We start from the raw sequence: 43,402 nt of genomic DNA, 5'->3' as shown, positions 1-43,402 counted from the left end.
CGGTCCGCACGGACCGCTCGACCCGTGCGTGAGCGGTGCCCGGCCCCCGGGCCGAGGCGCAGGAGGAGAACCATGTCGATCGGAGCCGACCGCACCCCCCAGGGGTCGGAGCCCTCCCGGGCGCAGCCCCCGCGCGTCTCGCTGCAGCCCTGGACCCGCCAGATGGACGCCTACACCGGCCCGGACACGCTGCTGGACTTCAACCAGGTCGACAACGTGTGCATCGACCTCACCGAGGCGAACTCCTCCGGCCAGGCGCAGCTGCTCATGGGCCGCCCCACCCGCCTGTCCACGATCGTGCACGACCCCGAGGCCTACGCGCACGCCGTGCGCGCCGCCCGGTCCCTGCGCACCAAGACCCACGAGCTGTCGGTCAACCACGGGCTGGACGCCGCGTACCTCGCCGCGGGCACCGCGTCCTGGCTCGCCCGGCCCCGGGGCTCCGACCCCACCGGCGCCGGCCAGCGCCGCTGGATCGCCCCCGTGCTGCTCGCGCCCCTCGCCCTGAAGCCGCGCCCGGACCTCGACGACTTCGAGCTCCAGCTCGTCGGTCCCGCCCGGCTCAACCCCGCCATGGTGCGCCGGCTGGCCGCGGAGCACGGCGTGGACCTGACCTCCGGGGAGCTCGCCCGGCTCGCCTACGGCACCCGGCGGCTCGACCCGGCCCCCGCGCTCGAGACGCTGCGCTCCCTCGCCGGGGCGGTGCCCGGGATGCACGTCGAGCACAAGCTGCTCGTCTCCACGTTCGCGGACCTGCACGACCGCCCCGCCGACCTGTCCGTCGTGGCCCGCACCGCGGTCGTGCGGGACCTCGCCCGGCTCAAGGACTCCGCCGTCGGCCGGATCCCGCAGGTCGAGGAGATCTGGAACGACTCGCCCCCGATGGACCAGCGCGACCCCGCCGACGAGCTGCTGCTGCTCGACGCCGACGGCCCCCAGCAGGAGGTCCTCGACCTCGCCGCGCAGGGGCACTCCTTCGTGGTGACCGCGGCGCCGGGCACCGGCCAGCTCGACACCGCCGTCAACACGGTGGGCACCCTCGTGGCCGCCGGCCGGACCGTCCTGGTGCTGGGGGAGCGGCGCACCACGCTCGCCGCGTTCGGGCGGCGGATGGACGGGCTGGGCCTCGGCACCGCCGTCCTGCCCCTGTCCTCCCAGCTCAGCGACGCCGACGTGGCCCAGCAGCTCATCCGGGCGGTCGCCCGCAACGAGCGCGCCGAGCGCCCGGACCTCACCGAGCTGCACGAGACGCTGCGCACCAGCCGCGACCAGCTCGCCGAGCACGTCCGGTCCCTGCACACCGTCCGGCCGCGGTGGTCCGTCTCCCCGTACCGGGCCGTGCAGGCGCTCGCCGAGCTGACCTCCCGCCGGCCGGCGCCCGCCACGTCCGTGCGCTTCCCGCGCTCGGTGCTCGACGCCGTCGTCGAGCGCGGCGACGTGGTCACCCGGCTCGAGCGCGCCGCCGAGCTCGGGGCCTTCGACGCCGGGACCCTGGCCGCACCCTGGACCGGGGCGCGGCTGGTAAACGAGGACGAGGCCCGCCAGGCGCACCGGCTCGCCCAGTCCCTGCTGCTGGAGCTGACCACCCTCGAGACCGGGATGCGGCACGTGCTGGCCACCAGCGGGCTGCGCGGCGGCGCGACCGTCCCCGAGTGGGGCCGACAGCTGCGGCTGCTGCAGGAGGTCCAGGACTCCCTGACCCGCTTCACCCCCGACATCTACGACCGGCCCGTGACGGACCTGGTCGCCGCGACCGCAGGGTCCGGCTGGCGGCGCGAGCACGAGATCGAGATGACCGGGCTGCAGCGCTCACGGCTGCGCAAGGCCGCGAAGGAGTACATCCGCCACGGGGTGCACCTCACGGACCTGCACAGTGCCCTGCTGCGCGTGCAGTCGGAGCGGGAGCGGTGGCGGGAGTGGGCCACCTCGACGAAGCACCCGGTCGTCTCCGAGCGGGTCGAGGAGCTCGCGGCGGTGCAGGCCCGCTTCGTGGAGGACCTCGAGGGCCTGGCCATCGCCCTCGAGGGCTCGCCCACCGGCGACGACCTCCTCGGGCAGCCGGTCGACCGGCTGCGGGAGACCCTGGACCGGCTCATCAACGACGAGGAGAACCTCGCCGTGCTGCCCGAGCGCACCGTCCTGCTCGACGAGCTGCGCGGCCAGGGCCTCGGCGAGCTCGTGGACGACCTCGTCCGGCGCACCGTGCCCCGCGAGGAGGTCCCCGGGGAGTTCGACCTCGCGTGGTGGCAGTCCACGCTCGAGGCCATGATCAGCGGCGACGACTTCCTGGCGATGCCCGAGGGCCACGCGCTGCGCAAGGTGGAGTCCGTGTTCCGCCGCGCCGACGCCGCCCACGTGGCCTCCGGCGCCGGCCGGCTCCTGTGGGAGCTCGCCGACCGCTGGCAGCGCACCGTGCGGCGCTCCCCGCGCCCGGCGGCCGCCCTGCGACGGATGCTCCGGGAGGGCGCCGCACCGCTCGAGGAGCTCGGCGCCTCGGCGGGCGAGCTGATCGGCTCGCTGGTGCCCGTCTGGACGGCCAGCCCGCTGGTGCTCTCCGCGGCGCTGCCCGAGGACCACGACTTCGACGCCGTGGTGGTGCTCGACGCCGAGAGCTCCCCGCTCGCGGCGGTGCTGCCGGCCCTGACCCGGTGCCGTCAGGTCATCGCGTTCGGGGACCCGCACCTCGGCCGTCCGCAGCCGTTCACGGTGGCCCCCACCGCGGTCCCCGCCCCGGGCGCCCAGCCGGTGGTCGAGGTGGACAGCGCCTTCGACGCCCTCTCCCGGGTGGTGCCGGAACGGGCGCTGCGGACCGTGTACCGGTCGATGGACGAGCAGGTCTTCCGCCACCTCAACGAGCAGTTCTACGGCGGACGCCTGAGCAGGATCCCGCACGGCGAGTCCGTCACCGGAGCCACCCCCGTCCTCGACGTCGAGTACGTCCCGGACGGCGTGGGCGCCCTGACCGCCGGGATCGAGGGCATCCAGGCGCCCGCCGCCGAGGTGCGGCGCGTCGTCGAGCTCGTCTTCGAGCACGCGGCCCGCCACCCGCGCCGATCGCTGGCCGTGGTGACGGCCAGCGCGGTGCACGCCGCGCGGATCGCCCAGGCCGTCCGGCAGCGGATGCGCGAGGAGCCCGGCGCCGCGGACTTCTTCGCCCCGGGCCCCGAGTCCTTCCGGGTGGTCGACCTGCACCGCGCGGCGGGCATCGTGCGGGACACCGTCATCTTCTCGCTGGGCTTCGGCAAGACGGCCAACGGGCGCACCGTGCCGTACCTCGGGGCGCTGTCCGAGCGGCACGGCCGCCAGCACTTCGTGCTCGGCATGACCCGGGCCCGCCACACCACCCGCATCGTGACCTCGCTGCACCCGGGCGAGATGGAGGGCAAGGGCCTCCAGCACGGGGCCCGGGACTTCGCCCGCGTGCTCGCCGCGCACCTCGGCGGGTCGCCCCCGGGCGAGGAGGACGCGCAGGACACCCACGACGACGCCCTGGTGGTCGACCTCGCCCGGCGCCTCGGAGAGCGCGGGGCCTCGGTGCGGCTGCACTACGCGGGCGTCCTCGACCTGGTCGCCTGGGCCGGCACGGAGTCGCTGTCCGCGGGGACCGTGCCGCCGGGGCGCGCCCGCGCCGAGGACCGGCCGCTGCGGATCCCGGTGGCGGGGCAGTCCGACGGATCGGCGGAGAACGCCGCCCTGTCCGTGCGGGAGCGCTCCCGGCTGCGGCCCCAGCAGCTCGAGCGCACGGGCTGGAACTACCTCACACTGTGGACCATCGAGGTCTTCACCGATCCGGACACCGTGGCCGAGCTGATCCGGCGCTACCTCGGCCTGCCCGCCGGAGACCGTCGGGGCACCCGTGCCGGCTGAGCCCGACCAGGCGGACGGCGGGGCCCCCGGTCCTGCTCAGCCGGACCGGGGGCCGGGACAGGACGCGCCCGCGGCCCCGCGCCCCCGCAGGCGCGGGCCGCGGCGGGCCACCGGCGGCACGTTCAGCGGGGCGGAGCCGCACCTGCCCGGTCTGGACGGGCGGGCGCCCGGCACGGACGAGGAGACCGCCGCGGGGGCCGGGGAACGGGCGCACGAGGAGTGGCTCAGGGCGCAGCGGCCTCCGCACTGGGGCTGAGCGGCGCCGGGACGAGGACCACGGTGGTGCGCCCGGTTCCGCCGGCGCCGGCGAGCTGCGCGGCGCCCGCGTGCGGGGTCCCCACCACCAGCAGGCCCTCCTCCTCGGGAGCCGGAGGCCCCTCGAGGAGGCCGCCGCCTCCGCCGGGACCCCCGGAGGAGACCCACAGCACCGGCAGGTCCCGGCCCAGGACGTGGCGGTCGCCCGGTGCGGCCCCGTCGGGCAGGTGGACGACGTCCACGTGGTCGCCCGCGCGCACGTGGCGGAGCACCCCTGGGTCGTCGATGCGCAGGGTCACCGCCGTGACGTCCTCGGCCTGCCCCGTCAGCAGACCCGGTCCCACGAGCGCGGTCTCCGTCAGCGGCTGCCCCGGGCCCACGGCACCCGCGAGGACACGCCCGGAGAGCTCCGCGGGATCGGCGACGGCGCCCTCCGGTGCGAGCCCGTGCGGATAGGCGGCCACCGCGAGCTGCTCCGGGACGACCACCGCGCCCGCGGGCAGCGCCTCGGCGGCCGTGACCACCGGCACCGTCCGGGTCTGGGGCGGTCCGAGCCGCAGGACCACCAGGCCCACGGCGAGGCCGAGGAGCAGCCCGGCCACGAGCCGGCGGCGCCGGGACAGGACCGAGCGCAGGTGCAGGGACAGCGGATAGCGGCGTCGGACGGTCCGGGGGCGTCGGCTCATGCGCCGCACCCTACGGCGCGGGCGCGCCGGAGCCGGGTGCGCCGGGGCCGCCTGGGGAGCGGCGGGGCCCGTCGCCGGGGAGGAGCACCGCGTGCAGTCCGGACGCCGGGACGGCGTCCGGGGACCGTCTCAGTCGGAGGACCCGCCCGTCGTCGCGGAGGCGGACGAGGACGCGCCCGCGGTCGCCGGGGTCGCGCTCGTCGTGGAGGCGGCCGCCGGCGCGGCCTCGGAGGAGGAAGCGGCGGAGGAGGAGGTCGAGGCGCCGGAGTCCGTGCCGCCGGAGCGCGAGTCGTTGCGGTAGAAGCCGGAGCCCTTGAACACCACGCCCACCGTGTTGAACTTCTTGCGCAGGCCCCCCTCGCACTCCGGGCAGACGGTCAGGGCGTTCTCGCTGAACGACTGGCGGATGTCGAACGCGTGGCCGCAGTCCTTGCAGGCGTAGGCGTAGACGGGCATGGGTCCTCCTGGGAAGGGTCGACGAGGGCGCTCTCTGGCACTCGAAGGGGTCGACTGCCGATTCTACCGCGTTCCCGGACCCGTGCCGGCGGGTCCGTCCAGGGGCACGGGCCCGTTCTCCGTGAGGGCCAGCGGCACGGGCGCGTCGAGCTCCTCCATGGGCACGGTCCCGGCGGGGAGGACCTCGTCGGCGAAGACGCACACCGCGGTGCGCAGCTCCGGGTGCGCCGTGCGCGGCAGCGCGGCGAGGAAGCGGTCGTAGTAGCCGCCGCCGAAGCCCAGCCGCGCGCCGTCGGGCGCCACGGCGAGCGCGGGCACGAGCAGCAGGCCCACGGCGTGCATGACCTCGGCGCCGTGGCGGGCGCCGACGGGCTCGCGCAGCCCACCGGCGCCGCCGGACCGCTCGGGGGCGCCCGGCGACCAGCGCGCCCACGAGAGCCGGCGCCCGGGCTCGCACACGGGCACCCAGATCCGGTGGCCGCGGTGGTGGGCGGTGACGAGGGCGCGCTCGAGGGGCGGCTCGGTGGGCAGCGGGAGGTACGCGGCGATGTCGAGGTGCGGGCGGTCGGCGAGGAGCTCCGCGAGGTGCCGGTCGAACCCGACGGCGGCGTGCTCCCGGGCGGCCCGGGGGCGTCGCGCACGGGCCGCCCGCAGCTCGCGGCGCATCCGCGCCTTCGCCTCGGCGGGCCCACCGTGATCGGTCATCGTGGTCGTCCGCTCCTGTCCGGCGCTCGGGCCGGGGAGGCGCCCCGGACGCGCCGGCCCACGCGGGCCGGTGGTGCGAGGGTAGCCGTGGCCGCCGCGGCGATCAACCGTGCCCGGCCGGGAATCCGCCGGGCCCCGTGCCCGATCCGTTAGCCTGAGCCCATGAGTGGAAACAGCAATCCCCGGACGGTCCGGAAGGCCGTCATCCCCGCCGCCGGGCTCGGCACCCGGTTCCTCCCCGCGACGAAGGCCATGCCCAAGGAGATGCTGCCGGTCGTGGACCGCCCGGCCATCCAGTACGTGGTCCAGGAGGCGGTCGACGCCGGCCTCCAGGACGTCCTCATGATCACCGGGCGTTCGAAGCGGGCGCTGGAGGACCACTTCGACCGCGTCCCGGCACTGGAGCACCAGCTCGAGGAGTCCGGCAAGACCGAGCTGCTCCGGGAGGTCGAGCACGCCTCCGAGCTCGGCGAGATCCACTACCTGCGCCAGGCGGACCCCAAGGGACTGGGCCACGCGGTGCTGCGCGCCAAGATCCACATCGGCGACGAGCCCTTCGCGGTGCTGCTCGGCGACGACCTCATCGACGCCCGGGACTCCCTGCTCACCGAGATGATCGCCGTCCAGGAGCGCACCGGCGGCTCGGTCGTCGCGCTCATGGAGGTCCCCCAGGAGCAGATCGGCGCCTACGGCTGCGCCGACGTCACGCCCGTCGAGGGCGAGAACTACGTGCGGATCAACGGGCTCGTCGAAAAGCCGTCCCCGGCCGAGGCCCCCTCCAACCTGGCCATCATCGGCCGCTACGTCCTGCACCCGGACGTCTTCGAGGTGCTCGAGAGCACGGCCCCCGGGCGCGGCAACGAGATCCAGCTCACCGACGCGCTGCAGACCCTCGCCCAGCGCGAGGGCGAGGGCGGCGGGGTCTACGGCGTGGTCTTCAAGGGCCGTCGCTACGACACCGGTGACAAGCTCAGCTACCTCAAGGCCAACATCATCCTGGCCTCGGAGCGCGAGGACCTCGGGCCCGAGCTGTGCGAGTGGCTCAGGGAGTACACCCGGTCCCTGCCGGTCGGCTGAGAGGCCGCGCTCCCGTGGCCGGACAGCTCCGGTGGCCCGTCACCGTCTCCTGGGGTGAGCTCCGGCTGCGCCCGTTGGCCCGGGGGGACCGCAGGGAGTGGGACGCCGTGCGCGCCCGCAACCGGGACTGGCTCGACCCCTGGGAGGCCACGAACCCGGCACCCGGCGGGAGGCCGCCCACGTTCGGGCAGTTCGTGCGGAGCCTCGACCTGCAGGCACGGCAGGGCACGGCGCTGCCCTTCCTGATCACGGAGCGGATCCCGGGGACGGAGCGGTTCGGGCTGGTCGGCCAGCTGACCGTCTCCGGGATCTCATGGGGGTCGTTCCTGTCGGCGACCCTGGGCTACTGGGTGGACCGGGACCAGGCGGGCCGCGGCGTGGCCCCCATGGCGGTGGCCATGGCCACCGACTACTGCTTCCAGGGACTCGGCCTGCACCGGATGGAGATCAACATCCGGCCGGAGAACACCAAGTCCCTGCGGGTGGTGGAGAAGCTCGGGTTCCGGGACGAAGGCCTGCGCAAGGACTTCCTGCACATCGACGGGCGCTGGACGGACCACCGCAGCTTCGCGCTCACCGCGCCCGAGGCACCCGAGGGCCTCGTCCGCCGGTTCACGGGATCGGACCGGCCCGCCGTGTGGCAGTGACGGGTCGGGCCGTGTCCACAGGGATACCCACAGGCGCGTCCCTGCGGTAGTAGGCTGTTCCTCACGGCCCGAGCCCGGGCCCCGGACACGCCGGCGCAGCGCGCCGGCGGCTCACGTCCGCTCGATCCAGCGACCACAGAGGCAGGACCGCGACCATGATCTGGGTGAGCAGCTCGGCCGTGCTGGCCCTCGTGTGCGCGCTCTCGCTGTTCTGGGTCGTGCCACGGCTGCAGCGCCGCCGGGAGGCCTCCCTCGAGGCGCAGGTCGAGATGACCGATCCCGTACCGGAGCACTTGCCCGCGCCGACCGAGCAGCCCGCACCCGCGTCCCGCCGACGAAGGAACATCATGGCGACCACCGACACCGTCTCCCGGCCCGCCGACGGCGAGCCCGGCCGTTCCGGCGCCGGGACCCTGCACATCAAGCGGGACCGCGCCGGGATCCTCCTCACCGGGGGCGCCGCCCTCCTGGCCGCGCTGGTCACCGCCGTCGTCGCGCCGTTCTCCGCCGCGGTCAGCTGGCCGTGGCCCGTCTTCCTGCTCCTGCTGGGCATCGGCTCCGTCCTGGCCCTGCGCTACCTGGCCGTCCAGGACCGGGCGGCCCGCCGATCGTCGCGTCCTGCGTCCCGGGCGCCGGAGGAGGAGCTGCACGCGCCCCGGGAGGACGTCGCCCTGTTCGACAACGAGCACGCCGTGGCGCAGGAGGTCCGCGAGCAGTCGCGCCGGACCGACGAGGACCTCGACCTGCCCGCGGCCGAGGAGCAGCCGAGCTCTCCCGCCCCGGCGGCCTTCACGGTCGAGGAGCTGCGGGCCGAGGCGCTGCGCGTGGCCCGCGAGTCCGCCGCTGCCGCTCCGGGCCGGACCTGGGAGCCGGTCGCCGTGCCGCGGCCGACGTACGCCGAGGCGCCCGTGGTCCAGCGACCGGAGCCGGAGCCCCTGGCGGTCCCGGAGCAGCCCACCGCCCGCTCCACGAGCCTGAAGGACGCCGTGCGCACGGGCGAGGAGCAGGGTCGCGCCGCCCTCGACCTCGACGACGTCCTCAAGCGCCGCCGGGCCTGACCGGACACACCCCGCGGCCCGGCGCACCGGGCCCCGCGCACCGCCGCACGCTCCCGCTGGGGCCGTGCGGCGGATGGCGTTGCCGGGGGTTGCGCGCCGTCCCGGTATCATCGCCACAACGGCCGGCCGCCGGGTCCGGCGGCCGGTGGCCCGGACCAGGAGGACACCCATGACCGCCGGCGCCCAGCGCGAGGTCGAGCGCAAGTACGAGTTCCCGGAGGGCGCCGAGGCCCGTGTGGACTGGAACCGGCTGGAGGGATGCACGGTCTCGGCGGACCCCGTGGAGCACCGCATGGAGGCCGTCTACCACGACACCCAGGACATGGCCCTGGGCCGGCGGCTCGTCGCGCTGCGCCGGCGCCGGGGCGGGGCCGACGACGGGTGGCACGTGAAGTTCGACGGCCCGGGCGGACGCCACGAGCTGCAGGTGCCGCTGCTGCGCACGCCGGACCGGATGCCCGCGTCCGTGCGGAACCTCCTCGCCGGCCTGACCGGCGGCCAGGAGCTGCGCCCGGTCGCGACCCTCCGCACCGTCCGGCAGGTGCGCATGATCAGCGACAGCACCGGGACGGACGTCGCCGAGCTCGCCGCGGACGTCGTCGAGGCCGTCGACGAGCGCACCGGCACGGCGCGGTCCTGGTCGGAATGGGAGGTCGAGATCCTCGACGGCACGGTCCCCGAGGAGCGCCAGGAGCAGCTCTTCGCCGCGGTCGAGGCCGTGGTCCGCGCGGCCGGCGGGAAGCCGTCCACCTCCCGGGCGAAGATCGCCCGTGCCCTCGGCGAGGAGGACGACGACACCCCGGCGGAGCCCGACGAGCAGCAGCAGAAACAGGGCAAGCAGGGCAAACCGGGCCAGAAGACGAAGAACACGGAAGAGCAGGGCAAGGGGAAGAAGGACAAGGAGAAGAAGGACAAGGGGAAGAAGGGGAAGAAAGCGGGCAAGGAGCCCGGGCCGGACGTGCTGCGGGCGGTGCTCGGGGAGCTCGCGGAGCAGCTGGTGCTCTGGGACTTCAAGGTCCGCCTCGACGTGCCGGACGCGGTGCACCAGATGCGCGTGACCTCCCGCTCCCTGCGCAGCGTCCTCAGGGCGGCCGCGCCGTTGCTCGACGGGGACGCGGCGGAGGAGCTGGACGCCAGGCTGCGTGAGCTCGCCCGTGCCCTCTCCGCGGCGCGGGACGCGGAGGTCACCGCAGAGCTCCTGGCCGGGCGCGTGGCCCAGCTCGACGGCCGGGTGGAACCGGCGGTGGCCGAGAGCCTGCAGCGGCGGGCGGAGGAGCAGGCGCGGACGGCGGCCGGGAAGGTACGCCGGCACGTGACGGGCCAGGAGCACCTGAGGCTCCTGGCGGACGTCCAGGACTTCGCGGCGGCTCCGCCGGTGACCGAGGAGTGCGCCCGGCTCTCGGGGCGCGACGTCTCCGACGCGCTGGTGCACCGGGCCCTGCGGAAGGTGGTGCGCGTGGCCGAGGGTGTCGCCGAGGCGGAGCGGGCCGGGGAGACCGGCGGGCAGCAGCGGCTGGAGCACCTGCACGACGTCCGCAAGGCGGTCAAGCGCGTGCGCTACGTCGACGGCGTCCTGGACCGGACCGGGATGCGGCCGGGCAAGCAGCTGCGGCGCGCGGCCCGGGACGCGGAGGACTACCAGGACGAGCTGGGCCGGATCATGGACGCCGCGGTGGTGGAGCGGTGGCTCGCGGGCACGGCGAGGGCCCTCGAACGCTCGGGCGAGGACCGCTACGCCGTGGGGACGCTGCACGGCGCCGAGATCGTCCGGCTGCGCGCCGGGACCGACGGCGGGGCGGACGTGGTCGGGGTGCTCCTGTCCCAGCTCCGCGAGGACCTGGCCTGACGGGCGCTCCCCGGGAGACGGGAAGAGGCCCGGCAACGACGAAGCGGGACATCCCGGTGGGATGTCCCGCTTCATCGATCCGTGGAGCTAAGGGGAATCGAACCCCTGACCTTTTCATTGCGAACGAAACGCTCTACCAACTGAGCTATAGCCCCGGAGCAACCGTTCCATCGTATACATCCCGCGCCGGTTTCGCATCCCGGGCGACCGGCGCGTCCGGGGCGGCTCCCACCGGTGGTCGGGGAACGGGTCCGGCAGTGGGTAGATTGGCCGCCATGGACGACACGCCCGGACCCCAGGAACCCGCCGCCGCTCCGGCCGACGAGAACGCCGACCTGGTGGTCGCCTTCGTTCCCGGCGTCATGCCCGGCAAGTGGTTCTTCCGGTGGCGGGACCGCAATCCGGGCCGTGTCCTCGTCGAGCACCCGCTGGAGACGGACGCGTGGCACGAGGAGCTGGAGGCCGGGCGCGCCCACGCGTGCTTCGTGCGGCTGCCCGCCCACCCGCGAGCCGGGGTCGACGACCTCACGGCGCTGCGCGAGCGGTACCGGGCCGTGGAGCTCTACGCGGAGCAGCAGGTCGTGGTGCTGCCCCGGGACCACGAGCTGACCCTGTTGGACGAGGTGCCGGTCGCGGAGCTCGTGGACGAGGTGCTGCTGCAGGAGCCCAGGACCCTGCCCGAGCGGCACCGGCTGCGTTCCCCGGAGGCGGTCGCCGCCGACGCCCCGCTGCCTCCGATCCGCCACGCCCGGGACGCCGTCGAACTCGTTGCCGCGGGTCTCGGGCTGGTGGTCGTGCCGATGTCCCTCGCACGGCTGCACCACCGCAAGGACCTCGTCCACCGGGTGGTGCCCGACGCCGCCGCGGTCCCCGTGGCGCTGGTGTGGCCGCAGGACCTGCCGGACGAGCAGGAGGAGCTCGTGCAGGACTTCGTGGGCGTCGTCCGCGGGCGGGGCCTCAACAGCTCCCGCGGCGGGGCCGCACCGGCGTCCCCGGCGGCGGAGGACCGGCCGGCGTCCGGGACGAAGCCGGCACGGGCGCCGTCGTCGCCCCGTGGGGGGAAGCCTCCGCAGGGGGCACGGCGGGCGGGCGGATCCCGGGGAGGGACCCGGGGCGGCCGTGGCGGGCCCAAGGGCGGTCGCCGGTCCGGCGGCCGCGGCCGCCGCTGAGCGCGCCGGCGGGCTACTGCTGCTCGGCGTCCCGGTGCTGCTCGACGGCCACCGTGTAGGACCACAGTTCCGAGGTGGTGCTCACGGGGCGGGGGCGCTCGCCCTCCCCGGCGGTGCCGCCGCCGTGGGACCGGGCGAAGTCCTGCGAGGACCGCCAGGCGTCGTAGGACTCCTCGTCGGCCCACCGGGTGAGCACGAGCCACTGCGTGCGCCCGTCCGTGGGCTGCAGCAGCTCGAAGCCCTCGAAGCCCGCGACCCCGGTCATGGAGCCGCTGTGCGCGGCGAAGCGCCGGCCCAGCTCGTCGCCGGAGTCGGCGGGGACGGTGATGGCGTTGATCTTGATGATGCTCATGCGTCCGATCCTGGCACATCGCGCCGGACGGCCCGGACCTGGCCCGTCTCCGGCGGGCCGGGCGCGGCGACCCCGGCCTCGGCCTGCCGGATCACGGTCTGGTTCAGCAGGGGCACGTGCAGGCCCTCGCGGTCCAGCATCTTCTTGATCCGCAGCCGCAGCGCCCGGGCCACGTCCCACTGCTTGAGGGGGACGGTGCGGACGGCCACGCGCACGGTGACGGACTCGCCGGTCACGGCCTCGACGCCCCACACCTCCGGGTCCTCGGTGATGTACTCGCCGACCTTCGGGTCGTCCCGCAGCAGGCCCGCCTCGTGCAGGATCAGCTCCGTGACCAGCTCGATGTTCGTGTCGTAGGGCACCGGCAGGTCCAGCACGCAGCGGGCCCAGCCCTGGGACTGGTTGCCCACCCGCAGGATCTCCCCGTTGCGCACGTGCCACAGGGTGCCGTTGACGTCCCGGACCTGGGTGACGCGCAGCCCCACGGACTCGACGGTTCCGCTCGCCTCGCCGAGGTCGACGACGTCCCCGATGCCGAGCTGGTCCTCCGCGACCATGAAGAGCCCCGACAGGTAGTCCTTCACGAGGGACTGCGCCCCGAAGCTCAGGGCCACGCCGGCGATGCCGGCGGACGCCAGGACGGGACCGATGTCGTAGTCCAGCTCCGAGATGATCATCACCAGGGCGACCGCCCAGATCACCACCGTCGCCACGGACGAGAGCACCGACCCGATGGTGTGGGCGCGCTGGGCCTGCCGGGCACCGGCCAGGCCCGCGTCCTCGACCCAGCGGGGCCTGCCCCGCTCCATCCGGCGCACGATCCGCGAGCGGCTGCCCTTCGCGATCCCCCCGGTGACCCTCCGGATCAGCAGGCGCACCACGGCGGCCAGGATCGAGGCGCCCAGCAGCACCAGCAGGATCCGCAGCGGCTTGTCGAGCCAGAAGTCCCACATCGGGTCCAGGGACGGCACGGGGGAGGACAGGGGGACGAGGACGGGGAGGAGCATGGGGGAAGCGTAACGAACGATGTCCGCGGCCCGGCAGCCGTCCAGCCGCCCCGGAGGTGGGTCGGGCACAATGGTGGTCGCACCCGCCGGGCCGCCACCGCCCCCGACCGCCACCGAGGACCCATGCCTGCACCCAGCCCCGCCCTGACCGACGCCCCCGACGCCGCCACCCCGGGTGCTGGGGCCCTGGCCGTTCCGGGCACCGGGGCCCAGGACTCCGGCGCCGAGGCGCTGGGCGGGATCGCCGACTGGGCCGTCGACGTCATGGAGGCCATCGGGGCGCCGGGCGCCGGTCTGCTCGTCGCCCTCGAGAACCTCTTCCCCCCGCTGCCGTCCGAGGTGATCCTCCCGCTGGCGGGGTTCACCGCGAGCCAGGGCAGCTTCACGGTGGGCGGGGCGATCTTCTGGACCACGCTCGGCTCGGTGGTCGGCGCCGTGGTCCTCTACTGGATCGGCGCCGCGCTCGGCCGCCGCCGGCTGCGGGTCGTCGTGGACCGGATGCCGCTCGTGGACCTGCACGACCTCGACCGCACCGAGGCGTGGTTCGAGCGGCACGGGAAGGGCGCGGTCTTCTTCGGGCGCATGATCCCGGTCTTCCGGTCGCTGATCTCGGTCCCGGCGGGCATCGAGCGGATGTCCTTCGCCGTGTTCGTCCTCCTCACCACGGCGGGCTCCCTCATCTGGAACACCGTCTTCGTGCTCGCCGGGTACCACCTCGGCGAGAACTGGCACCTCGCCGAGCAGTACGCCGGCATCTTCTCCCGGATCGTGGTCGTCACCGTGGCGGCCCTCCTCGGGTGGTGGGTGCTCAAGCGGATGCTGCGCAACCGCAGGGGCCTGTCCGACGCCGCCCGCCGCGAGCAGGGACGGCCGTGACCGAGCCGGTCACAACCACCGTTTGAGCCGGAACACGGTGTACAGCACCACCCCCGTCAGGAGCATCAGCACCAGGGCCATGGGATATCCCCACACCCACGACAGCTCCGGCATGACGCGGAAGTTCATCCCGTACACGGAGCCGATGATCGAGGGCGCGAAGAGAATGGCCGCCCAGGACGAGATCCGCTTCATCTGATCGTTCTGCTCGATCGCGGCCTCGTTCTGCCGGGCGGCGAGCTGGGTGGAGTCCAGCATGAGGGCGTTGGTGAGGGACGCCTGGAAGGCCTCGACCTTGTTGTTGACGAAGATCAGGTGGTCCAGGACGTCCCGCAGGCTGTGCTGCAGCTCCCGGGCCGCGCCGGCCTCGCCGAGCTCCTCGAGGAACTGCCGCAGCTCCATCTCCAGCGGGGCGACCGCCCGGTGGAACGCGCTGACCTCCCGGGTGAGCTGGTAGATCCGCCGCGAGACGACGCCCTCCCCGGAGCCGGAGAACAGGGCGTCCGAGATCTCGTCGATGTCGTTCTCGAGCCCTTCGACCACGGGGTAGTAGTCGTCCACGGTCTGGTCGAGCACGGCGTAGAGCACGGCCTCCGCACCGGTCCCCAGCAGCGCGGGCTGCGACTCCACCCGGGCCCGGACCCGACCGACCCGCCCGTGCTCGGACTGCCGGACGGTGATCACGAAGCCTGGCCCCGTGACGATGTGGATCTCCCCGAAGTCGACGGTCTCGGTGGCGTCCTGGTAGACGGCCGGGCGCAGCACCGTGAACAGCGTGGCCCCGTAGCGGTCGAGCTTGGGCCGCTGCTCGGCCTGCCGGATGTCCTCCACGGCGAGCTCGTGCAGGCCGAACTGCTCGGCCAGGGAGTCGAGCTCGTCCTCGGAGGGCCGGTGCAGGCCGATCCAGGCGAGGACGCCGTGCTCCCCGGCATCGGTGCCGCGGGGATCCTCGGCCCGCAGCCGGGCGAGCAGCCGGTAGGTCTCCTCGAGCGTGGCGGGGGACGCGATGCGCTGCCCGCCCCGGTAGACGGCGTTGTCGACGATGCTCACGGGCCCATTATCCCTGTGCCCCACCACGTCGCCGGCTGCGAGCGCGTCCGCCGGGCGGGGCGCCGAGCCGACCGCCGGCCCCCGCGCGCGCTGTCGTCGGCCCGCCCCGGGCGTTCCTAGAATGGGGACATGAGTTTCCCCATGGACACCCGGGTGGGTGCCTACGCCGTCATCGTCCAGGACGGGGCGGTGCTGCTCAGCCACTGGAATCCCCGCCACCCCACGCTGCGGGGGGCGTGGAGCCTGCCCGGCGGCGGCATGGAGATCGGGGAGCAGCCCGCGCAGACCGCGATCCGCGAGGTCCACGAGGAGACCGGTTTCACCGTGGAGCTCGACGAGCTCCTCGGCGTGCACAGCCGGCACATGGGGCCCGACGAGCGGCTGGACGGACGCGGCCGGCCCTTCCACGCGCTGCGCGTGATCTACCGCGCCCACATCACCGGCGGGACGCTCACCTCGGAGCAGGACGGGTCCTCCGACGAGGCCCGCTGGTTCCCCCTGGCCGCGCTGCCGCAGCTGCCCCTGGTCGGCCTCGTGCCCGTGGGCCTCGAACTGGCCGGGCTCGTCGCCGCGGACCCCACGCAGACGGGGGACGGCCGGTGACACGTCGGCGCACGGCCGCGGGACTGCTCGCCGTCGCCGCGCTCACCGGGTGCGGCGGGACGGTCGAGGCCCCGGAACCGCCCCCGGCTCCCGTGGCGTCCCCCGCGGCGGAACCGGTCCGGATCGCCGCGGGGCCCACCGGGCAGACGGCCGTGCTCGCCCACGTCTACGCAGGGCGGCTCCGGGAGGCGGGCTTCGAAGCGAGCGTGGTCGACGCCGGGACCGACCGCGCCGACTACCTCGGTGCTCTCGAGCGCGGGGAGGTGGAGGTCGCCGCGGACTACTCCGGCAACCTCTACCTGCACCTGCGTGGCCGCGCTCCCGTGGGTCCTGCCACGGCAGTGCCCACGGACGGTCCGACGCCCACCCCCGCGCCGTCCCCGGCCGCCGAGGACGGCGGGCTCGCCGAGGACCTCTCGGAGCTGCTGGGGCTGGGGGAGGAGCGGGCGGACGACGACGACGTGCTGGCCGGTGTGCAGGACGTGCTGCCCGAGGGGCTGCGGACCCTCGAGCCGGCCCCCGCGGAGAACACGGTGGCGGTCGTCGTGACCCGCCCGACCGCCGTCGAGCACGGGCTCACCGACCTGGAGGACCTCGGCCCGGTGTGCGACGAGCTGGCCCTCGGCACCGACCTCGACTTCGCGGGCCGCTCCTACGGCCCGGAGGGGCTGGCGGAGGCCTACGAGTGCGTGCCCGGCCGGTTCGTGCCGTTCGGCGCCCAGGAGGACCTCGTGGACGCGCTGCTCCAGGACCGGGTGCAGGCGGCCGCCCTGTTCACGGCCTCGCCCGCGATCGAGGACAACGCCCTCGTGGTCCTGGCCGACCCGCTCAACAACTTCGTCCCGCAGCGCGTGGTCCCCGTGGCCGCCGAGGACCTGCCCGACGCGGCCGCCGACGTCGTCGACGCGGTCTCCGCGCAGATCGGCACCGACGACCTGGTGCTGATGACCCGGATGACCTCCGCCCGCGACCCGTACACCCCGGAGGAGGCCGCGCGGTACTGGCTGGAAGGCGGCGACGACACCTGAGCGGCGCCCGGGCGGCCTCCGGCCCGGGGGTAAGGTGTACCGCATGTCAGTGGTGAAGCAGTCCGACAAGCTCAAGAACGTCCTCTACGACATCCGCGGTCCCGTGCTGGAGCAGGCGGAGCACATGGAGGCGGAGGGCCATCGGATCCTCAAGCTCAACATCGGCAACCCCGCGCCGTTCGGCTTCGAGGCACCCGACGCGATCCTCGTGGACATGATCAAGAACCTGCCCAACGCGCAGGGCTACTCGGACTCCCGCGGCATCTACTCGGCGCGCACCGCCGTGGTGCAGTACTACCAGACGCGCGGGATCATGAACCTCGACACCGACGACGTCTACCTGGGCAACGGCGTCTCCGAGCTGATCACCATGACGCTGCAGGCGCTGTGCAACCCCGGCGACGAGATCCTCATCCCGTCCCCGGACTACCCGCTGTGGACCGCCTCGGTGGCCCTGTCCGGCGGCACCCCCGTGCACTACCGGTGCGACGAGGACAACGACTGGAACCCCGACCTCGAGGACCTCGCGGCGAAGATCACCTCCAGGACCAAGGGCATCGTGATCATCAACCCGAACAACCCCACGGGTGCGGTGTACTCCCGCGAGGTGCTGCAGACCATGGTGGACCTCGCCGCGGAGCACGAGCTGATCCTGTTCTCCGACGAGATCTACGAGAAGATCACCTACGACGCCGCCGAGATGATCAACACCGCGACCCTGACCGGCGAGGACGTGCTGTGCCTGACGTTCTCCGGGTTGTCCAAGGCCTACCGGGTGGCCGGGTACCGCGCCGGGTGGCTGGCGATCACCGGCCCCAACTGGAAGGCCGAGAGCTTCATCGAGGGCATCAAGCTGCTCGCCAACATGCGCATGTGCGCCAACGTCCCGGCCCAGCACGCGATCCAGACCGCCCTGGGCGGCTACCAGTCGATCAACGACCTGGTCCTGCCCGGCGGGCGGCTCAAGGCCCAGCGCGACCTCGCCCACCGGCGGCTCAACGAGATCGACGGCGTGTCCTGCCGGCAGGCCGACGGCGCCCTGTACCTGTTCCCCAAGCTCGACGTGGAGAAGTTCAACATCGTCGACGACGAGAAGTTCGCCCTCGACCTGCTCAAGGAGCAGAAGATCCTCGTCAGCCACGGCCGGGCCTTCAACTGGCCCGAGCCCGACCACTTCCGGCTCGTGACCCTCCCGTCCGTGGAGATGCTGGCCACGGCGCTGGACCGGATCGAGGAGTTCCTCGGCAGCTACCGCCAGTGACCGGCGGGCCGCGCACCGCGGCCCGCACCGCTACCCCAGGAGGTCCCGCATGAGCGCAGCCGACCGGAGCCCGGGCGCCGGGTTCGTCCAGGACGTGCGGCCCCTGCTGCGCGCGCGGCCGGGACTCTCCCTGGACGCCGTGGACACCGGCTCCACCCCGGGGTTCACCGGGAACAAGAAGAGCGGCAACGAGCTGCGGGTCGCCCGGGACGCCGAGCTGTCCGAGCTGCAGCGCCAGATCTACGCCAACGCCACGGTGGGCGCCCGGCACCGGGTGCTGCTCGTGCTGCAGGGCATGGACACCTCCGGGAAGGGCGGCGTCATCCGGCACGTCCTGGGCGGGCTCAGTCCGCACGGCGTGCACACCCACGGCTTCGGCCGGCCCACCGAGGAGGAGGCCGCCCAGCACTTCCTGCAGCGGGTCCGGCGGCAGCTGCCCCGGCCCGGGGTGATCGGCGCGTTCGACCGGTCGCACTACGAGGACGTGCTCGTGCCCGTGGTGCACGACGTGCTCGACGACCGGCAGCTCGAGCGGCGCTACACGGAGATCCGCCACTTCGAGCAGGAGCTCGCCGACGACGGGGTGGTCGTCGTCAAGGTGTTCCTGCACCTGGGCCTGGACGAGCAGCGCGAGAACCTCGTCGCCCGCATCGACGACCGGACGAAGCAGTGGAAGTTCGACCCCTCGGACCTCGAGGCCCGCAGCCGGTGGGACACCTATCTGGCCGCCTACGAGCGGGCCATCGACGCGACCGACGCCGACCACGCGCCCTGGTACGTGGTGCCCACCGACCGGAAGTGGTACGCCCGGGCCGTGGTCCAGGACCTGCTGATCTCCGCGCTCAGGGGCCTGCGGCTCGACTGGCCGGATCCCGGCTACGACGTCGAGGACGCGCGCCGGCGCCTCGCCGGGCTCTGACCCTTGTAGGGCTCTGACCCTTGTAGGGCTCTGACCCCTGTCGGGCTCCGACCCCTGTGGGGCTCTGACCCCTGTCGGCCTCCGACCCCTGCTGGGCGAAGGCCTCAGCCGCGCCCGGCGCCCTCGTCGTCGCCGGCGCCGTCGGTGTCCGCACGCCGGGCACGGGCCGCGTCGAGCCGCTCCCGGGCGCCGTCGAGCCACTGCTCGCACCGGGCGGCCAGGGCCTCGCCGCGCTCCCACAGGGCGAGGGACTCCTCGAGGGACGTGCCCCCGGTCTCGAGCCGGGAGACGACCTGCACGAGCTCCTCGCGGGCCTGCTCGTAGCCCAGGCCGGCGATGTCGGACAGGTCGGGTGCTGCGGGGTGGTCGGTGCTCGCCATGGGTGGCGCCTCTCGTTGGGGACGGTCGGGATGTCGGTGCTGCGGAAGATCAGGGGGCGCCGGGACGCTCGCCCGGGCGCCGGGCGGAGACGGTCTCGGTGCGCACGCCGAGCTCTCCCGAGGCCAGGCGCACCCCCAGCGGGTCCCCGGCGCGGACGGAGGCCGCGTCGGTGACCACGGCGCCGGAGGCGTCCAGGACCACGGAGTAGCCGCGCTGCAGGGTCTCCTGGGGGGACAGGGCCCGCACCCGGGCGCGCAGGTGCCGCACGGCGTCGCGCTCCCGCAGCGTGCGGGAGTCCACGGCGGACAGCGCCCGGGTGCGCCACCGGTCCACGTCCTCCTCCCGGAGCAGGATCATGTCCTCCGGCTGGGCCAGGGCGGGCCGGGAGCGCACGGCGGCGAGACCGGCGGACTCCCGGTCCAGGAACCCCCGCACGGCGCGGTCCAGGCCCGCCCGCGCCCGGGCCACCCCGGCGCGCTCCTCGACGACGTCGGGGACGATCCGCTTGCCGGCGTCCGTGGGGGTCGAGGCCCGCAGGTCCGCCACCCAGTCGAGCAGCGGCTGGTCGTTCTCGTGCCCGATGGCGCTGACCACCGGGGTCCGGGCGGCCGCCACGGCGCGGATCAGGGACTCGTCGCTGAAGGCCAGGAGGTCCTCGAACGAGCCGCCGCCGCGGGCGATCACGATGACGTCCACCTCGGGCATGCCGTCGAGCTCGCGCAGCGCCTGGGTGACCGCGCGCACCGCGCCGGAGCCCTGCACCGCGACCTCCCGGACCTCGAAGTCCACGGCCGGCCAGCGCAGGGACGCGTTGCGGATGACGTCCTTCTCTGCGTCGGAGTTGCGCCCCGTGACGAGGCCGACCCGGCGGGGCAGCAGCGGCAGCGGCTTCTTCCGGGCGTCGTCGAAGAGTCCCTCCTCGGCGAGCGCCCGCCGCAGCCGCTCGAGCCGCTCCAGCAGGTCCCCGAGACCCACCGGCCGGATGCCGCGGCCCAGCATGGACAACCGGCCGGTCTTGGCCCAGAAGTCCGGCTTGAGCTGGGCGACCACTCGCATCCCCTTCTCCAGCGGGCGGTCCAGGTGGGCGGTCTCGTTGGCGAACAGGGTCACGGGCACGGAGATCTCGGCGTCGACGTCCCGCAGGGTCACGTAGGTGACGCGGGCGCGCCGGTTGAGCTCGATGATCTGCCCCTCGACCCACGTGGGCGCGCAGCGGGCGATGTAGGCGTGCAGATTCTCCGAGAGCAACCGGAGCGGCCACGGGTTCTCCGGGGTGGTGCGGTCCGCCCGCGACGGCAGCTCCCGCGCACCACCCGCCGGCGCGTCCTGCTGCGGCTCCAGATACGTCATGCCTCATGCTTACCACCCGACGGGGACAGCCGTGCGCGCTCCTCGTGGTGCGTACAGTGGTTGCGTGAGCCCCTCAGCACCCCCCGCCTCCGGACACCGATCCCGACGACGCGCCACGACGGTCCTGCGCACCGGTCTCGGCACCGTCCTCGGTCTCGCCACCGCGTCCCTCGTGGCGCTGCTCGTGCCCCTGCACTGGGCCGAGGACACCGTGGTGTCCCGCGACGGGTTCACCCAGGTGGTGGGCACCCTCGCCGAGGACCGGCAGTTCCAGGAGGAGCTGGCCCGCACCGCCGTGGGGCAGGCGACGGACCGGTTCCTGGGCGAGCGGGCCACCGGCGTGCCCTTCCTGGACCGGGCCCTGGAGAACCTGACGCGCCGCGCCGCGGACGTCGCCGTCGGCCTGACGTCCGACCCCGCCTACCAGCGCGCGTGGACGGAGAGCCTGGCCCGCACCCACGCCGCGAACGTCCCGGCCGAGGACGGGGTGGCGGAGCCGCCGCGGGACCTCGTGCTGGACCTCGGCCCGATGCTCCACGAGGTGGACGCGGCCGTGGAGCGCACCGCGGGTGTGGACGTCGGGCTCTCCGACCGGGAAGGCACCATGACCGTCCCGGGCTCCCGCACCGGACCCCTGATCGAGGCCGGCACCCGGCTCACCGACCTCGCCGGGCCGCTCACGTGGACGGCCGCGGTGCTCGCGGTGCTCGCGCTGCTGGTGACCCGGCACCGCTTCGCCACGCTCGCCGTGATGGGGTTGGGCTCGCTCGCCGGCCTGGGCGGGGTGTGGCTGCTCGTGGAGCACGGCGTGGAGCGGGCGACCGGCGCCCTGGGCTCGGACCCGGTGGTCCGGCTCGCCGTGGACCGGGTCGCCGTGCTGCTCACCGGCTCCCTCGCCGAGCAGATGGTCACGGCCGCCTGGGTGGCAGGGATCACAGGCGTCGTGGGCCTCGTCGGGGCGATCCTGGTGTCGGGCGGATCACGGCGCGGGCGCCGCCCCACCGCGTAGCATGGAGGCCATGCCGACCACCGTTGCGCTCTCCATGCCCACCGTCCCCCGTTCCCGGCGCACCCCCGAGGACGTGGCCGCCTCCGCTCCCGTGGACGGGCCCAAGAAGGTCCTGCTCGCGTCCCCCCGCGGCTACTGCGCCGGCGTGGACCGCGCGGTCATCGCCGTGGAGAAGGCGCTCGAGCACTACGGCGCCCCGGTGTACGTGCGCAAGGAGATCGTGCACAACAAGTTCGTGGTGAGCACCCTCGAGGAGCAGGGCGCCGTGTTCGTCGAGGAGACCGACGAGGTCCCGGAGGGGTCCCTGCTCATCTTCTCCGCCCACGGCGTCTCCCCGGCCGTGGTCGACTCCGCCAAGTCCCGCAACCTGCACACCATCGACGCCACGTGCCCGCTGGTGACCAAGGTGCATCGCGAGGCCGTGCGCTTCGCGAAGAGCGACTACGACATCCTGCTGATCGGCCACGACGGCCACGAGGAGGTCGAGGGCACCTCCGGGGAGGCCCCCGAGCACATCCAGGTGGTGAACAGCCCCGACGAGGTCGACCGTGTCGTGGTCCGCGACCCGGACAAGGTCGTGTGGCTGTCCCAGACGACCCTCAGCGTGGACGAGACCCTGGAGACCGTGCAGAAGCTGCGCGAGCGCTTCCCCTCCCTGCAGGACCCGCCCAGCGACGACATCTGCTACGCGACCTCCAACCGGCAGACCGCGATCAAGAAGATCGCCCCGGACACCGACCTCGTGATCGTCGTGGGCTCGGCGAACTCCTCGAACTCCGTGCGGCTCAAGGAGGTCGCCCTCGAGTACGGGGCCCGCCGCGCCGAGCGCGTGGACTTCGCCAACCAGGTGGACGAGTCCTGGTTCGAGGGCGTCGCCACCGTGGGCGTCACGTCCGGCGCCTCCGTGCCGGAGGTGCTCGTCAAGGACGTGCTGCGCCTGCTCGCCGACTACGGCTACGGGGAGGTCGAGGAGGTCGTCACCGCCGAGGAGGACGTCCTGTTCTCCCTGCCCAAGGAGCTGCGCGCCCGGCTCACCGCGGCCGGGGACACCTCCCACCGGCTCGGCGGCCGGGGGGCCCGCCCCGCCCGCTGAGCGCCGGCAGTCCCTGCTCAGCCCGCCGCGCGCTCGTCGAGCCCCTGTGCTGCCTCGCCGGCCGAGCCGCTGCGGCCCGGGCGCTCCACCGCCTCCGGCAGCTGCGCCGCCGCGGTGAACTCCGGAGCGGTGAGCGGGCGCGGCGCCACCACGAGCGGCCGCGTGGTGAGCCGCTCGTCCTCCGCGAGCGTGGGGTCGAGGTCGTTGATCCGCCGGGCCGTGGGGAACACGCGGGTCTCCACGGACCCGGTCAGCCGGTTGTAGGTCTCGACCGACTTCTGCAGCGACCGGCCCATGTCGTCGAGGTGCTTGCCGACCGTGCCCAGCCGCTCGTAGAGCTGGCGGGAGAGGTCGAAGAGCTCCTTGGCGTTCTCCGTGAGCCCGTTCTGCCGCCACGTGAACGCGACCGCCTTGAGCGAGGCGAGCAGCGACACCGGTGACACCAGCGCCACGTTGCGGCTCGCGGCGTGGTCCAGCAGGGTCGGGTCCGCGTCCAGGGCCGCGGACAGCGCCGACTCGGCGGGCAGGAAGCACAGCACCAGCTCCGGGGAGGCGTCCCGCGCCTCCCAGTACTTCTTCGAGGCCAGGGCGTCCACGTGCCCGCGCACGGCCTTCGCGTGGCCGCTCAGCTGCGCGCGGCGCCCGGCGTCGTCCTCGGCGTCCTGGGCGCGCAGGTAGGCGGTCATGGGCGCCTTGGCGTCCAGGACGATGTCCCGGCCCCCCGGGAGGTGCACGACCATGTCGGGGCGGATCGCGCTGCGCTCGCCGTCCGCGGTGGTGCCGTTGGAGGCGACCTGCTCCCGGAAGTCGACGTGCGCCGTCATCCCCGCGGCCTCGACCACCCGGCGCAGCTGGACCTCTCCCCAGGTGCCCCGCGCGGAGCCCGAGCGCAGCGCGGAGGACAGGGACGTGGTCGCGGTGCGCAGGTGGTCGCCCACCTCGCGGGTGTGGGCCAGGGCCTGGGTGATGCCCCCGTACTGCTCGGCCCGGTCCCGCTCGAGCGCCGTCACGTGCTCCTCGACCGAGCGCAGCTGGTGGGCCACCGGGGCCAGGGCCCGCAGCACGTTGTTGTCCTGCACGGAGCGGGCGTCGGCGTCCCGCAGCCGCTCCTCGAGCTGGGCGCGCGCCTCGACGGCCGCCGCCCGCTCGGAGGCCAGGTCCACGAGCCGGTCCTGGACGGAGGCGAGCTCGGCCTGGAGCCCGGACCGCTCCTCCTCCGCGGCCCGCGCGTCCCGGGCGGAACGGGCCCGCGCCACGACGAGGCCCAGGAGGGCGCCCACGAGCAGGGCGAGCAGGACGAGGACGACGACGAGGCTGACGGTCATGCCCAGCAGTGTGGCACGCCACGCCGACACCGCACGGCAGCGGCGCTCAGCGCCGGACCGTGGTGCGGCGCACGGCCAGCAGCACCACGGCGGCGAAGACCACCGTCCAGATCCCGGTGTTGAGCAGCAGCGCCCACAGGGGGTCGGACTCCACCGGCGGTCCGCTGGTCGCCACGACGTCGCCCTCCACGAGCGGATACCGGGCCAGTCCGGCGAGGCCGTAGAGCGGGGTGAACCGCGCGATGTCGAGCATCACACCGGTGAGCGGGACGAAGAGGTTGCCGAAGAAGCTGAGCACCACCAGCAGCCCCGAGGCGGCGGTGACCGCGGACTCGGAGCGGAACAGCAGCCCGGCCGCCAGGCCGTAGAGGGCGAACACCGAGGAGCCGGCCACGACGATCGCCGCGGTGGCGGGCCAGCGCCAGCCGCCCAGCTCGGCACCGGTCAGGGCGCCCACCGCGTAGACCGCGAGCACGGGCAGCACGGCCATGGCCAGGGCCACGGCCACCTTGGCCAGGACGTACCCGTACCGCGGCGCCGGGGTGAGCCCGATCTGCCGGCCCCAGCCGCGGGCCTGCTCCACGGCGGCGGAGCCGGCGATCGAGGTGGTCGCGGTGACCGCCCCGTAGACCGCCATGGAGATCATGTTGTACCCGCCGGCGTTGCCGTGGCCCACCGGCAGGTCGGAGAAGTCCCCCAGCGCTGTGAACATCACGTACAGCACGGCGGGCAGGACCACGACGAAAAAGGTGTTCTCGACCATGCGCACGTTGCGGCGCAGGTCGTGGGCGGCGTAGGCGATGCTCATGGTGCTGGTCCTCCGGGGGACGGAACGGGGGCAGGGGTCTCGCGGGCGGGGTCAGTCGGCGGTGAGGCCCAGGAAGGCCTCCTCGAGACCGGCGTGGGTGATCTCGAGCTCGCTCGCGCCCGTGGTGGTGAGCAGGTGCCGGGCGATGGCGTCCGTGTCGGGGCCCGTGAGCCGTGTGCGTCCGCCGACGGGCTCCAGCGGGGTCGCTCCCGGGACGACGACGGGCTCGGGGCCGTCCCAGCGGAAGCTGACCACCCGGTGGCCGGCGAGGGCCTGGACCTCGGCGGTGGGGGCGTCCGCGACCATCCGCCCGCCCTTGAGCACGACGGTGCGGGCGGCGAACTCCTCGGCCTCGTCGAGGTAGTGGGTCGCGAACACGACCGTCCGGCCGAGCTCCGCCTCGGCGTGCATCGCGGCCCAGAACTCCCGCCGGGCGCCGACGTCCATCCCCGCGGTCGGCTCGTCGAGGACCAGCAGATCCGGCTCGGGCAGCAGGGCCAGCGCGAAGCGCAGCCGCTGCTGCTCACCGCCCGAGCACTTGGAGACCTTGCGCCGCGCGAACCCGGCGGCCCCGGCCCGGGCCAGGGCCTCGTCCACCGGGAGGGGGTTCCGGTGCAGGGTCGCGACCATGGCGACCGTCTCCCGCACGGACAGGTCGTCGAGCAGCCCGCCGGTCTGCAGCACCGCACCGATCCGCCCGGCCCGCACGCTTTCGCGCGGTGCGGCACCCAGGGTGCGCACGGTGCCGTCGTCGGGGTCGGTGAAGCCCAGCACCATGTCCAGGAGGGTGGTCTTCCCGGCTCCGTTGGGACCGAGCAGCGCGACGACCTCGCCGCGCTCCACGCGCAGGCTCACGCCGTCCACGGCCCGGACGCGGCGCTCGCCGTGCCCGAACCCCTTCCGGGCGCCGGTGACGTCGACGGCGGGGGAGGTGGAGCCGCTCGCGTGCGGCGCCGTGCTGGATGCCGGGGAAGTCCTCATGCTCCGACTCTGCTCCACCGCGCGCCGTCGCGGAAGCTCCGGAGATCACGACACGCCCATGACCTCGGTCACGGGCCCCGCAGCTCGAGGGGCGTGCCGGCCCGCCCGGCCGGTAGGATGGTCTCCCGTGGCTCTTACTATCGGAATCGTCGGACTGCCCAACGTCGGCAAGTCCACCCTGTTCAACGCGCTGACCCGCAACACCGTCCTGGCGGCGAACTACCCGTTCGCGACCATCGAGCCGAACATCGGCGTGGTCAACCTGCCGGACCCGCGGCTGGAGCGGCTCGCGGAGATCCACGGCTCGGACCGGATCCTGCCCGCGACCGTGTCCTTCGTGGACATCGCCGGCATCGTCAAGGGCGCGTCCGAGGGGGAGGGGCTGGGCAACCAGTTCCTCGCCAACATCCGGGAGGCCCACGCCATCGCCCAGGTGGTGCGTGCGTTCGACGACCCGGACGTCATCCACGTCGACGGCGAGATCGATCCCGCCTCGGACATGGAGACCATCAACACCGAACTGATCCTCGCCGACCTGCAGACCCTCGAGAACGCGATCCCGCGCCTGGAGAAGCAGGTCAAGATCAAGAAGGCCGACCCCGCCAAGCTCGCCGCCATGCAGCAGGCGCAGACGATCCTCGAGCGGGGGGACACCATCTTCGGGGCGGCCGAGAAGGAGAAGCTCGAGGTCGACCAGCTGCGCGACCTCAGCCTGCTCACCGCCAAGCCCTTCATCTACGTCTTCAACGCCGACGACGGCGTGCTCGGCGACGAGGCGAAGCAGCAGGAGCTGCGCGAGCTCGTGGCGCCCGCCGACGCCGTGTTCCTCGACGCGAAGCTCGAGTCCGAGCTCGTGGAGCTCGACGAGGAGGAGGCGAAGGAGATGCTGGAGATGTCCGGGCAGGACGAGGCCGGCCTCGACAAGCTCGCCCGCACGGGCTTCCACACCCTCGGGCTGCAGACCTATCTCACCGCCGGGCCCAAGGAGTCGCGCGCCTGGACCATCCCCGTGGGCGCCACCGCCCCGCAGGCCGCCGGCGTCATCCACACCGACTTCGAGCGCGGCTTCATCAAGGCCGAGATCGTCTCCTTCGAGGACCTCGACGCGGCCGGGTCCATGGCCGACGCCAAGGCCGCCGGCAAGGTCCGGATCGAGGGCAAGGACTACGTCATGCGCGACGGCGACGTGGTGGAGTTCCGCTTCAACGTCTGAGCCGGTCGGGCAGCGCGTGCCGGCGCGTCGTTACTCCGGCCCGGGGCGTCTGCGGTTCTGCTTGGTCTCGGAACGCCGGCGCTTTCCTTCGATGCGGCGTCGTTGCGAACCTCTCGTGGGCCGGGTCGGCCGCCGGACGGGATCCGGGACCAGGGACTCGCGCAGGAGGGCGGCAAGGCGTTGTCTCGCTGCCGTCCGGTTGCGCCGCTGCGACCGGTGTTCCGCGGCGGTGACGGTGAGCACTGTGCCCGAGAGCCGGCCGGCGAGCCGGTCGAGGACGAGTTCGCGCTGCACGTCGCTCAGTGCTGTCGTCGTGGCCAGGTCGAGACTGAGCTGCACCCGCGAGTCGGTGGTGTTGACGCCCTGGCCGCCCGGACCGGAGGCATGGGAGAACTGCTCGACCAGCTCTCCCGCCGGCACCCTGAGGCCGCGGGGCGCGCCGGGGCCCGGAGGCACGTGCAGATCGTCCACACGATGATTGTGTCGCACCTGCAGCGAGGCGGAGTTCCGCTTCGACGTCCGGCCGTCCCGCGCCTGCCAGGCTTCTCATCCGCACTCCGTGCCTGAACAGACCTCCGGCCGTGATCTCGGGTCGTCCTCGATGTCACGGCCGGCGGCTCGTCGCAGGACAGCTCCACGGTCAGGCGGTGGCCCGGCGCCCATGAGCTCCGGCTCGGGGAGTGTTCGCGCCGCGGGCGCAGGTGGAGCGGCCGGTGCTCCACGTCCTCGGGCGGCCACTGGGCGCCGGTCACCAGCTCGCGCGTCCCCTCGACGTGCACGGTCACGGCCGGCTCGGCCATCACGCCGTTGTCGATGCCCCGGAGCCGGTAGTCGTGCCACCGGAACGTCTTGTCGTGCTCCTCGATGAACGGGCGCGACTGCATGGGCCGGTACGGGCCGATGTCCAGCTTCTTCGGGCCCTCCGGGGCGTTGGTCACCGGGTGTGATCTGCAGGCAGTGAACCACGGACGGGTGAGCGCACGCGGGATGCCTCCGTGGTCAGTCGGCCCCGCCCGCCACGATCCGCAGATCGGTCAGGTCCGCGTCCTCGAGGTGCGGCAGCACCCGGGTGGCGAACAGGGACAGGGCCGCCCGGTAGGCGCCGGCCCCGGTCTCGGCCTCCACGTCCATCCGGAGGGACACGCCGTGCGCGCCGCTGCTGCGGGCGATGCAGTGCGCCGCCGTGACGGCCCGGCTCAGCGCTCCGGCCGCGGACACGTCCACCCTGTGGGTCGTCCGGACGGTGGCCTCGGCGGTCCACGTGCTCACGGGGTGCGTCCCGCCCGGGGCTTCTCGATCCGGCCCGGCACGACGATCCGCACCGGGCCGGTGACCGGCCGCGCGTCCTCGAGGCTCCAGCGCAGGAGGTCCACGGCCGCGGGCTCCGCCTCGTGCGCCTGGTGCAGCTCCACGGTGAGGTCCGATCCGGGGAAGAGTGCCCGCGCCCGGGTGGCGAGCGGCACCAGTGCCTGCTGGTTCGTCCCGGTCAGCACGCCGGTGACGACCAGGGCCACGTGCCGGCCGTCGAGGTCGATCCGGACGAGGACCGAGAGCTTGGGCGCCCCGCGCGATCTCTCCGGCGCGCCCGGCGTGCGCAGCCCTGCGTGCACGGTGCTGTCGTCCATCGTCGTCTCCCCTGGTGGCCCCGGTGCGAGAAGAGGCCGGCCCCCGCCCTGGCTGCCGCCGCCCCCGGCGCGGCCCCGGTCCGGCCGGCTCGCACCACCATCGTGGGCACTTGGCCGGCGGACCGCCAGGAGGCCGCCCGGAGGGGTGCGTTATCCGGCTCAGCGATGCAGTCAGCGGTTCGCGGAGGCGCGGGGAGGCCGTGTGCCGGGCGGGCCCGGAAGAGGTGCCGGTCCGTGCGTCGGGGCCGTGGTCCCGGCGCACGGACCGGCCGCTACGGCTGGGAGCCGGTGGCGTCCTCGGGCGGTGCCGCCGCCTCGAGGTAGTCCTCGATGTCCACGAGCACGGCGGGGCCGGACTGTGCCACCTGCAGCGCGACGGCCAGGCTCGCGACGTCGTCCTCGGCCAGGGGCTGGTCGGGCAGCTCCACGGCGTAGCGGGCCTCGCCGTCGACGAGCACGGGCGTGATGTGGGCGGGGCCGCTCGTGAGGTCGACCACGGTCGCGGGGGCGATCACGTCGTCGTCCTCGGGAACCGGGCGGTCGTCGGGGGGTGCGGAGGAGCTCATGGGAACCGTCCTGTCGTTCGGGGTGCTGTCAGGCTACTGCCTGATGCCCTCAGCGCAACGGACCGGCCTACGATGGGTGTCATGAGGCACCCGCTCAGGTTCGACGGCGACGATCCGGTGCTGGCCCGTGTGCGCACGATCTGCCTCGCGCTGCCCGGCGCCCAGGAGAAGATCTCCCACGGCCGCCCGTGGTTCTGCACAAGGACGGGCTTCGCGGTCTACGGCGGGACGCTGCGGGGGGACACGTCGATCGCCTTCGACACGGCGCTGCTGGTCAAGGCCGACCCGCAGGAGCGTCCCGCGCTGCTGGCCGGGACGCGGTTCTTCGAGCCGGCGTACCTGTGGCCCTCGGGCTGGGTGGGGATGGACCTGTCCCCGGCGGGGACCGACTGGACCGAGGCCGCCGAGCTCGTCGAGACGTCCTACCGGCTCACGGCGCCGCGCCGCCTGGTGCAGGAGCTCGACGCCCGCCGCTGACGGGCCGGACCGCGCTCGGCCGGGGAGCTCAGCCCAGGGCGCGCTTGATGTCGGCGCGCTCCTTCTCGAGCTTGCGCACCCGGTGGCCCAGCCTGAAGAGCCGGACGGAGCCGACGAGGCCCATGATGAGCGCGCCGGCGACCGCCGCGAGCAGCATGGCGACGCCGAGGGGGAGGCTGAACCGCCAGCCCAGGTAGTTGAAGTCCGCCTCGACGTTGTTCTGCAGGATGAAGATCAGCAGCAGGATCAGGATCAGCAGGCCGAGGATCAGGGCCGTCCACATGGCCCCCGAGATGCCCTGCTTCTGGTGCTCGTCCAGCGCGGGGTCGGTGCCGACCCGCTGCCGGACGGCCGGTTCCCGGCCGGTCCCCGGGCGCTCTGCGGCGGACGCGTCCGGCGCGGCGGTCCGCTGCTCGTCAGCGGGGGAGGGCTCTCGGCGCTGCGGGTCTGGGGATTCTGGGGTGCGGGCCATGACGGTTCTCTCCCTGGTCGCGGACGGATCGCGGTGACGCTGTGCTCCTCACCGTAGTCCTGGTCGGCGCGCCGCTGAAGTCCCGCCGTGGCTCAGCGCGCCGGCAGCTCCCGCTGGAGGAAGCGGCGCACCGCGGCGGGGAGCAGCGCGAGCGTGTCCTCCTGGCCCACGGGCCCGGAGCGGCGGACCTTCAGGGCGTGGTCCGCGTCCTCGACCGGGACGACGCCGACCGCCGGCGCGCCGCCCGCGGCGGCCACGACCTCGTCCGCCGTGCCGAAGGCGTCCCGCGTCCCCTGCAGCACCAGCACGGGGACCGGGGGCCGCAGCAGCTCCTCGGCCCGCGAGCGCTCCGGCCGGCCCGGCGGGTGCAGGGGGAAGGCCAGGCAGACGACGGCGGAGGCGCCCACCGCGGCGGCCGTCCGGCACGCCACGCGCGCGCCGGCGCTGCGGCCCCCGACGACCACGGGCACCCCGGCGGCCAGCCCGGTCACGGCCGGGGCGGCCGCCAGCCACCCGGCGTCGAGGGCGGCCGGGCGGGGAGCGATCTTCCGGCCGGCGAGCACCCAGGGCTGCTCGTGGCGCACGACGGTGATCCCGTGGCGGGGGAGCTCGTCGGCGAGGGCGGTGAGGTCGGGGGCACCGGCGCCCCCGCCCGCGCCGTGCCCGAGCCACAGCAGCGCCGTGGGGTTCCCGGCGGGGGAGACCAGCAGGCGTCCCGGTCCGGTCTCGGTGGGCACGGTGAGCTCGGTCGGTCGGGGCATGGCCTCCACGGTAGCCGGGCGGTCGCCGGGCCGCGGCGTCGCGGGCCGCCGCGGGCGATCCCGCGGGACGCTCCTCGAGGGCGCGCCGGTCCTCCGCCCGGGGCCCGTGGTGCCTGCCGGGCGGGGCGCGGCCTAGCATGTCGGCATGGCATCCCCGAACGCGTCCGGCGGCGCCCGGCCGAGCCGGGCGGACCTCGAGGCCGCCCGGAACACGACCCTGCCCGACCTGCTGGGCCCGGACGTGCGGCTGCTGATCTGCGGCATCAACCCGAGCCTGTGGGCCGCGGCCACCCAGGCGCACTTCGCCCGGCCCGGCAACCGGTTCTGGCCGGCCCTGCACGACGCCGGGCTCACCGGCCGGCTCGTGGACTGCTCGACCGGGATGAGCGCGGAGGACCGGGAGCACGTGCTGGACCGGGGCCTCGGCATCACGAACCTGGTGCGCCGGGCCACGGCCCGGGCCGACGAGCTGGACCCCTCCGAGTTCGTGGCCGGCCGGGAGCGGCTGGCAGAGCTCGTCGCCGGGCTGCGCCCCGCCGTCGTCGCGGTCGCCGGGGTCACCGCCTACCGGCACGCCTTCGGGGACCCCCGGGCCGCGCTCGGGCGCCAGGACCGGGAGCTGGCCGGGGCGCAGCTGTGGGCGCTGCCCAGTCCCAGCGGACTCAACGCCCACGCGTCCCGGGCGGACCTCGCCGCGGCGTTCGCCGAGGCGGGACGGGCGGCGGGCCTCCCGGCCGCCCGGTCGCTCCCGTGAGCCGGAACGGAGCGCCGCAGGCGTCTCACACGAACAGGAGCAGGCTCACGGCCATGACCGCCATCCCGGCCACCAGCCCGTAGACCGACAGGTGGTGCTCGCCGTACTCCTGGGCCGTGGGCAGCAGCTTGTCCAGGGAGATGAAGACCATGATCCCGGCCACGCCCGCGAACACGACGCCGAAGACGATGTCGTCGAGGAACGGCCGCAGCACGAGGTACCCGAGCACTCCGCCGACCGGCTCCGCCAGGCCGGAGAGGAACGCCCAGCGGAAGGCCCTCCGGCGGTTGCCCGTGGCGTGGTAGATCGGCACGGCCACGGAGATCCCCTCGGGGACGTTGTGCAGCGCGATGGCCACGACCACCGGGATCGCCACGGACGGCTCCTGCATGGCCACCACGAAGGTCGCGAAGCCCTCGGGGAAGTTGTGGATCGCGATCGCCAGCGCCGTCATCGTGCCCATCCGCATGAGCCGGCGCTGCCGTCCGGCGTCGTCGTGCGGGTACTCGTGCGGGTTGACGCGGGAGGGCACCAACCGGTCGATCACCGCGATCAGGGCGATGCCCCCGAAGAACCCGCCCGCGGTGGCCCACGCCCCGGCGCGCTCCCCGAGCTCCGCGACCAGGGCGACCTGCGCCTTGACGAAGATCTCGACCAGGGACACGTAGATCATCACCCCGGCCGAGAAGCCGAGGCTCACCGCGAGGAACTTGGCGTCGGTGCGCTTGGTGACCAGGGCCATGAAGGCTCCTGCTCCCGTGGCCAGCCCCGCGAACAGCGTCAGGCCGAAGGCGAACAGCAGCTCGTTCACGGGCGGGTCGACTCCGTTCCTGGACGGGGTGGGCGCTCGCAGTCTAGCGAACGGTGCGCGGGCCCCCGATCGCCGCGGGGCGGTGCGCCAGAATGGTCCGATGACGACTTCCTCCGGAAGCGCCCCGGGAGCGGACGGCCGTCCGGCCGGTGTCCCCGCCGGGCTCGCGGACCGGTACACGGCCGCGTGGGAGCTGGCCCCCGACGGGCCGGCGCGGGACGACGACGGGGCCCTGGCCCTGCCGGTGCGCACCCGCGCCGGGGAGCCGGCCGTGCTGCGGCTCGCCCCGCCGCGGCCCGGCGCCGAGCACGAGCACCTGGCCCTGCGCGTGTGGGCCGGGCGCGGGGCCGTGCGGCTGCTCCGGGCCGAGCCGGCGGACCGGGCGCTGCTGCTCGAGCGCACCGCCGACCGGGACCTGCACGGGCTGCCGGTCCTCGAGGCCTGCCGCGTGCTCGGCGAGCTGACCCGCGCCCTCGCCCGGCCGCCGCGGCCCCCGTTCCCCCGCCTGTCGGAGACGGCCCGGCGGTGGCAGGCGGAGCTGGCGGCGGCCACGGACCTGGACGCCCGGTTCCCGCGCCGCTTCCGGTTACAGGCCGTCAAGAGCCTCGAGCGGCTCCGGCGCGACGAGCTGGACGTGGCGCTCGTGCACCAGGACCTGCACTACGGTGCCGTCCGCGCGTCGGAGCGCGCCCCGTGGCTGGCCGCCGGGGCCCACGCCGTGGTCGGCACCCCGGAGTTCGCGCTGGTCCCCGCCCTGTGGCACCGCCCGGAGGAGGCCGGCCACGGCGGCGCCCTGGCCGCGGCCCTGGCGGACCGGATGGAGGCCCTCGCCCTGGCAGCCGGCGCCGACGAGGAGCGCCTCCGGGCGTGGACGCTCGTCCGGTGCGCAGTGGCGGCCCGGGACGAGGTGGTCCGCCCCACCGGCGCCCCGCACCGCGAGATCAGCCGGCTGGTCCAGCTGTGCAAGGCCGTGCAGCCGGGAGCATGAGGCGCCGTCCTCGTCACCGGGCCCTGGGGCCCTGGTTCAGGAGGCGGAGGAGCGGCGGAAGCCCAGGTCGGCGGCGAGCGGGCGCCACGCCGCCACGAGCAGGGCGAGCGCGGCGGGCACGAGGACCGGGAAACCCGCGGCCACGTAGCCCAGGGCGCCGAGCACCCCGCCGGCGAAGAAGAGTCCCACGAGCGCGGCCAGCAGCCTGAGCTTCCCGGCGTCGCCGGTCACGGGGTCCGCGTCCGCGAGCCGGTTGCGGTAGAGGAACTTGCCGAGCTCGATGCCGATGTCCGTGACCATGCCCGTCACGTGGGTCGTGCGGATCTGGGCGTTCGAGATCTTGGTGATCACGGCGTTCTGCAGGCCCATGGTGAAGGCGAGCACGGGGACGAACAGCAGGTCCCGGTGCGCCCAGGTGAGGCTCTCGGCCAGCAGGCCGAAGGCGAGCATGAGCAGGCCCTCGAGCAGCAGGACGTTGGCGTAGCGGCTGTGCAGCCCGCGGCGCCGCGCCCAGTTGAACATCAGCGCGCAGCACGCGGCCCCGCACGTGAACGCGACGACGGCCAGCACCCCGACCGCCACGAGCCGCAGATCGCCCAGAACGAGGTGGTCGGCCACCATCGCGGTGAGCCCCGTCATGTGGGAGGTGTACACGGCCACGGCCACGAAGCCCACCGAGTTGAGCACCCCGGCCACCAGGGCGAGCAGGTAGGCGAGGTGCCGGTTGAGGGCGGGGGTGCGGCGGGGTCCCGCGACGTCGAGCAGATAGCGGTCGATCCGGGCCCTCATGCCGCGAGCCTAGCCCGAGGACCGCACCGGGCCGGTGCCCTCGGGCCGACGTGCACCGGCCGCGGCCCCGCCGCGGTCAGTCGGGCCGGCGGCCGAGGGCCTCGACGGTCTCCGCGGCGAGGGCGATGCCGGCGCCGCTGTAGAGGTTGAAGACCGTCCGGACCCCCTGCTCGCGCAGCTCCTGCACCTCGTCGTCGTACTGCGCCACGGCGGCCACGGCCCCCGCGAACCCGGACTCCGTGAGCTGGCGCAGGGCCACGAGGTTGGAGCCGTGGAAGGGCATGGCCAGCACGGCGACCTGCACGTGGCCGGTCGCGAGCACCCGTTCCCAGAACTCCTGGTCGGTCGCGTCCTCGTTCTGCACGTCGAAGCCCTCCTGGCGCAGGCGCTCGGTGCGGTCGGTGGAGTTCTCGACGCCCACCACGGAGAACCCGTGCTCCTCGGCGAACTCCTGGTAGGCGGCCTGTCCCACCCGTCCCATGCCCAGCACCAGGACCTCGGCGTGGCCGATGTCGATGGGCCGGTCCTCCGCGTGCAGCCGGTGCTCCGGGTGCTCCGGCAGCCGCCGGGCCAGGGTGCCGATCAGGGGCGAACCGCGCCGGTTGACCAGCGCGGAGACCACGAAACTCGCCGCGACCGCTACCGAGAGCACCACGAGCCAGCGCTCCGCGAGCAGTCCGGAGGACACCCCGACGGCCCCCACGATCAGGGCGAACTCCGAGTGGTTGGCCAGGGCCAGCCCCCCGCGCAGCGAGGTCCGGCGGCGCATCCCGAACACCCACAGCAGCAGCACGAACAGCATCGCCTGCACCGGCACGAGCGCCAGCAGCAGCAGCCCCAGGAGCACCGTCATGCTGTCCGGCATGCCGTTGAACCCGATCGAGACGAAGAACGCCACGAGCAGCAGGTCCTTGAGGGTGAACAGGGTCCGGGAGAGCTCGCCCGCGTTCGCGTGCGAGGCCAGGAGCATGCCCACCAGCAGCGCGCCGAGGTCCCCCTTGATCCCCACGGCGGAGAAGGCGATGTAGCCGGGGACCAGGGCCATGACGACCCCGAACAGGGCCTGCATCTCCCCGTGCCCGATCCGGTCCCAGACCCGGCGGAACAGCCACGCCGCCGGCAGCAGCAGCACCAGTGCCACGGCCCACGGGCTCGGCGGGTGCTCGTTCGTGACGGCGATGAAGGCGACGGCGGCGATGTCCTGCATGATCAGGATGCCGATCGCCACGCGGCCGTACAGCGACGTGGTCTCGCTGCGCTCCTCGAGCACCTTGAACACCAGCACGGTGCTCGAGAAGGACAGCGCGAAGCCCACCAGGGCGAGCGTGGGCAGGTCCGCCTCGGGCAGGGCCAGACCGGCCAGCATGAACAGCCCCAGGAAGCCGACGCCCAGCGCCGTGCTCAGCACCATGTGCACCCCCGCGGTGCCCCACACCTCCCGGCGCAACAGGGACCGGGCGTCGAGCTTGAGGCCGATGCCGAACAGCATCAGGGTGACGCCGATGTCGGCGAGCTCCTCCATCGCCTCCAGCCGTTCCACGCCCAGGCCGTTGAGCACGAACCCCGCGGCCAGGAAGCCCACCAGGGGCGGCAGCCGGAGCAGGACGGCGAGGGCGCCGGCGCCGAAGGCGACGACCAGGTACACGGCGACCGTTGTCACAGGAGGCTCCCTCGCCGGGCCGGTGGGTGGGGACCCCTCCAGTCTAGGGGCGGAGCAGGTCCCGGGCTCGGGGCGGGACGACATGCGCCCGACGCTGCCCGGTCCGCCGACCGCCTACAGTGGTCGCAGCACCGCGCTGCAGAGGGAAGGACCGGAGCATGCACGAGAGCCAACGGCCCGGCGGCGCCACGTCCGCGCTGACGCGCTCCCAGCGGCTGGACCGGCTGCCGTTCACCACCCAGCACCGGAAGCTGCTCGTCGGCTCCGGGGTCGGCTGGGCCCTGGACGCCATGGACGTGGGCCTCATCTCGTTCGTGATGGCCGCGCTCGCCCAGGAGTGGGGTCTGGGCACCGGGGAGCTGTCCCTGCTCGCCTCGATCGGTTTCGTGGGCATGGCCGTGGGCGCCAGCCTCGGCGGGCTCCTGGCCGACCGGCTCGGCCGGCGCCAGGTCTTCGCACTGACCCTGCTGGTCTACGGCCTGGCCACCGGCGCGTCCGCGCTCGTCGGCTCCCTCGCCGCGCTCGTGGTCCTGCGCTTCGTGGTGGGCCTCGGCCTCGGTGCCGAGCTGCCCGTGGCCTCCACCCTCGTCTCCGAGTACGCCCCCCGCCGGATCCGCGGCCGCGTGGTGGTGATCCTCGAGTCCTTCTGGGCCGTCGGCTGGATCCTCGCCGCGCTCGTGGGCTACTTCGTGGTGCCCTCCTCCCCGGACGGCTGGCGCTGGGCGCTGGTCGTGGGTCTCGTGCCGGCCCTCTACGCCGTGGTCGTGCGCCGGGCCCTGCCGGAGTCGGTCCGCTTCCTGGAGCACCGGGGCCGGACGGACGAGGCCGAGGCCGCGGTGCGCGCGTTCGAGCGGGCCCGCCCCCTGGGCCGCTCCCGGGCCGAGACCGCGGAGCAGGCCCGGGCCGCAGAGCAGACCGGGCCGCGCCCGGGCGAGGGGGCGACCAGGATCTGGGGTCCGGACCTGCGGCGGCGCACGGCGGCGCTGTGGACCGTCTGGTTCTGCATCAACTTCGCCTACTACGGGGCGTTCACCTGGCTGCCCACGCTCCTGCTCCAGCAGGGCCTCACGCTGACGACGTCCTTCGGCTACGTCCTGGTCATCACGCTCGCCCAGCTGCCCGGCTACGCCGCGGCCGCCTGGCTGATCGAGGTCTGGGGCCGGCGGATCACCCTGGCCGTGTTCCTCGGGGGCTCCGCGCTGAGCGCGGTGCTGTTCGGGATCGTGTCGATGGGCAGCGTCGTGCTCCCGTGGCAGGTGATCGGCTCCGGCATGGCGCTGTCCTTCTTCAACCTGGGGGCGTGGGGCGCGCTGTACGCGATAGGCCCGGAGCTCTATCCCACCGCGCTGCGCGGAACGGGGACCGGGGCCGCGGCCGCCTTCGGCCGGATCGCCTCGATCCTGGCCCCGCTGGCCGTGCCGGTGCTGCTCGTCCTCGGCGGGGAGCGCTACGACGTCGTCACGGTCTTCGCCGTCTTCGGCGCGGCCTTCCTCGTGGCCGCGCTCTCCGCGTTCGCCCTGCCCGAGCAGCGGGGACGGGCCCTGCAGTGACCGCCCCGACCGTCCTGACCGACCGCGAGATCGGCCTCGCGCGGCTCGCGGCCCACGGGCTCGTGCGGCCGGAGGACCTGGCGCCCGAGGACGTCGTGCGCGCCCTCGGGGCCGTCCAGGCGCAGGACCTGCCCGGCGCCCTGGTCTCGGTCGGCCTCCGCCGGGCCGCCGGGTCCGACGGTCTGCGGAAGGCCTTCGACGACGGCCGGATCGTGCGCACGTGGCCCATGCGCGGCACCCTGCACCTGGTGCCCGCCGAGGACCTGCGGGAGTGGCTGGCGGTCCTGGGCCCCCGCACCGTCGCCTCGACGGCCGCCCGGCGCCGCGCCCTGGGCATCGACGAGCGGCTCGACGCGGCCCGGGAGGCCGCGCTCGCCGCGCTGCGCCACGGCCCGCAGCCCCGCGAGCGCCTGCACGCCGCGTGGGAGGAGGCCGGACTGCTGGGCGAGCCGGGCCGGGCCTACCACCTGATGCTCGCCCTGCACCTGGACGCGACCCTCTGCCTGGGCCCGCTGACCGTGGACGCGCGGGACCAGCTCGTGGTCCCCGTCTCGGACTGGATCCCGGCGGCGGGGGAGGGGACGGCCGGACCCGGGACGGGCGCCGGCGGTGTCGCGCCCGTCGTCGCGCGCTGGGTGCGCCGGTACCTGCGCGGTCACGGCCCGGCCTCCGTGGCGGACGCCGCCCGGTGGTCGGCCCTGCCCCGGTCCGCGGTGCGCGACGCCCTGACGGGGCTGGACGGTGTCGTGGCCGTGCACGACCGCGGCGGCCGCGAGCTGTGGTGCGCCCCTGAGGTGCTCGAGGGCCCCGACCCCGGCGACCGGCGGGCCGCCGGGGTCTTCCTGCTGCCGCCCTTCGACGAGTTCGTCCTGGGCTACGGGGACCGGTCCCACGTGCTGGCCCCGGACCACGCGACCCGGATCGTCCCCGGCGGCAACGGGGTCTTCAAGCCCACCCTCGTGGCGGGCGGGCGGATCGTGGGGACCTGGGGGCGCGTGCGCCGCGCGGGGGGATCCGCGCTCGTGCTCGCCCCGTTCGAGGAGCTCTCGGCCGCCCGCCGCCGGGAGGCCGAGCGCGCCTTCGCGCGCCTCCCGACGCTCTGAGCCGAGACGAACCCGGTATGGGTCCCGGGGGCCCGGAGGTGGTCCGGCTCACCCTGCGCTCGATAGGGTGAACCCATGATCAATCCTGCCCGCCTGCACTCGGACCTCTCCCGCCTCGGCCGCGAGACCGAGATGTTCCTGGCCACCACCGCGTCCCTGTCCGACGACGAGCTGGCCGCGCCATCGCTGTGCGACGGCTGGCGCCGCGCCGACGTCGTCGCCCACATCGCCTCCAACGGGCGCGCGCTCGTGAAGCTCATCGACTGGGCAGTCACGGGCCAGGAGCAGGCCCCCTACGCGTCGGCGGAGGCCCGCAACCAGGAGATCGCCGAGCTGGCGGACCTGCCCCGGGAGGAGCTGGTCGAGAAGGTGCGCGAGTCCGCGTCCTACTTCGCCGAGCAGTCCCAGCGGCTGGCCGGGGAGCTCGCCGTCGAGGAGGTGCACCTGCACGGCAAGCAGATCCCCGCGACCTCCATCGTGGCGCTGCGCATCGCCGAGGTCGTCGTCCACCACCACGACCTCGACACCGCCTGGACCATCGAGGAGGCCGACCCCGACTCCCTGCTCAACGCCCTCGAGGCGGCCGTGCGCACCATGCGCGCCAAGGGCGCCCCCGGCATGACGCTGGTGACGGAGGAGCGCGACGAGTGGGTGATCGGCGACGGCGCCCTGCGCGTCGAGTCCGACCGGGAGGGCCTGCTCGAGTGGCTGGCCCGCGGCGAGGACGAGAACGTCGAGGCCGACGGCCCGCTGCCGGTGCTGCCCTCCTGGTGACCGGACCCTCCGTGCGCAGCTGGTGGCTCGCGGCGCTGGTCCTGCTGGTGACCGGTGCCGCCGTGGTCCTCCGGCTCGGGCGCGGAGAGCTCGGCGAGGCGGGGATCGCGGTGCTCGCCGGTGCCGTGGGCGTGGCGGTGTGCTCCCCGCTGGTCTTCCCGCGCCGGGGCGCCGCCCCGGAGGCCGCGCCGGACCCCGTGACCGTCTACTACCGTCCCGGCTGCGGGTACTGCCTGCGTCTGCGCGCGTCCCTGGGCTCCCGCGCCCGGCGTGCCCGCTGGGTCGACATCTGGGCGGACCCGGGCGCCGCCGCCTACGTCCGCTCCGTCAACGGGGGCGACGCGATCGTGCCGACCGTCGTCCTCGACGGCGTCCCGCACACCAATCCGGCCCCCGCGACGGTCCGGGCGGCGCTGGAGCGCCGGCCCTGAGCGGAGCCTCCTGGGGCCTGCCGAACGCTCCGTCCGCGCCCCGGGGCGCCGGATCCCTCGGGTGCTCGCGGATCCCCGGACGACCGGGCGGATCCGTGCCGGGACGGGGGAGTCGGCGGGGTCACAGGCGCCCGGGGTGCCGCCCGGGCGGTCCCGCGGGGTAGAATGGTCGACGGCCCGCTGTGCGGGCGCTCCCGCCCGGGTCCCTCCGGGTGCGCGGCGGCGCCCCGGCCGCACCCATCGGGAGGGCTGCACCTCCCCCCGCATCTCCACCCGAAGAGAGACCCACGCGTATGCCTGTCACCTCCACCACCGCCCAGCGCGCCGACCTCCGCAACGTGGCCATCGTGGCCCACGTCGACCACGGCAAGACCACCATCGTGGACGCGATGCTCCAGCAGACGCACGCGTTCTCGTCCCACGGTGAGGTCGAGGAGCGCGTGATGGACTCCGGTGACCTGGAGCGCGAGAAGGGGATCACGATCCTCGCCAAGAACACCACGGTGTTCTACGAAGGTCCCTCCGCCGAGGGGGAGACCATCACCATCAACGTCATCGACACCCCCGGCCACGCCGACTTCGGCGGCGAGGTCGAGCGCGGCCTGTCCATGGTCGACGGCGTCGTGCTGCTCGTGGACGCCTCCGAGGGCCCGCTGCCGCAGACCCGCTTCGTGCTGCGCAAGGCCCTCGAGGCGAAGCTGCCCGTGATCCTCGTGGTCAACAAGGTCGACCGCCCGGACGCCCGGATCGAGGAGGTCGTGCACGAGTCCATGGACCTGCTGCTGGGCCTGGCCTCGGACATCTCCGAGGACGAGCCGGACCTCGACCTGGACGCCGTCCTGGACGTGCCCGTGGTCTACGCCGCGGGCCGTGACGGCCGGGCCTCCCTGGTGCAGCCGGAGAACGGCGGCCTGCCGGACAACGAGGACCTCGAGCCGCTGTTCGAGACGATCATCAAGCACGTCCCCGCGCCCTCCTACGACCCCGAGGGCGTGCTCCAGGCCCACGTGACCAACCTGGACGCCTCCCCGTTCCTGGGCCGTCTCGCCCTGCTGCGCATCTTCAACGGCACCCTCAAGAAGGGTCAGACCGTGGCCTGGGCGCGGGCCAACGGCGAGCTCAAGAACGTGCGGATCTCCGAGCTGCTGGCCACCAAGGGCCTGGACCGGGTCCCGGCCGAGTCCGCCGGCCCCGGCGAGATCGTGGCCGTCGCCGGGATCGAGGAGATCACCATCGGCGAGACCCTCACCGACCCGGACAACCCGCAGCCCCTGCCCCTGATCACGGTGGACGACCCCGCGATCTCCATGACCATCGGCATCAACACCTCGCCGCTGGCCGGCCGCACCAAGGGCACCAAGGTCACCGCCCGCCAGGTCAAGGACCGCCTCGACAAGGAGCTCGTCGGCAACGTCTCGCTCAAGGTGCTCCCCACCCAGCGTCCCGACGCCTGGGAGGTGCAGGGCCGCGGCGAGCTGGCCCTGGCGATCCTCGTGGAGCAGATGCGCCGCGAGGGCTTCGAGCTGACCGCGGGCAAGCCCCAGGTCGTGACGAAGATCGTCGACGGCAAGGTGCACGAGCCCTACGAGCACATGACCATCGACGTGCCGGACGAGTTCCTCGGCGCCGTGACGCAGCTGATGGCCGGCCGCAAGGGCCGCATGGAGGCCATGGCCAACCACGGCACCGGCTGGGTGCGGATGGAGTTCAAGGTTCCCGCCCGCGGTCTGATCGGCTTCCGCACCCGGTTCCTCACCGAGACCCGCGGCGCCGGCATCGCGTCCTCCTACGCCGACGGCTACGAGCCGTGGGCCGGGGACATCGAGTACCGCACCAACGGCTCGATGATCGCCGACCGGGCCGGGGTGGTCACCCCGTTCGCCATGATCAACCTGCAGGAGCGCGGCTCCTTCTTCGTGGAGCCCACCTCCGAGGTCTACCAGGGCATGATCGTGGGCGAGAACTCCCGCGCCGACGACATGGACGTGAACATCACCAAGGAGAAGAAGCTCACCAACATGCGTGCGGCCTCCTCCGACACCTTCGAGAACCTCACGCCCCCGCGCAAGCTGACGCTCGAGGAGTCCCTCGAGTTCGCCCGCGAGGACGAGTGCGTGGAGGTCACCCCGGACGCGATCCGCATCCGCAAGGTGATCCTCGACGCCAACGAGCGGATGAAGGCCAACCGGGCCCGGGCCCGCGCCTGATCCCGGACCGCAGCAGCACAGCGCAGCAGGCCAGGCCGTGACCCAGCCGCCCGTCCCGTACTACCCCGAGCAGGGCGTCCTCGTGCGCGAGGACGCCCTGCCGGGGCTGCTGCCCCCGGGGCTGCGACCGGAGGACGCCCGGCTGCTGTTCGTGCACGCCCACCCCGACGACGAGTCCATCGCGACCGGCGCCACCATGGGCCGGTACGCGGAGCTCGGCGCGCAGGTCGTGCTGCTCACCATGACCCGCGGCGAGCGCGGCGAGGTCATTCCCGAGCCGTTGCACGGGCTCGAGGTCGGCCGCCCGGAGTGCTCCGACGACGGGACGGCCCTGGGCCGCTACCGTGTCGGCGAGCTCCACGACGCCGCGGCCCGCCTCGGCGTGGCCGAGCGCTTCTTCGCGGGGGAGCCCCCCGCCCTCGACCCCGCCGTGGGCTTCGCCGGCGGCACGGGCCACTACCACGACTCCGGCATGTCCTGGGGCCCCGACGGGCGGGCCGCGCCCGCCGAGGACTCCTCCCCGCACAGCCTCACCGCGGCCACGGCCGACGAGGCCGCCGCGCACGTCGCCGCCGCGGTCCGGGCCGTGCGCCCGCACGTGCTCGTGACCTACGACGACGACGGCGGCTACGGCCACCCCGACCACGTCCGCACCTCCGCCGTCGCGCTGCGCGGTGCCGAGCTCGCCGCCCGCCCGGGCGCGGACGCCGACGGGACGGATGCCGAGCCCTGGCGGACGCCCCTCGTGTGGGCGGTCGAGGGCGAGGCCCGGGCCGAGGACCCGCGCCCGCAGGCCGCGGTGCACGGCTCCGCCGAGCGCAAGCGGGCCGCCATGGCCGCTCACGCCACCCAGCTGGTGCTGGCCGAGGACGGTGCGCGCTTCGCCCTCTCCAACGGGGTGTGGCAACCCTTCAGCGCCCTCGAGACCTACCGGCTGCTCGCCGGGGACCCCGACGCGGCGGCCCCGGAGGAGGAGGCGCCCGGGCACGCCCAGGCCTCCGTGCTCTCCACCCTCGTGACGTCCGTCGCGGCCGGTGCCGTGGCGGCGTCCGTGGCCACCGTCCTGCACGGCGCCGTCTGGTACTCGGCCGCCGGGTGGTGGATCCCCTGGGGGCTGCTCTTCGCGACCGCCCTGCTGCTCAGCGTGTCCCTGTGGGTCGGCACCGCGACCCGCCGCGTGTGGGCCGCCGCCGTGCCGGGGCTCATCGGCTACCTCGTCTCCTGGCTCTTCGCCTACGGCGGGGACGGCTCCGTGATCGTCGTGACCAACCCCGGCACGCCCGTGGGGATCCTGGGCCTCGCGTGGTTCGTGCTGGTGTTCGCGGTGACGATCCTCGCCGTGCTCGTCACGGCCGGCTGGCTGCGCGCCCGGCGGCGGAGGACCGGCGCCGCCTGAGCTCCGGGCCCGCCGC

The 43,402-nt window shown here is 74.4% G+C and carries 44 protein-coding genes and 1 tRNA gene; 24 read left to right on the top strand and 21 right to left on the bottom strand.

The annotated features are described in order from the left end of the window. Positions 1–72: 72 nt before the first annotated feature. A complete protein-coding gene (locus ACH9D2_RS00545; protein WP_396360758.1) occupies positions 73–3,867 on the top strand; it encodes a hypothetical protein in 3,795 nt (1,264 codons plus the stop codon). Continuing rightward, positions 3,857–4,123, top strand: coding sequence for a hypothetical protein (locus ACH9D2_RS00540; protein WP_396360756.1), 267 nt, complete (start codon positions 3,857–3,859; stop codon positions 4,121–4,123). Before ACH9D2_RS00545 ends, ACH9D2_RS00540 begins: the two co-directional genes overlap by 11 nt. On the opposite strand, the gene ACH9D2_RS00535 is transcribed toward ACH9D2_RS00540, so the two are convergent. The 3 genes from ACH9D2_RS00535 to ACH9D2_RS00525 all read right to left on the bottom strand — a co-directional run bounded on the left by ACH9D2_RS00535 (position 4,092) and on the right by ACH9D2_RS00525 (position 5,969). After that, positions 4,092–4,808: an SAF domain-containing protein gene (locus ACH9D2_RS00535; protein WP_396360755.1), complete on the bottom strand. Its 717-nt coding sequence runs from the start codon at positions 4,806–4,808 to the stop codon at positions 4,092–4,094. The two genes, ACH9D2_RS00540 and ACH9D2_RS00535, sit on opposite strands and share 32 nt — an antisense overlap. Positions 4,809–4,937: 129 nt before the next feature. Continuing rightward, complete coding sequence (locus ACH9D2_RS00530) at positions 4,938–5,264, bottom strand: FmdB family zinc ribbon protein (protein ID WP_396360754.1); 327 nt, start codon at positions 5,262–5,264, stop codon at positions 4,938–4,940. Between the two features lie 63 nt (positions 5,265–5,327). Then, positions 5,328–5,969 carry a 5-formyltetrahydrofolate cyclo-ligase gene (locus tag ACH9D2_RS00525; protein ID WP_396360753.1) on the bottom strand — a complete coding sequence of 214 codons (642 nt, stop codon included), beginning with the start codon at positions 5,967–5,969 and terminating at the stop codon, positions 5,328–5,330. 162 nt (positions 5,970–6,131) lie between these two features. Between ACH9D2_RS00525 and galU the strand changes: the two genes are divergently transcribed. The 4 genes from galU to ACH9D2_RS00505 all read left to right on the top strand — a co-directional run bounded on the left by galU (position 6,132) and on the right by ACH9D2_RS00505 (position 10,597). After that, on the top strand, positions 6,132–7,046 hold the full coding sequence (galU, locus tag ACH9D2_RS00520) for a UTP--glucose-1-phosphate uridylyltransferase GalU (RefSeq protein WP_396360752.1): 915 nt from the start codon (positions 6,132–6,134) through the stop codon (positions 7,044–7,046). Positions 7,047–7,060: 14 nt separating this feature from the next. Then, a complete protein-coding gene (locus ACH9D2_RS00515) occupies positions 7,061–7,693 on the top strand; it encodes a GNAT family N-acetyltransferase (RefSeq protein WP_396360751.1) in 633 nt (210 codons plus the stop codon). Between the two features lie 155 nt (positions 7,694–7,848). Next, the gene (locus ACH9D2_RS00510) at positions 7,849–8,751 is read left to right on the top strand and encodes a hypothetical protein (protein ID WP_396360749.1); all 903 of its coding nucleotides are present in this window, start codon (positions 7,849–7,851) and stop codon (positions 8,749–8,751) included. A 169-nt stretch (positions 8,752–8,920) separates the two neighbouring features. After that, positions 8,921–10,597 carry a CYTH and CHAD domain-containing protein gene (locus ACH9D2_RS00505; RefSeq protein WP_396360748.1) on the top strand — a complete coding sequence of 559 codons (1,677 nt, stop codon included), beginning with the start codon at positions 8,921–8,923 and terminating at the stop codon, positions 10,595–10,597. Positions 10,598–10,679: 82 nt separating this feature from the next. On the opposite strand, the gene ACH9D2_RS00500 is transcribed toward ACH9D2_RS00505, so the two are convergent. After that, positions 10,680–10,752, bottom strand: a tRNA-Ala gene (locus ACH9D2_RS00500). A gap of 120 nt (positions 10,753–10,872) precedes the next feature. On the opposite strand from ACH9D2_RS00500, the gene ACH9D2_RS00495 reads away from it, so the two are divergent. Beyond that, positions 10,873–11,766 carry a LysR substrate-binding domain-containing protein gene (locus tag ACH9D2_RS00495; RefSeq protein ID WP_396360747.1) on the top strand — a complete coding sequence of 298 codons (894 nt, stop codon included), beginning with the start codon at positions 10,873–10,875 and terminating at the stop codon, positions 11,764–11,766. A 13-nt stretch (positions 11,767–11,779) separates the two neighbouring features. Here ACH9D2_RS00495 and ACH9D2_RS00490 read toward each other — a convergent pair whose 3' ends face one another. Together ACH9D2_RS00490 and ACH9D2_RS00485 are read right to left on the bottom strand one after the other, a co-directional pair. Further along, positions 11,780–12,118 carry an antibiotic biosynthesis monooxygenase family protein gene (locus tag ACH9D2_RS00490; RefSeq protein WP_396360746.1) on the bottom strand — a complete coding sequence of 113 codons (339 nt, stop codon included), beginning with the start codon at positions 12,116–12,118 and terminating at the stop codon, positions 11,780–11,782. Beyond that, positions 12,115–13,125 carry a mechanosensitive ion channel family protein gene (locus ACH9D2_RS00485; protein ID WP_396360745.1) on the bottom strand — a complete coding sequence of 337 codons (1,011 nt, stop codon included), beginning with the start codon at positions 13,123–13,125 and terminating at the stop codon, positions 12,115–12,117. Before ACH9D2_RS00485 ends, ACH9D2_RS00490 begins: the two co-directional genes overlap by 4 nt. A 264-nt stretch (positions 13,126–13,389) precedes the next feature. Here ACH9D2_RS00485 and ACH9D2_RS00480 point away from each other — a divergent pair, with 264 nt between their 5' ends. Further along, positions 13,390–14,001 (top strand): VTT domain-containing protein, encoded by a 612-nt coding sequence (locus ACH9D2_RS00480; protein ID WP_396360759.1) that lies wholly within the window; start codon positions 13,390–13,392, stop codon positions 13,999–14,001. 9 nt (positions 14,002–14,010) lie between these two features. On the opposite strand, the gene ACH9D2_RS00475 is transcribed toward ACH9D2_RS00480, so the two are convergent. After that, positions 14,011–15,051 (bottom strand): magnesium and cobalt transport protein CorA, encoded by a 1,041-nt coding sequence (locus ACH9D2_RS00475; RefSeq protein WP_396360744.1) that lies wholly within the window; start codon positions 15,049–15,051, stop codon positions 14,011–14,013. A gap of 129 nt (positions 15,052–15,180) precedes the next feature. Here ACH9D2_RS00475 and ACH9D2_RS00470 point away from each other — a divergent pair, with 129 nt between their 5' ends. Genes ACH9D2_RS00470 through ACH9D2_RS00455 form a run of 4 tightly spaced genes read left to right on the top strand, consistent with a single transcriptional unit; the run spans position 15,181 to position 18,862 of the window. Next, positions 15,181–15,654: an NUDIX domain-containing protein gene (locus ACH9D2_RS00470; protein WP_396360743.1), complete on the top strand. Its 474-nt coding sequence runs from the start codon at positions 15,181–15,183 to the stop codon at positions 15,652–15,654. Beyond that, positions 15,651–16,682, top strand: a complete 1,032-nt coding sequence (locus ACH9D2_RS00465) for a glycine betaine ABC transporter substrate-binding protein (protein ID WP_396360742.1) — start codon at positions 15,651–15,653, stop codon at positions 16,680–16,682. The genes ACH9D2_RS00470 and ACH9D2_RS00465 overlap by 4 nt, the downstream gene beginning before the upstream one ends. 43 nt (positions 16,683–16,725) lie before the next feature. Then, a complete protein-coding gene (locus tag ACH9D2_RS00460) occupies positions 16,726–17,943 on the top strand; it encodes a pyridoxal phosphate-dependent aminotransferase (RefSeq protein WP_396360741.1) in 1,218 nt (405 codons plus the stop codon). A 49-nt stretch (positions 17,944–17,992) separates the two neighbouring features. After that, a complete protein-coding gene (locus ACH9D2_RS00455; RefSeq protein ID WP_396360740.1) occupies positions 17,993–18,862 on the top strand; it encodes a PPK2 family polyphosphate kinase in 870 nt (289 codons plus the stop codon). 104 nt (positions 18,863–18,966) lie between these two features. Here ACH9D2_RS00455 and ACH9D2_RS00450 read toward each other — a convergent pair whose 3' ends face one another. Together ACH9D2_RS00450 and xseA are read right to left on the bottom strand one after the other, a co-directional pair. Continuing rightward, a complete protein-coding gene (locus tag ACH9D2_RS00450) occupies positions 18,967–19,242 on the bottom strand; it encodes an exodeoxyribonuclease VII small subunit (protein ID WP_396360739.1) in 276 nt (91 codons plus the stop codon). Positions 19,243–19,291: 49 nt separating this feature from the next. Beyond that, on the bottom strand, positions 19,292–20,593 hold the full coding sequence (gene xseA, locus ACH9D2_RS00445) for an exodeoxyribonuclease VII large subunit (protein ID WP_396360738.1): 1,302 nt from the start codon (positions 20,591–20,593) through the stop codon (positions 19,292–19,294). Between the two features lie 64 nt (positions 20,594–20,657). Here xseA and ACH9D2_RS00440 point away from each other — a divergent pair, with 64 nt between their 5' ends. Together ACH9D2_RS00440 and ACH9D2_RS00435 are read left to right on the top strand one after the other, a co-directional pair. Beyond that, positions 20,658–21,602, top strand: a complete 945-nt coding sequence (locus ACH9D2_RS00440; RefSeq protein WP_396360737.1) for a hypothetical protein — start codon at positions 20,658–20,660, stop codon at positions 21,600–21,602. A 10-nt stretch (positions 21,603–21,612) separates the two neighbouring features. Then, positions 21,613–22,695, top strand: a complete 1,083-nt coding sequence (locus ACH9D2_RS00435; protein ID WP_396360736.1) for a 4-hydroxy-3-methylbut-2-enyl diphosphate reductase — start codon at positions 21,613–21,615, stop codon at positions 22,693–22,695. 17 nt (positions 22,696–22,712) lie between these two features. Here ACH9D2_RS00435 and ACH9D2_RS00430 read toward each other — a convergent pair whose 3' ends face one another. Genes ACH9D2_RS00430 through ACH9D2_RS00420 form a run of 3 tightly spaced genes read right to left on the bottom strand, consistent with a single transcriptional unit; the run spans position 22,713 to position 25,809 of the window. Next, positions 22,713–24,020, bottom strand: a complete 1,308-nt coding sequence (locus tag ACH9D2_RS00430) for a DNA recombination protein RmuC (RefSeq protein ID WP_396360735.1) — start codon at positions 24,018–24,020, stop codon at positions 22,713–22,715. A gap of 46 nt (positions 24,021–24,066) precedes the next feature. Continuing rightward, positions 24,067–24,828, bottom strand: a complete 762-nt coding sequence (locus ACH9D2_RS00425; RefSeq protein WP_396360734.1) for an ABC transporter permease — start codon at positions 24,826–24,828, stop codon at positions 24,067–24,069. A 51-nt stretch (positions 24,829–24,879) separates the two neighbouring features. Further along, positions 24,880–25,809 (bottom strand): ATP-binding cassette domain-containing protein, encoded by a 930-nt coding sequence (locus ACH9D2_RS00420; protein WP_396360733.1) that lies wholly within the window; start codon positions 25,807–25,809, stop codon positions 24,880–24,882. Positions 25,810–25,936: 127 nt separating this feature from the next. Here ACH9D2_RS00420 and ychF point away from each other — a divergent pair, with 127 nt between their 5' ends. Beyond that, the gene (gene ychF / locus ACH9D2_RS00415) at positions 25,937–27,022 is read left to right on the top strand and encodes a redox-regulated ATPase YchF (RefSeq protein ID WP_396360732.1); all 1,086 of its coding nucleotides are present in this window, start codon (positions 25,937–25,939) and stop codon (positions 27,020–27,022) included. 30 nt (positions 27,023–27,052) lie between these two features. On the opposite strand, the gene arfB is transcribed toward ychF, so the two are convergent. The 4 genes from arfB to ACH9D2_RS00395 all read right to left on the bottom strand — a co-directional run bounded on the left by arfB (position 27,053) and on the right by ACH9D2_RS00395 (position 29,213). Then, positions 27,053–27,493: an alternative ribosome rescue aminoacyl-tRNA hydrolase ArfB gene (gene arfB / locus ACH9D2_RS00410; protein ID WP_396360731.1), complete on the bottom strand. Its 441-nt coding sequence runs from the start codon at positions 27,491–27,493 to the stop codon at positions 27,053–27,055. 528 nt (positions 27,494–28,021) lie between these two features. Further along, positions 28,022–28,291, bottom strand: a complete 270-nt coding sequence (locus tag ACH9D2_RS00405; protein WP_396360730.1) for a hypothetical protein — start codon at positions 28,289–28,291, stop codon at positions 28,022–28,024. After that, a complete protein-coding gene (locus tag ACH9D2_RS00400) occupies positions 28,288–28,647 on the bottom strand; it encodes a hypothetical protein (protein WP_396360729.1) in 360 nt (119 codons plus the stop codon). The genes ACH9D2_RS00405 and ACH9D2_RS00400 overlap by 4 nt, the downstream gene beginning before the upstream one ends. Positions 28,648–28,919: 272 nt before the next feature. Beyond that, the gene (locus tag ACH9D2_RS00395; RefSeq protein ID WP_396360728.1) at positions 28,920–29,213 is read right to left on the bottom strand and encodes a hypothetical protein; all 294 of its coding nucleotides are present in this window, start codon (positions 29,211–29,213) and stop codon (positions 28,920–28,922) included. An 81-nt stretch (positions 29,214–29,294) separates the two neighbouring features. Here ACH9D2_RS00395 and ACH9D2_RS00390 point away from each other — a divergent pair, with 81 nt between their 5' ends. Further along, entirely contained in the window at positions 29,295–29,690 is a 396-nt protein-coding gene (locus tag ACH9D2_RS00390) for an MmcQ/YjbR family DNA-binding protein (protein WP_396360727.1), read from the top strand. 28 nt (positions 29,691–29,718) lie between these two features. On the opposite strand, the gene ACH9D2_RS00385 is transcribed toward ACH9D2_RS00390, so the two are convergent. Both ACH9D2_RS00385 and ACH9D2_RS00380 read right to left on the bottom strand, forming a co-directional pair. Continuing rightward, positions 29,719–30,162 carry a lipopolysaccharide assembly protein LapA domain-containing protein gene (locus ACH9D2_RS00385; RefSeq protein ID WP_396360726.1) on the bottom strand — a complete coding sequence of 148 codons (444 nt, stop codon included), beginning with the start codon at positions 30,160–30,162 and terminating at the stop codon, positions 29,719–29,721. 92 nt (positions 30,163–30,254) lie between these two features. Continuing rightward, entirely contained in the window at positions 30,255–30,923 is a 669-nt protein-coding gene (locus ACH9D2_RS00380) for an alpha/beta hydrolase family protein (RefSeq protein WP_396360725.1), read from the bottom strand. 145 nt (positions 30,924–31,068) lie between these two features. Between ACH9D2_RS00380 and ACH9D2_RS00375 the strand changes: the two genes are divergently transcribed. Continuing rightward, positions 31,069–31,677 carry a uracil-DNA glycosylase family protein gene (locus ACH9D2_RS00375; RefSeq protein WP_396360724.1) on the top strand — a complete coding sequence of 203 codons (609 nt, stop codon included), beginning with the start codon at positions 31,069–31,071 and terminating at the stop codon, positions 31,675–31,677. A gap of 25 nt (positions 31,678–31,702) precedes the next feature. Here ACH9D2_RS00375 and zupT read toward each other — a convergent pair whose 3' ends face one another. Beyond that, positions 31,703–32,488, bottom strand: coding sequence for a zinc transporter ZupT (gene zupT, locus ACH9D2_RS00370; protein WP_396360723.1), 786 nt, complete (start codon positions 32,486–32,488; stop codon positions 31,703–31,705). Positions 32,489–32,588: 100 nt separating this feature from the next. On the opposite strand from zupT, the gene ACH9D2_RS00365 reads away from it, so the two are divergent. After that, the gene (locus ACH9D2_RS00365; protein ID WP_396360722.1) at positions 32,589–33,476 is read left to right on the top strand and encodes an aminoglycoside phosphotransferase family protein; all 888 of its coding nucleotides are present in this window, start codon (positions 32,589–32,591) and stop codon (positions 33,474–33,476) included. 36 nt (positions 33,477–33,512) lie between these two features. On the opposite strand, the gene ACH9D2_RS00360 is transcribed toward ACH9D2_RS00365, so the two are convergent. Continuing rightward, positions 33,513–34,265: a YoaK family protein gene (locus ACH9D2_RS00360; protein ID WP_396360721.1), complete on the bottom strand. Its 753-nt coding sequence runs from the start codon at positions 34,263–34,265 to the stop codon at positions 33,513–33,515. Between the two features lie 76 nt (positions 34,266–34,341). Then, positions 34,342–35,925: a cation:proton antiporter domain-containing protein gene (locus ACH9D2_RS00355; protein WP_396360720.1), complete on the bottom strand. Its 1,584-nt coding sequence runs from the start codon at positions 35,923–35,925 to the stop codon at positions 34,342–34,344. Between the two features lie 158 nt (positions 35,926–36,083). Here ACH9D2_RS00355 and ACH9D2_RS00350 point away from each other — a divergent pair, with 158 nt between their 5' ends. The 6 genes from ACH9D2_RS00350 (at position 36,084) to ACH9D2_RS00325 (ending at position 43,386) form a co-directional block, all read left to right on the top strand. Beyond that, the gene (locus ACH9D2_RS00350) at positions 36,084–37,475 is read left to right on the top strand and encodes an MFS transporter (RefSeq protein ID WP_396360719.1); all 1,392 of its coding nucleotides are present in this window, start codon (positions 36,084–36,086) and stop codon (positions 37,473–37,475) included. Further along, positions 37,472–38,578 (top strand): winged helix DNA-binding domain-containing protein, encoded by a 1,107-nt coding sequence (locus ACH9D2_RS00345; protein ID WP_396360718.1) that lies wholly within the window; start codon positions 37,472–37,474, stop codon positions 38,576–38,578. The genes ACH9D2_RS00350 and ACH9D2_RS00345 overlap by 4 nt, the downstream gene beginning before the upstream one ends. Positions 38,579–38,653: 75 nt before the next feature. Next, the gene (locus tag ACH9D2_RS00340; protein ID WP_396360717.1) at positions 38,654–39,352 is read left to right on the top strand and encodes a maleylpyruvate isomerase family mycothiol-dependent enzyme; all 699 of its coding nucleotides are present in this window, start codon (positions 38,654–38,656) and stop codon (positions 39,350–39,352) included. Further along, positions 39,349–39,783 carry a glutaredoxin domain-containing protein gene (locus ACH9D2_RS00335; RefSeq protein ID WP_396360716.1) on the top strand — a complete coding sequence of 145 codons (435 nt, stop codon included), beginning with the start codon at positions 39,349–39,351 and terminating at the stop codon, positions 39,781–39,783. Before ACH9D2_RS00340 ends, ACH9D2_RS00335 begins: the two co-directional genes overlap by 4 nt. A 293-nt stretch (positions 39,784–40,076) precedes the next feature. Continuing rightward, positions 40,077–41,990, top strand: coding sequence for a translational GTPase TypA (gene typA / locus ACH9D2_RS00330; protein WP_396360715.1), 1,914 nt, complete (start codon positions 40,077–40,079; stop codon positions 41,988–41,990). 37 nt (positions 41,991–42,027) lie between these two features. Next, positions 42,028–43,386: a PIG-L family deacetylase gene (locus tag ACH9D2_RS00325; protein ID WP_396360714.1), complete on the top strand. Its 1,359-nt coding sequence runs from the start codon at positions 42,028–42,030 to the stop codon at positions 43,384–43,386. The last annotated feature ends 16 nt before the right edge of the window (positions 43,387–43,402 follow it).

The sequence above is a fragment of the Kocuria rhizosphaericola genome, from assembly GCF_044462205.1.
In the GTDB taxonomy this organism is placed as follows: Bacteria; Actinomycetota; Actinomycetes; order Actinomycetales; family Micrococcaceae; genus Kocuria; species Kocuria rhizosphaericola.
The sequence above is the reverse complement of the archived record's forward strand: the minus strand, read 5'-3'. Positions and strand labels throughout refer to the sequence as shown.

Bases quoted from the DNA above. Each gene is read 5' to 3' on its own strand.
- ACH9D2_RS00420 (WP_396360733.1), bottom strand. From the start codon at position 25,809: ATGAGGACTTCCCCGGCATCCAGCACGGCGCCGCACGCGAGCGGCTCC.
- ACH9D2_RS00505 (WP_396360748.1), top strand. From the start codon at position 8,921: ATGACCGCCGGCGCCCAGCGCGAGGTCGAGCGCAAGTACGAGTTCCCG.
- ACH9D2_RS00340 (WP_396360717.1), top strand. From the start codon at position 38,654: ATGATCAATCCTGCCCGCCTGCACTCGGACCTCTCCCGCCTCGGCCGC.
- ACH9D2_RS00450 (WP_396360739.1), bottom strand. From the start codon at position 19,242: ATGGCGAGCACCGACCACCCCGCAGCACCCGACCTGTCCGACATCGCC.
- ACH9D2_RS00485 (WP_396360745.1), bottom strand. From the start codon at position 13,125: ATGCTCCTCCCCGTCCTCGTCCCCCTGTCCTCCCCCGTGCCGTCCCTG.
- ACH9D2_RS00390 (WP_396360727.1), top strand. From the start codon at position 29,295: ATGAGGCACCCGCTCAGGTTCGACGGCGACGATCCGGTGCTGGCCCGT.
- galU (WP_396360752.1), top strand. From the start codon at position 6,132: ATGAGTGGAAACAGCAATCCCCGGACGGTCCGGAAGGCCGTCATCCCC.
- ACH9D2_RS00380 (WP_396360725.1), bottom strand. From the start codon at position 30,923: ATGCCCCGACCGACCGAGCTCACCGTGCCCACCGAGACCGGACCGGGA.
- ACH9D2_RS00470 (WP_396360743.1), top strand. From the start codon at position 15,181: ATGAGTTTCCCCATGGACACCCGGGTGGGTGCCTACGCCGTCATCGTC.
- ACH9D2_RS00400 (WP_396360729.1), bottom strand. From the start codon at position 28,647: ATGGACGACAGCACCGTGCACGCAGGGCTGCGCACGCCGGGCGCGCCG.
- ACH9D2_RS00430 (WP_396360735.1), bottom strand. From the start codon at position 24,020: ATGACCGTCAGCCTCGTCGTCGTCCTCGTCCTGCTCGCCCTGCTCGTG.
- ACH9D2_RS00455 (WP_396360740.1), top strand. From the start codon at position 17,993: ATGAGCGCAGCCGACCGGAGCCCGGGCGCCGGGTTCGTCCAGGACGTG.
- ACH9D2_RS00495 (WP_396360747.1), top strand. From the start codon at position 10,873: ATGGACGACACGCCCGGACCCCAGGAACCCGCCGCCGCTCCGGCCGAC.
- ACH9D2_RS00350 (WP_396360719.1), top strand. From the start codon at position 36,084: ATGCACGAGAGCCAACGGCCCGGCGGCGCCACGTCCGCGCTGACGCGC.
- ACH9D2_RS00530 (WP_396360754.1), bottom strand. From the start codon at position 5,264: ATGCCCGTCTACGCCTACGCCTGCAAGGACTGCGGCCACGCGTTCGAC.
- ACH9D2_RS00365 (WP_396360722.1), top strand. From the start codon at position 32,589: ATGACGACTTCCTCCGGAAGCGCCCCGGGAGCGGACGGCCGTCCGGCC.
- ACH9D2_RS00395 (WP_396360728.1), bottom strand. From the start codon at position 29,213: ATGAGCTCCTCCGCACCCCCCGACGACCGCCCGGTTCCCGAGGACGAC.
- ACH9D2_RS00525 (WP_396360753.1), bottom strand. From the start codon at position 5,969: ATGACCGATCACGGTGGGCCCGCCGAGGCGAAGGCGCGGATGCGCCGC.
- ACH9D2_RS00545 (WP_396360758.1), top strand. From the start codon at position 73: ATGTCGATCGGAGCCGACCGCACCCCCCAGGGGTCGGAGCCCTCCCGG.
- ACH9D2_RS00510 (WP_396360749.1), top strand. From the start codon at position 7,849: ATGATCTGGGTGAGCAGCTCGGCCGTGCTGGCCCTCGTGTGCGCGCTC.
- xseA (WP_396360738.1), bottom strand. From the start codon at position 20,593: ATGACGTATCTGGAGCCGCAGCAGGACGCGCCGGCGGGTGGTGCGCGG.
- ACH9D2_RS00385 (WP_396360726.1), bottom strand. From the start codon at position 30,162: ATGGCCCGCACCCCAGAATCCCCAGACCCGCAGCGCCGAGAGCCCTCC.
- ACH9D2_RS00460 (WP_396360741.1), top strand. From the start codon at position 16,726: ATGTCAGTGGTGAAGCAGTCCGACAAGCTCAAGAACGTCCTCTACGAC.
- ACH9D2_RS00375 (WP_396360724.1), top strand. From the start codon at position 31,069: ATGGCATCCCCGAACGCGTCCGGCGGCGCCCGGCCGAGCCGGGCGGAC.
- ACH9D2_RS00535 (WP_396360755.1), bottom strand. From the start codon at position 4,808: ATGAGCCGACGCCCCCGGACCGTCCGACGCCGCTATCCGCTGTCCCTG.
- ACH9D2_RS00490 (WP_396360746.1), bottom strand. From the start codon at position 12,118: ATGAGCATCATCAAGATCAACGCCATCACCGTCCCCGCCGACTCCGGC.
- typA (WP_396360715.1), top strand. From the start codon at position 40,077: ATGCCTGTCACCTCCACCACCGCCCAGCGCGCCGACCTCCGCAACGTG.
- ACH9D2_RS00435 (WP_396360736.1), top strand. From the start codon at position 21,613: ATGCCGACCACCGTTGCGCTCTCCATGCCCACCGTCCCCCGTTCCCGG.
- ACH9D2_RS00425 (WP_396360734.1), bottom strand. From the start codon at position 24,828: ATGAGCATCGCCTACGCCGCCCACGACCTGCGCCGCAACGTGCGCATG.
- ACH9D2_RS00480 (WP_396360759.1), top strand. From the start codon at position 13,390: ATGGAGGCCATCGGGGCGCCGGGCGCCGGTCTGCTCGTCGCCCTCGAG.
- ACH9D2_RS00360 (WP_396360721.1), bottom strand. From the start codon at position 34,265: ATGAGGGCCCGGATCGACCGCTATCTGCTCGACGTCGCGGGACCCCGC.